Origin of the sequence: Flavihumibacter petaseus NBRC 106054 (genome assembly GCF_000974785.1) — a bacterium.
GTDB classification, from domain to species: domain Bacteria; phylum Bacteroidota; class Bacteroidia; order Chitinophagales; family Chitinophagaceae; genus Flavihumibacter; species Flavihumibacter petaseus.
In genome coordinates, this window is record NZ_BBWV01000001.1 from 460349 (window position 1) to 518019 (window position 57671).

The 57671-nt window shown below is 49.1% G+C and carries 63 protein-coding genes (1 of these 63 cut by a window edge); 47 read left to right on the forward strand and 16 right to left on the reverse strand.

The features are described 5' to 3' along the window. Positions 1 to 53 precede the first annotated feature (53 nt). The 18 genes from FPE01S_RS01925 to FPE01S_RS24555 all read left to right on the forward strand — a co-directional run bounded on the left by FPE01S_RS01925 (position 54) and on the right by FPE01S_RS24555 (position 16162). Complete coding sequence (locus FPE01S_RS01925; RefSeq protein WP_046367239.1) at positions 54 to 2474, forward strand: outer membrane beta-barrel protein; 2421 nt, start codon at positions 54 to 56, stop codon at positions 2472 to 2474. A gap of 35 nt (positions 2475 to 2509) precedes the next feature. Further along, positions 2510 to 2857, forward strand: coding sequence for an MmcQ/YjbR family DNA-binding protein (locus FPE01S_RS01930; protein WP_046367240.1), 348 nt, complete (start codon positions 2510 to 2512; stop codon positions 2855 to 2857). Positions 2858 to 3064: 207 nt separating this feature from the next. After that, positions 3065 to 3556 (forward strand): hypothetical protein, encoded by a 492-nt coding sequence (locus FPE01S_RS01935; RefSeq protein WP_046367241.1) that lies wholly within the window; start codon positions 3065 to 3067, stop codon positions 3554 to 3556. Positions 3557 to 3611: 55 nt separating this feature from the next. Continuing rightward, entirely contained in the window at positions 3612 to 5525 is a 1914-nt protein-coding gene (locus FPE01S_RS01940; RefSeq protein ID WP_046367242.1) for an SPFH domain-containing protein, read from the forward strand. 84 nt (positions 5526 to 5609) lie between these two features. Next, positions 5610 to 6290: a hypothetical protein gene (locus FPE01S_RS01945; RefSeq protein ID WP_169749119.1), complete on the forward strand. Its 681-nt coding sequence runs from the start codon at positions 5610 to 5612 to the stop codon at positions 6288 to 6290. Positions 6291 to 6632: 342 nt separating this feature from the next. After that, a complete protein-coding gene (locus FPE01S_RS25765) occupies positions 6633 to 6887 on the forward strand; it encodes a hypothetical protein (RefSeq protein ID WP_157473861.1) in 255 nt (84 codons plus the stop codon). Further along, positions 6884 to 7600 carry an endonuclease/exonuclease/phosphatase family protein gene (locus tag FPE01S_RS01950; protein WP_046368555.1) on the forward strand — a complete coding sequence of 239 codons (717 nt, stop codon included), beginning with the start codon at positions 6884 to 6886 and terminating at the stop codon, positions 7598 to 7600. Before FPE01S_RS25765 ends, FPE01S_RS01950 begins: the two co-directional genes overlap by 4 nt. A gap of 112 nt (positions 7601 to 7712) precedes the next feature. Continuing rightward, complete coding sequence (locus tag FPE01S_RS01955) at positions 7713 to 9080, forward strand: WG repeat-containing protein (RefSeq protein WP_046367244.1); 1368 nt, start codon at positions 7713 to 7715, stop codon at positions 9078 to 9080. 283 nt (positions 9081 to 9363) lie between these two features. Next, the gene (locus tag FPE01S_RS25770; protein WP_157473862.1) at positions 9364 to 9516 is read left to right on the forward strand and encodes a hypothetical protein; all 153 of its coding nucleotides are present in this window, start codon (positions 9364 to 9366) and stop codon (positions 9514 to 9516) included. A 159-nt stretch (positions 9517 to 9675) separates the two neighbouring features. After that, complete coding sequence (locus FPE01S_RS01965; protein ID WP_046367246.1) at positions 9676 to 10239, forward strand: hypothetical protein; 564 nt, start codon at positions 9676 to 9678, stop codon at positions 10237 to 10239. A 24-nt stretch (positions 10240 to 10263) separates the two neighbouring features. Continuing rightward, on the forward strand, positions 10264 to 11430 hold the full coding sequence (locus FPE01S_RS01970) for a DmpA family aminopeptidase (protein ID WP_052955445.1): 1167 nt from the start codon (positions 10264 to 10266) through the stop codon (positions 11428 to 11430). Between the two features lie 12 nt (positions 11431 to 11442). Beyond that, positions 11443 to 12168 (forward strand): hypothetical protein, encoded by a 726-nt coding sequence (locus FPE01S_RS01975; RefSeq protein WP_046367247.1) that lies wholly within the window; start codon positions 11443 to 11445, stop codon positions 12166 to 12168. Positions 12169 to 12227: 59 nt separating this feature from the next. After that, a complete protein-coding gene (locus FPE01S_RS01980; RefSeq protein WP_046367248.1) occupies positions 12228 to 13304 on the forward strand; it encodes a serine hydrolase domain-containing protein in 1077 nt (358 codons plus the stop codon). 61 nt (positions 13305 to 13365) lie between these two features. Beyond that, positions 13366 to 13533: a hypothetical protein gene (locus FPE01S_RS25775; RefSeq protein ID WP_157473863.1), complete on the forward strand. Its 168-nt coding sequence runs from the start codon at positions 13366 to 13368 to the stop codon at positions 13531 to 13533. A 3-nt stretch (positions 13534 to 13536) separates the two neighbouring features. Further along, positions 13537 to 14037, forward strand: coding sequence for a hypothetical protein (locus FPE01S_RS01985; protein ID WP_046367249.1), 501 nt, complete (start codon positions 13537 to 13539; stop codon positions 14035 to 14037). 61 nt (positions 14038 to 14098) lie between these two features. Beyond that, positions 14099 to 14533, forward strand: coding sequence for a DUF1801 domain-containing protein (locus FPE01S_RS01990; protein ID WP_046367250.1), 435 nt, complete (start codon positions 14099 to 14101; stop codon positions 14531 to 14533). Positions 14534 to 14537: 4 nt separating this feature from the next. Beyond that, a complete protein-coding gene (locus FPE01S_RS01995; RefSeq protein ID WP_046367251.1) occupies positions 14538 to 15347 on the forward strand; it encodes a class I SAM-dependent methyltransferase in 810 nt (269 codons plus the stop codon). Beyond that, on the forward strand, positions 15347 to 16162 hold the full coding sequence (locus FPE01S_RS24555; RefSeq protein WP_052955446.1) for a PIG-L deacetylase family protein: 816 nt from the start codon (positions 15347 to 15349) through the stop codon (positions 16160 to 16162). Before FPE01S_RS01995 ends, FPE01S_RS24555 begins: the two co-directional genes overlap by 1 nt. A gap of 24 nt (positions 16163 to 16186) precedes the next feature. On the opposite strand, the gene FPE01S_RS02005 is transcribed toward FPE01S_RS24555, so the two are convergent. After that, on the reverse strand, positions 16187 to 16948 hold the full coding sequence (locus tag FPE01S_RS02005; protein ID WP_046367252.1) for an outer membrane beta-barrel protein: 762 nt from the start codon (positions 16946 to 16948) through the stop codon (positions 16187 to 16189). 80 nt (positions 16949 to 17028) lie between these two features. Between FPE01S_RS02005 and FPE01S_RS02010 the strand changes: the two genes are divergently transcribed. Then, the gene (locus FPE01S_RS02010; RefSeq protein ID WP_046367253.1) at positions 17029 to 17862 is read left to right on the forward strand and encodes a glutaminyl-peptide cyclotransferase; all 834 of its coding nucleotides are present in this window, start codon (positions 17029 to 17031) and stop codon (positions 17860 to 17862) included. A gap of 7 nt (positions 17863 to 17869) precedes the next feature. On the opposite strand, the gene FPE01S_RS02015 is transcribed toward FPE01S_RS02010, so the two are convergent. Further along, the gene (locus FPE01S_RS02015; RefSeq protein WP_052955447.1) at positions 17870 to 18430 is read right to left on the reverse strand and encodes a hypothetical protein; all 561 of its coding nucleotides are present in this window, start codon (positions 18428 to 18430) and stop codon (positions 17870 to 17872) included. A gap of 335 nt (positions 18431 to 18765) precedes the next feature. Between FPE01S_RS02015 and FPE01S_RS02020 the strand changes: the two genes are divergently transcribed. The 3 genes from FPE01S_RS02020 to FPE01S_RS02030 all read left to right on the forward strand — a co-directional run bounded on the left by FPE01S_RS02020 (position 18766) and on the right by FPE01S_RS02030 (position 21003). Beyond that, positions 18766 to 19119, forward strand: coding sequence for a LytTR family DNA-binding domain-containing protein (locus FPE01S_RS02020; RefSeq protein ID WP_046367254.1), 354 nt, complete (start codon positions 18766 to 18768; stop codon positions 19117 to 19119). A gap of 147 nt (positions 19120 to 19266) precedes the next feature. After that, entirely contained in the window at positions 19267 to 19659 is a 393-nt protein-coding gene (gene arr, locus FPE01S_RS02025; RefSeq protein ID WP_046368559.1) for an NAD(+)--rifampin ADP-ribosyltransferase, read from the forward strand. Positions 19660 to 19695: 36 nt separating this feature from the next. After that, positions 19696 to 21003 carry a GH36-type glycosyl hydrolase domain-containing protein gene (locus tag FPE01S_RS02030; protein WP_046367255.1) on the forward strand — a complete coding sequence of 436 codons (1308 nt, stop codon included), beginning with the start codon at positions 19696 to 19698 and terminating at the stop codon, positions 21001 to 21003. Between the two features lie 237 nt (positions 21004 to 21240). Here FPE01S_RS02030 and FPE01S_RS02035 read toward each other — a convergent pair whose 3' ends face one another. Continuing rightward, positions 21241 to 23886, reverse strand: coding sequence for an alpha-L-rhamnosidase (locus tag FPE01S_RS02035; protein ID WP_052955448.1), 2646 nt, complete (start codon positions 23884 to 23886; stop codon positions 21241 to 21243). A gap of 299 nt (positions 23887 to 24185) precedes the next feature. Here FPE01S_RS02035 and FPE01S_RS02040 point away from each other — a divergent pair, with 299 nt between their 5' ends. From FPE01S_RS02040 to FPE01S_RS02060, 5 genes are all read left to right on the forward strand, one after another. Further along, positions 24186 to 24626, forward strand: coding sequence for a DUF7832 domain-containing protein (locus FPE01S_RS02040; protein WP_046367256.1), 441 nt, complete (start codon positions 24186 to 24188; stop codon positions 24624 to 24626). Positions 24627 to 24709: 83 nt separating this feature from the next. Further along, positions 24710 to 25138 (forward strand): hypothetical protein, encoded by a 429-nt coding sequence (locus tag FPE01S_RS02045; RefSeq protein ID WP_157473864.1) that lies wholly within the window; start codon positions 24710 to 24712, stop codon positions 25136 to 25138. A gap of 61 nt (positions 25139 to 25199) precedes the next feature. After that, on the forward strand, positions 25200 to 25634 hold the full coding sequence (locus FPE01S_RS02050; RefSeq protein WP_046367258.1) for an EthD family reductase: 435 nt from the start codon (positions 25200 to 25202) through the stop codon (positions 25632 to 25634). A 30-nt stretch (positions 25635 to 25664) separates the two neighbouring features. Further along, positions 25665 to 25916: a hypothetical protein gene (locus tag FPE01S_RS02055; protein ID WP_046367259.1), complete on the forward strand. Its 252-nt coding sequence runs from the start codon at positions 25665 to 25667 to the stop codon at positions 25914 to 25916. Positions 25917 to 25954: 38 nt separating this feature from the next. After that, complete coding sequence (locus tag FPE01S_RS02060; protein WP_046367260.1) at positions 25955 to 27955, forward strand: amidohydrolase family protein; 2001 nt, start codon at positions 25955 to 25957, stop codon at positions 27953 to 27955. A gap of 2 nt (positions 27956 to 27957) precedes the next feature. Here FPE01S_RS02060 and FPE01S_RS02065 read toward each other — a convergent pair whose 3' ends face one another. Then, positions 27958 to 28776: an ion transporter gene (locus tag FPE01S_RS02065; protein WP_046367261.1), complete on the reverse strand. Its 819-nt coding sequence runs from the start codon at positions 28774 to 28776 to the stop codon at positions 27958 to 27960. A 97-nt stretch (positions 28777 to 28873) separates the two neighbouring features. On the opposite strand from FPE01S_RS02065, the gene FPE01S_RS02070 reads away from it, so the two are divergent. The 18 genes from FPE01S_RS02070 to FPE01S_RS02155 all read left to right on the forward strand — a co-directional run bounded on the left by FPE01S_RS02070 (position 28874) and on the right by FPE01S_RS02155 (position 41373). Beyond that, positions 28874 to 29446, forward strand: coding sequence for a dihydrofolate reductase family protein (locus FPE01S_RS02070; RefSeq protein WP_046367262.1), 573 nt, complete (start codon positions 28874 to 28876; stop codon positions 29444 to 29446). A gap of 4 nt (positions 29447 to 29450) precedes the next feature. Next, positions 29451 to 30263: a DUF6193 family natural product biosynthesis protein gene (locus FPE01S_RS02075; protein ID WP_046367263.1), complete on the forward strand. Its 813-nt coding sequence runs from the start codon at positions 29451 to 29453 to the stop codon at positions 30261 to 30263. Positions 30264 to 30335: 72 nt separating this feature from the next. Continuing rightward, the gene (locus FPE01S_RS02080; RefSeq protein ID WP_169749120.1) at positions 30336 to 31346 is read left to right on the forward strand and encodes an amidohydrolase family protein; all 1011 of its coding nucleotides are present in this window, start codon (positions 30336 to 30338) and stop codon (positions 31344 to 31346) included. A 4-nt stretch (positions 31347 to 31350) separates the two neighbouring features. Continuing rightward, entirely contained in the window at positions 31351 to 31773 is a 423-nt protein-coding gene (locus FPE01S_RS02085) for a hypothetical protein (protein ID WP_046367264.1), read from the forward strand. Between the two features lie 18 nt (positions 31774 to 31791). Then, positions 31792 to 32160 carry a hypothetical protein gene (locus tag FPE01S_RS02090; RefSeq protein WP_157473865.1) on the forward strand — a complete coding sequence of 123 codons (369 nt, stop codon included), beginning with the start codon at positions 31792 to 31794 and terminating at the stop codon, positions 32158 to 32160. A 47-nt stretch (positions 32161 to 32207) separates the two neighbouring features. Further along, positions 32208 to 32627, forward strand: coding sequence for a DUF1801 domain-containing protein (locus FPE01S_RS02095; RefSeq protein ID WP_046367266.1), 420 nt, complete (start codon positions 32208 to 32210; stop codon positions 32625 to 32627). 102 nt (positions 32628 to 32729) lie between these two features. After that, positions 32730 to 34040 carry a WD40/YVTN/BNR-like repeat-containing protein gene (locus FPE01S_RS02100; protein WP_046367267.1) on the forward strand — a complete coding sequence of 437 codons (1311 nt, stop codon included), beginning with the start codon at positions 32730 to 32732 and terminating at the stop codon, positions 34038 to 34040. A 2-nt stretch (positions 34041 to 34042) separates the two neighbouring features. Continuing rightward, complete coding sequence (locus tag FPE01S_RS02105) at positions 34043 to 35350, forward strand: WD40/YVTN/BNR-like repeat-containing protein (RefSeq protein ID WP_157473866.1); 1308 nt, start codon at positions 34043 to 34045, stop codon at positions 35348 to 35350. A 32-nt stretch (positions 35351 to 35382) separates the two neighbouring features. Further along, entirely contained in the window at positions 35383 to 36111 is a 729-nt protein-coding gene (locus FPE01S_RS02110) for a DUF4241 domain-containing protein (RefSeq protein ID WP_046367269.1), read from the forward strand. 55 nt (positions 36112 to 36166) lie between these two features. Beyond that, complete coding sequence (locus FPE01S_RS24560) at positions 36167 to 37495, forward strand: S1C family serine protease (protein WP_052955450.1); 1329 nt, start codon at positions 36167 to 36169, stop codon at positions 37493 to 37495. Between the two features lie 29 nt (positions 37496 to 37524). Continuing rightward, positions 37525 to 37794, forward strand: coding sequence for a hypothetical protein (locus FPE01S_RS02120; protein WP_046367270.1), 270 nt, complete (start codon positions 37525 to 37527; stop codon positions 37792 to 37794). A gap of 71 nt (positions 37795 to 37865) precedes the next feature. After that, positions 37866 to 38675 (forward strand): alpha/beta hydrolase, encoded by an 810-nt coding sequence (locus tag FPE01S_RS02125; RefSeq protein ID WP_245623925.1) that lies wholly within the window; start codon positions 37866 to 37868, stop codon positions 38673 to 38675. Between the two features lie 18 nt (positions 38676 to 38693). Next, positions 38694 to 39038, forward strand: coding sequence for a hypothetical protein (locus tag FPE01S_RS02130; RefSeq protein ID WP_046367271.1), 345 nt, complete (start codon positions 38694 to 38696; stop codon positions 39036 to 39038). 68 nt (positions 39039 to 39106) lie between these two features. Then, positions 39107 to 39598, forward strand: a complete 492-nt coding sequence (locus FPE01S_RS02135) for a carboxypeptidase-like regulatory domain-containing protein (protein ID WP_046367272.1) — start codon at positions 39107 to 39109, stop codon at positions 39596 to 39598. 52 nt (positions 39599 to 39650) lie between these two features. Next, positions 39651 to 40124 carry a hypothetical protein gene (locus FPE01S_RS02140; RefSeq protein ID WP_046367273.1) on the forward strand — a complete coding sequence of 158 codons (474 nt, stop codon included), beginning with the start codon at positions 39651 to 39653 and terminating at the stop codon, positions 40122 to 40124. Continuing rightward, complete coding sequence (locus FPE01S_RS02145; protein ID WP_046367274.1) at positions 40125 to 40337, forward strand: hypothetical protein; 213 nt, start codon at positions 40125 to 40127, stop codon at positions 40335 to 40337. A 5-nt stretch (positions 40338 to 40342) separates the two neighbouring features. Next, complete coding sequence (locus tag FPE01S_RS02150; protein WP_046367275.1) at positions 40343 to 40750, forward strand: hypothetical protein; 408 nt, start codon at positions 40343 to 40345, stop codon at positions 40748 to 40750. 149 nt (positions 40751 to 40899) lie between these two features. Then, positions 40900 to 41373, forward strand: a complete 474-nt coding sequence (locus FPE01S_RS02155) for a macro domain-containing protein (RefSeq protein ID WP_046367276.1) — start codon at positions 40900 to 40902, stop codon at positions 41371 to 41373. A 919-nt stretch (positions 41374 to 42292) separates the two neighbouring features. On the opposite strand, the gene FPE01S_RS02170 is transcribed toward FPE01S_RS02155, so the two are convergent. The 3 genes from FPE01S_RS02170 to FPE01S_RS02180 all read right to left on the reverse strand — a co-directional run bounded on the left by FPE01S_RS02170 (position 42293) and on the right by FPE01S_RS02180 (position 45448). After that, a complete protein-coding gene (locus tag FPE01S_RS02170; RefSeq protein WP_169749121.1) occupies positions 42293 to 44167 on the reverse strand; it encodes a glycoside hydrolase family 127 protein in 1875 nt (624 codons plus the stop codon). A 123-nt stretch (positions 44168 to 44290) separates the two neighbouring features. Continuing rightward, on the reverse strand, positions 44291 to 45238 hold the full coding sequence (locus tag FPE01S_RS02175; protein ID WP_046367279.1) for an SPFH domain-containing protein: 948 nt from the start codon (positions 45236 to 45238) through the stop codon (positions 44291 to 44293). Positions 45239 to 45241: 3 nt separating this feature from the next. Further along, positions 45242 to 45448, reverse strand: a complete 207-nt coding sequence (locus FPE01S_RS02180) for a hypothetical protein (RefSeq protein WP_046367280.1) — start codon at positions 45446 to 45448, stop codon at positions 45242 to 45244. 180 nt (positions 45449 to 45628) lie between these two features. Here FPE01S_RS02180 and FPE01S_RS25780 point away from each other — a divergent pair, with 180 nt between their 5' ends. Continuing rightward, a complete protein-coding gene (locus FPE01S_RS25780) occupies positions 45629 to 45772 on the forward strand; it encodes a hypothetical protein (RefSeq protein WP_157473867.1) in 144 nt (47 codons plus the stop codon). Between the two features lie 264 nt (positions 45773 to 46036). Here FPE01S_RS25780 and FPE01S_RS02185 read toward each other — a convergent pair whose 3' ends face one another. The 4 genes from FPE01S_RS02185 to FPE01S_RS02200 form a co-directional block, all read right to left on the reverse strand. Further along, positions 46037 to 47590 (reverse strand): efflux transporter outer membrane subunit, encoded by a 1554-nt coding sequence (locus FPE01S_RS02185; protein WP_083990113.1) that lies wholly within the window; start codon positions 47588 to 47590, stop codon positions 46037 to 46039. Then, positions 47565 to 50738 (reverse strand): efflux RND transporter permease subunit, encoded by a 3174-nt coding sequence (locus FPE01S_RS02190; protein WP_046367281.1) that lies wholly within the window; start codon positions 50736 to 50738, stop codon positions 47565 to 47567. The genes FPE01S_RS02185 and FPE01S_RS02190 overlap by 26 nt, the downstream gene beginning before the upstream one ends. 8 nt (positions 50739 to 50746) lie before the next feature. Next, positions 50747 to 51934, reverse strand: coding sequence for an efflux RND transporter periplasmic adaptor subunit (locus FPE01S_RS02195; RefSeq protein WP_052955452.1), 1188 nt, complete (start codon positions 51932 to 51934; stop codon positions 50747 to 50749). A 69-nt stretch (positions 51935 to 52003) separates the two neighbouring features. Next, on the reverse strand, positions 52004 to 52609 hold the full coding sequence (locus tag FPE01S_RS02200) for a TetR/AcrR family transcriptional regulator (RefSeq protein ID WP_046367282.1): 606 nt from the start codon (positions 52607 to 52609) through the stop codon (positions 52004 to 52006). 117 nt (positions 52610 to 52726) lie between these two features. On the opposite strand from FPE01S_RS02200, the gene fabF reads away from it, so the two are divergent. Further along, a complete protein-coding gene (gene fabF, locus FPE01S_RS02205) occupies positions 52727 to 53971 on the forward strand; it encodes a beta-ketoacyl-ACP synthase II (RefSeq protein WP_046367283.1) in 1245 nt (414 codons plus the stop codon). 588 nt (positions 53972 to 54559) lie between these two features. Here fabF and FPE01S_RS02210 read toward each other — a convergent pair. From FPE01S_RS02210 to FPE01S_RS25590, 5 genes are all read right to left on the reverse strand, one after another. Next, on the reverse strand, positions 54560 to 55585 hold the full coding sequence (locus FPE01S_RS02210) for a family 43 glycosylhydrolase (protein ID WP_157473868.1): 1026 nt from the start codon (positions 55583 to 55585) through the stop codon (positions 54560 to 54562). An 80-nt stretch (positions 55586 to 55665) separates the two neighbouring features. Further along, positions 55666 to 56082, reverse strand: a complete 417-nt coding sequence (locus FPE01S_RS02215) for a hypothetical protein (RefSeq protein ID WP_046367284.1) — start codon at positions 56080 to 56082, stop codon at positions 55666 to 55668. 42 nt (positions 56083 to 56124) lie between these two features. Further along, positions 56125 to 56523: a hypothetical protein gene (locus tag FPE01S_RS02220; RefSeq protein ID WP_046367285.1), complete on the reverse strand. Its 399-nt coding sequence runs from the start codon at positions 56521 to 56523 to the stop codon at positions 56125 to 56127. A 316-nt stretch (positions 56524 to 56839) separates the two neighbouring features. Then, positions 56840 to 57586 carry a LytR/AlgR family response regulator transcription factor gene (locus FPE01S_RS02225; RefSeq protein WP_046367286.1) on the reverse strand — a complete coding sequence of 249 codons (747 nt, stop codon included), beginning with the start codon at positions 57584 to 57586 and terminating at the stop codon, positions 56840 to 56842. Between the two features lie 11 nt (positions 57587 to 57597). Next, positions 57598 to 57671: the final stretch of a histidine kinase gene (locus FPE01S_RS25590; protein WP_052955453.1), read on the reverse strand. 3499 nt of this gene lie beyond the right edge of the window; only the last 74 of its 3573 coding nucleotides appear in the window; the start codon falls outside the window, past its right edge — the gene reads right to left on this strand; the stop codon is at positions 57598 to 57600.

Sequence of the window (57671 nt, forward strand, 5' to 3'; positions counted from 1 at the left end):
ATAAGGGAAGGGACAGGATAGTTATCTTGTCCCTTTCTTATTGGTTCCAACTTATGACACGACCTTACCAGCTGTTCTGTACAATATTCACCACCCTTATCCTCACCCTCTCAGCCAGGGCCCAGGAACCCGTGACCGTACGGGTACAGAACCCCGTGCAGGAACCCCTGCCCTTCAGTACCGTGGAGTTGCTGCGACCTGATAGCTCCGTTCTGGCGGCCCACGTGGCAGACAGCTCCGGGAGGGCACTGCTCAGCATCCCGGCAACGGGACAATTCCTGCTTCGTGCCTCCCGGCAGAATTACGAGAGCACCGTCGTAAAACTCGACCGAACTTCAATTGGCAAAGGCATCCGCCTCCAGCTGAAACCCAATGGCACCACACTCGACAATGTAACCGTTACGGGCAATCGCCCCATGATTAAAAATGTGAACGGAAAGACGATCGTATCGATAGACGGCAGCATCAACCAGAGCGGCAGCAATATGCTCGAAGTGCTGGAAAGAACGCCGGGCGTGCAGGTGGACCGCGACGGCAATATCAGCCTGCGCGGGAGGCCGCAGGTGCTGGTACTGATCGATGGTAAACAGACCTACGTGAGCGGCGCGGATCTCGCCAACCTCCTCGAGGGCATGAGCAGTTCCACCGTGGAGTCGATCGAACTGATGGATCATCCGCCTGCCAGCATGGATGCTGCGGGCAATGCCGGGGTGATCAATATCCGTACGAAAAAACTGAAGCAGAAAGGTACCAACGCCAACCTGTCGTTATCGTACACCCAGGGCCGTTATCCCAAAACAAACGATAATATCGGCTTCAACCACCGCACCGGGAAGATCAATTTCTTCGCCAACTATTCCATCAATTATTATGAAGGCTACGTCGACCTCTATGCCTTCCGCACCTATTTTCCCACAGCCAGTAAACCCGCTTCCTACCTCGAGCAGCCCACCTGGATCGCTGTTAAAGGCACCAACCAGAACCTGCGCGCCGGGATGGACTACAACATCAGCGAAAATACCAGTATCGGTTTCGCGGCATCGGGAACCCTGATGAACCGCAACCGCCCCGGCAGCGGTCCCGCCATCTGGATGGATGAAAACCGGCATATCGACTCTTCCATCTATACCAGCAGCCAGATCGAAACGGGGATGAAGAACGGCAACCTGAACCTGAACTTCTCCCACCGGTTCAACAAACGCAAAACCCTGACGGCCGATGCAGACTGGCTCTATTATGATATCAGTAACGACCAGGCTTTCAGCAATACCAAGGAAGGCCCCGACGGCTATGTCGAAAAGTTTCGGGGCACCCTGCCCTCCACGATCAGGATCTTCGCAGTGAAGGCCGACTATGTGCACCAGGTCAATGCCGACCTGCAATGGGCTGCCGGCATAAAGACTTCCGGAACCAGCACCGACAACCTCGCTGTATTTCAATATTGGGATGATCCGAACTGGGTAGATGACCTCAACCGGAGTAACCATTTCCTCTACGACGAGAACATCTATGCGGTTTATGGCACTGGCAATTATGCCACAGGCAAGTGGAAAACAGAGGCAGGCCTCCGCATGGAACATACCGCGTATGACGGCAACCAGCTGGGCAATGCCTCAGGGAAAGATTCGGTTTTCACCCGCAATTACACCAGCCTGTTCCCGAACCTTAGTGTCACCTACCAGGTCGATTCCGCCAACAGTTTCACCCTCAATGCCGGCCGCCGCATTGACCGTCCCGCATTCCAGAAACTCAATCCTTTTACCATCATCCTGAACAAATACACCTACCAAACCGGTAATCCCTATATCCTGCCGCAATACACCTGGAATATCGAGGCCTCGCACCAGTACAAGGAACTGCTGACAACCACACTTGGCTATCACTATATTGACAATTATTTCACGCAACTCTTCTATTCCGATGCGGAAGGAATGATCATTTATACAGAAGGAAATATCGGGAAGATGCAGGACCTCAGCCTGTCGGTGATGCTCACCACAACCCCCGTAAAAGGCTGGAACCTGGTGGTGGATGCCACGATGAACCATAAGCGTTTTGAGGGATTTGTCTGGAAAGAGATGGAAGCGAAGATCACGCAACTGAACCTGAGCATCAATAACCAGTTCCGGTTCAACAAGAACTGGACGGCTGAACTTTCAGGCTATTATATTACCAAAAATCAGAATGATATCACCGAGGTGCTTGATCCCACCGGGCAGCTGTCCCTTGGCGTTGGCCGCCAGATCATGAAGGGAAAAGGCTCCCTGAAGCTTGCTTTCCGCGATATCTTCTATACCCAACGGATGGCCGGAAATACCAGCTTCGAACATGCGCACGAATACTTCGAGCTGAAACGCGACACCCGTGTAGCGGTGCTGAGCTTCTCCTACCGGTTCGCCAAAGGCCAGAAGATCACCTCCCGCAAAAGCGGTAACAGTGCCGGAGAGGAAGCAGAAAGGGTAAATACAAATTAAAACCCTATTATTGGGACAATCATCCTGGATCAACAATGACAATTGAAGTAATTCAGCGCATTTGCAATGACCTGCCCGGCGTTACAGAAGACATTAAATGGGAGCATGACCTGGTATTCTCTGTGGGCGGAAAAATGTTCTGCGTCGTGGGGCTGAACCAGTCCCCCACGTCAGCTTCCTTTAAGGTGAAGGATGAAGAATTTGAAGAAATGTGTACCTGGCCGGGATTCAAGCCGGCACCCTATGTGGCCAAATACAAATGGGTCTGGATAGATGATATAGCCAGGATAAAAAATACCGACTGGAAAAAATTTCTTCAGCAATCCCACCAACTGGTAGCGGATAAACTACCGGCAAAAGTGAAAAAACAACTGGGGCTATAGCCGACCTCCATTTCAGCCTTAATTTACCCCTCACATTCTTGCAGCAATACCCGGAAAGCACTATTATTACGCCCGGAATCGCATGCATCACTACCTTATTCTATCCGGGCGGCGTCCTGCTGCCTGTTGGTGAGGAGGCGAAGCATTGCCTTCAGAACAACAATCCGATTATTATAGATATCTGATAAGGCCCTGAAAAATTTACACATGCTACGACTATTTACAGCTATTGCAGCCACACTGCTGGCAGTCTCTTCTTTCGGACAAACCATTAAACTGACCCAGAAAAAGGGTGCCGACGACTTTATCGTAAAGAATGGCAACTACGTGATTTACTTTAAGAAAAGCGATATCATCGCCGGTATTGCAGCAATTGACAAGACATTAAATACTGATCACTCAGCAATTGCCGCACTGTTGAAAGACAATAAACTGACTTTATTGGATCTTAATTCAGTGTCACAATCCGACAAGGCATTTGTAGAATTGATTAAATCAAATCTCGGATCATTACTCCTGTTAAAAGGAAAAGCAGCAATATTTGCAGAAAAAAAGCAGCTTACCCGAATTCTTGCCGACGAATCGCCAAGAATGGTAGAACTCGATGGTAGTTCCCGAACAGCGATTCTCTTTACAGAAGCGGGGAATGAAAATCGAATATTTCTCGGAGACCTCAGCTCAGACATCAAAAGGGAATAGTAACAAATATCTACCCGACAACCTACTCCAAAATTTCTAAACCCCAATAACTAAAATGACCTTCCTTGCCCTGCTCGCAACCTACTGGTGGATTGCACTGGTACTCTCTTTCGTCCTCTTCTACAAATTCATTCTTCGCGTCTTCTTCGGAATGGTGATCGTTCCGGAAAACAGGATCGGCCTCGTTACCAAAAAGTTCGTGCTGGTAGGCACCAATCGCGCCCTGCCGGATGGCCGTATCATCGCCACCAAAGGAGAAGCCGGCTTCCAGGCACAAACACTCGCACCCGGCCTCTACTGGGGCATGTGGCCCTGGCAATACGGCGTCGACATGCAACCTTTCGTGGTGATCCCGGAAGGCAAAGTGGGACTGGTATTGGCCAATGATGGCGTGCAGCTGCCCACCGGGAATATCCTGGGCCGGGCCGTCGATTGCGATAACTTCCAGGACACCGAAAAATTCCTGGTCAATAACGGTCAGAAAGGCCGGCAAACCGCACTGATCACTGCAGGAACCTACCGGATCAACACCTACGCCTTCACCATCACCATTGCTGACATGACCATCATCCGCGAAAACATGGTGGGCATTGTTACTACACTCGATGGTGTACCCATCAGGCCGGGACAGATCGCCGGCGAACAGATTGAAGGACACAATAACTTTCAGGATGTAGATGTATTCCTTACCAACAGTGGTAACCGTGGCCTGCAACCGCAAGTCATGCTGGCCGGCAGCTATTTCATCAACCCATGGGCCATACAGATTGAAGAAATCCCCATGACCCACGTTCCCATCGGTCATGTAGGGGTGGTGATCTCTTATATCGGCGAAGACGGAAAAGATATTACCGGCGACAGCTTTAAACACGGCAATATTGTAACCAAAGGATTCCGTGGTGTATGGAACGAACCGCTCGGTCCCGGTAAATACCCGGTCAACACCTATACCATGAAGGTAGAACTGGTACCCACCACCAATCTCGTGCTGAACTGGGCCAATGCCAGAAGTGAAGCACATGATCTTGACAAAAACCTCAGCACCATCACCGTGCGTTCGCGGGATGGTTTCCCCTTCAATCTTGATGTTGCCCAGATCATTCACGTGCCCGCCAATGAAGCACCCAAGGTGATCGCCCGTTTCGGCAGCATGAACAACCTGGTATCACAGGTACTCGAACCCACCATCGGCAACTATTTCCGCAACAGCGCACAGGACAGTGATGTGATCAGCTTCCTCAGTACACGTAAGGAAAGGCAAAAATCAGCCCGGGAGCATATCCGCGAGGTACTGGACGAATACAACGTGAACGCGGTAGATACACTGATCGGAGATATTGTTCCTCCGGAAGCCCTGATGAAAACACTCACCGACAGGAAAATCGCTGAAGAGGAACAGAAGACCTACCAGACCCAAAGAAGCGCACAGGAACAACGGCAGGGCATGGAAAAGGAAACCGCGATTGCCGACATGCAAAAGGAGATCGTAAAGGCACAGCAAAGTGTGGAGATCGCCCAGCGCACGGCTGATGCGGCCGTTAAAAAAGCAGAAGGTGATGCCACCAGCCTGAAGCTGCAGGTCAACGCAGAATCCGAAGCCACCAAAATGCGTGCAAATGCTGAAGCAGAAGCCACGAAGGCGAGAGCCGGCGCACAGGCAGAGGCGACCAAACTGAACGCGAGCGCGGATGCCGAAAAAATCAGCAAGACCGGTCTGGCAGAAGCAGAAAAGATCATGGCCATCGGTAAATCCACCGCTGAAGCGTATGAACTGCAGGTAAAAGCGATGGGCGGTGACAACTTCACGAAGTACAAGATCACCGAAGAAATCGGCAAGGGTAATATCAAGATCATCCCTGACCTGATCGTCAGCGGGAACAACGGAAGCGACGGCAGCCTTTCCGGGTTAATGGGCCTGCAATTATTGCAGATGCTCCAGGATAAAAAGGAAAACGGTGTAACCAAATAACAGCGGGTGTCGATGGCAACATTATCAACAAAAAATCTGTCCCGGCTCCCGGATATTCCGACGCTTCACCGGCTTTGCAAATCCTTGGCGACACTAGACGCAATAATCTGCCGGGAATGGCAATACCGCTACTATTCATTCGACAATAGCTGGGACCAGAAAACTGGTGATGAATGTTTTCTGATGCGTAACGGTTCCGGAGATGAATTTCAGACACTATTCAGTAAACACGGCGCAATCATAAACGGTTTCGCACACGAAAGTGAAATGAGCCAATGGCATGAAACGAAAATCAAACCAGTTACACTGAAAGAGAAATTCAAAAGCTTCTTCGGCCAGAAGAAAACGGCTTTCACGCAAAAGATATGGGAAGGCGTCGTTGACACTGTCCCTGACGTCTTTAGGAGTTTCTTATTTACTGAGCCCATCAGGTCAATCGGTACAACTTTCTGCACCTGGCGGAAAACCAACGATTCCCAATGGCATATCGGCAACTTTAGGTATCCCGGCGATGATTACGGTGACGGAAGTGCTGATTTACTCAATATCCTTGACAACAACCCAACCACTTACAAAAACTGGGCTGTCGAATATTATGAAGAGCAATTTGAAGCACACAACCTGAGGATCGATTTGGTCAAACACATTTACGACTTTAAACCGCTTACAAAAGCCGTCATAACAGGCATCAATCCTGAGCTGACTGAATTTGAGGACCTCAAATCAGACCTGAACGGAATAGGCTATCCTCACATTGATCTGTAACCTACATAATAAGTGTTAACTATACTCCTCCTGCTCTACTGCTTGCAACTACCTGAAAAGATTGTTCTCAAAACACATTCAGGTGATAGCATTCTCATTACCGGCAACAGGATTTGTTTCAATGCGAAAACAATTGGCAGTGTGGACGATGATATTATCTATAATAGCAAATACAATAGACTGATCTAGCAAAACGGTAGTATTCTCTTATTTCTGGAACTGGAAAACAGCGCCAACTTTAACCAATTATCAGCCTACCGGCTGACAAGCCAAATTGCGATACAGCTCGTTCACTGTGTGTATAATGACGAGAAACAACAAGCCCTCCCGCCATACTCTGATATGGACAAGGACGGAAAGCTGGAATTTGGCGGCTTTGAACTTACAGAAATGCACCCATCACGCGACTCAATGTATTATGAGCCCTCTAAGTATTATGAGATCGCTAACGGAACAATTTATTTCGACTCCGCATTAACCAGAGCAATGGACAGGAAGCGGAATGGTGTTTATCTGGCCAAACCACTTGATATTGATGGAAACTGTTGCATCGCAATCAGAAAACCGGCAAAGAAGCGCATATCTATCCGGCCATGAAACTGATTACATGGAATTGCAATATGGCATTCAGGAAAAAGGCCGCGTTGATATTAAGTCATCAGCCCGACATCCTGGTTGTTCCGGAATGTGAGCATCCCGACAAATTACTTTTTGAACCAGACATTCCACAGCCAATGTCCATACTTTGGTTCGGCACCAACAGGAACAAGGGATTAGGCATCTTTTCCTATACCAACTTAAAACTAAAATTGCTCCGGAACCACAACACGGAACTGAAAATGATCATCCCGATAGCAGTTACCGGTCCGGACACAAAGTTCACGCTCTATGCCATCTGGGCAAACAATCCCGATGATCCTGACGGGCAATACGTGGAACAGGTCTGGAAAGCCATCCACCACTACGACAAAAAACTAACCAACAAACAAACTATCCTGATCGGCGATTTCAACAGCAACACCATCTGGGACAGGAAATACAGAACCGGCAATCATTCGCACGTGGTAAACCGCCTGGAAGACAAAGGCATCTTCAGCTGCTATCATGCGCACTTTAAGCAGATCCAGGGAAAGGAAGAGCATCCCACTTTTTACCTGTACAAACACAAGGACAAACCCTATCACCTGGACTATTGCTTTGCTTCTGCTGATATGATAGCCAGGATCAGGTCGATAGAGATCGGCGACTATGACCATTGGAAAAAATACAGCGATCATGTGCCGGTAATGGTCGAATTCAATGATTGCTGAATTATGAATCTTTATACCAAGAAATTTACCAGACAGGAGGATCTTTGTGATTTTTAAGATAGCCCTATATCTATCCCTGGTAGTCATTCCTGTCAGGTCATTCAGCCAGAACATGATTGCGATACTGGCCACCGCAGAACGCAATAAGAAACTCGGATGCATTGACACCACGGGTAGAGAAGTAATTCCCATCAAATATGACGACATCGGCTTCTGGGGCAACAACCTGATCCCGGTGAATATCGGCGCCAAAGAAAGGAACTATCTAAAATCAGGTGGAAAATGGGGCTACTGCAATAACAAGGGCGTGGTTGCTATTCCAGTTCAATTCAATGAAGCAGAAACTTTCCATGAAGGAATCGCCGCTGTGAGAACCGGCAACAAATGGGGCTTCATCGACACCACTGGAAAAATCATCATCGATCCCAAATACGAAAAAGTAAGATTATTCAGTGAAGGCCGATGCGCTGTTTCCCTCAACAATAAATGGGGATATATCAACAGGAAGGGAGAAGTAGTTGTCAATATCGAATACGGCGCTGCAGATGACTACAAAAAGGACGTCGCCGCGGTCTTTGTCGGGCAATTGGCCAATGAGGATTGGGAAGATCCACAGGGCAACTATTGCCTCATCAACAAGAACGGGGAAAGAATTACAGAACCCATATTTCAGCAAATCTGGAAGTTCTCCGAAGGACTCGCAAAAGTTGAAATTGCTAACTCCGCGGACAAATACGCAACCAAAAAAGGCTTTATCAATACCAAGGGCAAAATGGTGGTTCCTGCCATTTACGACAAGGCCGAAGATTTCAGCGAAGGGCTCGCAGTGATAGGGATCAGCAGCAATATCGAAGCAGTCCGATTCTCTGACTCAGAATATATCTTTGGGTATGTCAATGCAGATGGAAAAGAAATAATTCCTGCCCGCTTCGACCAGGCACATAGTTTCATTAATGGCAAGGCAGTAGTAGGCAAAGGGCGGAAGATGCATTCGATGCTGATTCTCACCGACACAACGGACAATTCCATCGTCAACTATCAGGATCATCCAAAGTACGCGCTCATCGACAAACAGGGAAAGTTCTTACTTGATTTCGAGTGGGGATGGCTATCTCCGGCCGGCGAAAAGTACTACATCGCCCAGCGGACTAAATTTAACGGAAGTGGCGTGATAGATGAAAGCGGTAAAACAATTGTGCCATTTAACTACACCAACTTAGAATCCATTGGAAACAATCTCTTTGTGGCAAATGATGGAAATCACCATGAAGGTGAAGTGCAGCTCATCAGCCTGGACAATAAAATCCTTTTCCGGTCCACCAGCCTTGCAATGCCCGCGCCCAGGTATGAATTTGGCCTCATCCATGTAAGAACCAATCACCTGACAAAAAGTGGATTTATAGACACTAAGGGCAACTGGATCATCAGGGACAAATATGATATGGTGTGGGATTTTGTACCCACATCGGGAAATAAATAATTACCTTAGGATACATGACTTTATAGCTATTGCCTCCACGATTAATAACTATAAAATGAAATTGTATGAGGATCAGAAAAGAAGACATTCCGGTCAGTTGGTGAAAAAGATATGAAGTTCCTCGATTTCAGTCCCGAAAAAGAACTGGAGGTTGTATTGAACCACATTGCCAAAAAGATGGCAGAAATCAGTGCATAAACGCATTCCCTGAAAATCCCCGTGAAGACAACTGCCGTCGGTGAGCCTGCAGCATACAACCTTTTTGTACCAACACAAATCTATAATGGAAAAAATACATTTCGTCCTGCACCTGCTTCCCGCCCGGCCCGACTTTGCCCAGACAATGAACGAGGTAGAACGGGAAATCATGATGAAGCATGTTGCCTACTGGACTGACCTCATGAACAAAGGCAAAGTGGTGGCTTTTGGACCATGAGGGCGATTGTACCCAAAAAATGAAATGGTACGCCTTAGTTTTCTTTCAGTACTGTTGGTTTGCGTTGTTTCCGCTGTTTCCTGTAAATCCGCCCCGGATAAACAGGCGAAAACTGTTACTCCAAATGATTCAATTCCCGCTTTACAACAAGACTCACTATTGGAAAACAAAGGAGCGTTCACATGGCTATCTGGACGTGAACAGCATGAAATCACCCTTCCGGATAGCCTGGCAAAATATATAGCGCGCGGCCACGAAGCCATTGACACCGTCACCGGCGACATCAACGAAGACAATATCAATGATCTGGTCCTCGTGACCGGACTGATCAATGAAGACAGCCTGCGATATGAATCAGGCCCAATTAATTTACCCCGGCACATGCTGATTTTCATGGGATACAAGAACAACCAGTATCATTTCAGTTTCCGGAACAAAAAAGCAATACCCTGTATCACTTGCTGTGGAATGTCAGATCCGTATTGCGGAATGACTGTACATAAAGGCTGGATTGTACTTCAGACATATTGCGGAAGTAATTGTAAATCACTTTCAGAACACAGGTTTCGTTACTATCCAAAAGCAAAAGACTGGTTGCTCGACTCCGTTATCTCCGAATCATATTGCTTTTATTACGAGCAATACGAACTGGATACATTGACCAGGAAAGATTTTGGAAAAGTATCCCTGAAAACTTTCGTCTTATACGAAGACGAAGAATAGGTAATTTCAGGTGACCTGACAACTATGACTAACAAATTAACGCTCATAGGCGGCCTGCTCTGCCTCTTCAGCTATACCGGCTTCGCCCAAAACAATACTACGGTCCGCGCCAGAAACCTGGACATCGCCTTTGACGGTGTACCGGGTAAAAACAATGCCATAACGGATGTAGCCAATCTTGAAGTGGGCTACAAAACCCTGATCGAAGGTACCGGTAACCTGGTGCCGGGCAAGGGCCCTGTACGCACCGGCGTCACCGTCATCCTTCCAAAGGGAAAAACAGATAAAACCTATGCCGCTTCCTCTTTCTCTCTAAATGGCGACGGAGAAATGACCGGACTGCCCTTTATCGAAGACTTTGGTATCGGCTATGGCCCCATCGGCATCACCAACACGAACAGTGTCGGGATCGTCAGGGACGCCATCGGGCAATGGTGTTTCAACAAATTCTCAAAAAAAGATTTTGTCGACTTCTCCTTCGGCCTGCCGGTTGTGGCAGAAACCTGGGATGGTGTATTAAACGATATCAACGGATTTCACATCAGCAAAGAGCATGTGTGGGATGCACTCAACAGCGCTGCGCCAGGTCCTGTCCGGGAAGGCAATGTGGGCGGCGGAACAGGCATGGTGTGTTATGAATTCAAAGGAGGCAGCGGAACTTCTTCCCGGATCTTCACCATCGACTCCGTTAATTACACGCTGGGCGTATTCGTTCAGGCCAACTTTGGCAGGCGTAGCGAACTGATGATACAGGGCATCCCGTTGGGCAAAGCCATCCCTGAACTGGAACCAGTAGTACATGAACAAAAAAGAAAAGACGGTTCCATCATCGTCATCGTCGCCACGGATGCACCGCTGCTGCCCGGCCAATTAAAACTGGTGGCAAAGCGGGTTACACATGGAATCGCGAGAACTGGAACCTTCTCCCACAACGGTTCCGGTGAAATCTTCCTGGCACTCAGTACCGCTGTGCCTGTATACAACAACAGCGCCAAAGAAAGCTGGGACGTGATCCCCAAAGGGAAGCTGGACAAGATCTTTGAAGCCACGGTGCAAGCGACCGAAGAAGCGATCATCAACGCCCTGGTTGCCGCCAGCGACATGGAAGGCATCAATGGAAATAAAGTATTTGCTCTTCCGCATCAACGGCTGATGGAGATCATCAACAGACCCCGGGCAATTCAGCAATAGGATTAGTATAACATGAAAGAACATGGAATTGAATTTCTGATTGCTCAATACCAGGAAGAGCAGGCCCGGCTTAAAGTGCTTATCAATGAAAGTATGGCAGCTGATGAAACCCTGATGGCACACTATCATGCTCAGGCACTGTACCTGCTGAACCGGAAAATACAGACACTTCAAACTATTGAAGACAGATGGCATTATGAGAAACTCTTCTTACAAAGCCGGATTCACGACTGGGAAGAAAAACTTGATCAGGATTTACCTGAATACCTCAGGCAATATTTTAATGAAGTTCTCCAGGACAATAAAGCGCAACTGGAGAAATTACTACTAGCGCAACGGCCAAAAATTCCCGTTGGCAAAGAAAACCTGTTTGACCAGGTACTGGAAAACCTGTTCGCCAGGAAAATAAAAAATGTCAGGCTATTCGTGAAAAAATCTGACAACTTTTACTTCAGATTCAGCTATTCAAAAGACACACTCAATGTTACCCTTCCCAATGTTAAACAACTTTCAAAAAAGGATTTCCTGAACGAAGACTATCTGGAAAAATTCAGGTTATTTGGCTTCTCCCCTGCTGACAACGGGCACATGCTGACGCTGACAGTTTCGGGTAACCGGAATGATTTGATCAAAAAAGTGAAAACTATTTTATCCAGGATAATTTTTGATGTCTTCTACTTCGTTGATTTCGAAAATGAAAGCTGTTTCGAATACGTGGAAACAAGCCAAAGGCAATAATTTTCGGGCAATTTAAACTTCCGCGCCAGGCCAATGTCAAACCCGTCAAACCCTGCATTATGAGCTACCTGCGGCTGTTACTGATTTTATTCCTTCCGGCGTTGACCGGATGTACCAAAACCTCCGATGACCCGGTGCCGCTGCCAAATGAAGCGATGTATTTCCCACCGGCTGACTACACTGCAGCCTGGGAAGCTACCTCCCCCGCCAGCCTCGGCTGGAACCAGGCTGCTATCCAACCCTTAAATGACTATCTCGCCCAGAAACATACCAAATCATTCATGATCCTGGTAAATGGCAGGATCGTCATGGAAGAATACTTCAATGGACACACCGCCGGCACCGCCTGGCAATGGAACAGCGCCGGTAAAACCCTGGTCGCCACCACCATCGGGATCGCCCAGCAGGAAGGCTTCCTCAGCATCAACGACAAGGTGTCCAAATTCCTCGGCACAGGGTGGACCAGCGAGCCAGCCGCCAAAGAAGACCTGATCACCACCAGGAACCTACTCACCATGACCTCCGGCATCAACGATGAAAATGAACTGGTGATCAAATCCAACCTCACATATCTCGCCGATGCCGGCACCCGCTGGTCCTACCACAATGTTTTCCAGAAATTGATGGATGTAGTGGGCGGCGCTACCAATGACGATTTCGAAGTCTTTTTCAACGTGATGCTGAAAGAGAAAATCGGCATGGAGGGCTTCTGGAACATGGGCATCATTTATAAAATTTATCACAGCAATACCCGCAGCATGGCCCGGTTCGGACTGCTGGCACTGAACAAAGGGAAATGGGATAAGGAACAGATCATCAATGAGCCCTTTTTTACCGAAAGTACCAGCTCATCCCAGGCAATCAATCCCTCCTACGGCTACCTGTGGTGGCTGAACGGAAAGACCAGCTACATGGTCCCCGGCGGACAGACTGTATATCCTGGCCCCCTGGTTCCCAATGCGCCTTCAGACATGTTTGCCGCCATGGGCGCCGAAGACCAGCGCATTTATGTTTGTCCGGCTAAAAAAATGGTCGTCATCAGGATGGGCAATGCCTCCGATCCCGCCAATCCCAGCTTCGCCCTTTCGGGTTTCGATAATGCACTCTGGGAAAAGATCAATGCTGTGATCAACTAACCGATAGTCAACCTGATTTGAACCAAATTTGGTAAATTGAGGATAACAAACAGGAAGGGCAATGAAAAGCATTAAAAAATTTTCCGGATTTGAGGAAATGAAACTTGGTGAGAGCAAAGCCCAGGATCGCCAATTGACCATTCAAAGACATTCAGAATTCGAAAAAGTGATTAAGGCGATAATGTCAGCTAAAGATAAAAAGACACCAGTCCAAAACTTTAAGCGATAATGCGTGGAAGAAAAGCTTAAAGACACCCTACTGCTGATCTGTAAGTTGTTGAATAAGTTTCAAGTCAGATATGTCCTGGTTGGCGGTACCGCAGTGGCTCTAAACGGCTACTACCGGCATTCAATTACAATCTCCGGTGAGTTATCAGACAAGCCAGACATCGACATTTGGTATAATCCAACTTATGAAAACTACTACAACATTTTGAAGGTCATGCAGGAACTGGGACAGGATGTTACAGAATTTATGGAAGAACAAACTCCTGATCCCCGAAAATCATTCTTTAAAGTTGAATTTGATGATTTTACACTTGATCTCTTGCCTGAAATAAAGGCAAATATCAAGTTTATGGAAGCCGATAAAAGAAAAGGAACAGTTGAATTTGAAGGAACTGAGGTTCATTTTATTAATTATTCCGACCTTATTGAAGATAAAAAAGCGACAGCCCGCAAGAAAGACCTGGAAGACATTGAGCGCTTAAGGGATATCAGGGGCGAAGAATGACTTTAGCATCAACTATTCCCTGAATTTCCTATCTTGAAGGGATCAAAACCTTCATCCGGGCATGTCCGCCAAAAAAATCAAAACTGTCGAGACCGAAGTCAGCGTCGCTGATTTCATTGGTTCCTTCGTGGACAATGCGCAAAAAGAAGCGGACAGTTACCGCCTGATCGAACTCATGAGCGCGTGGACCGGTCACCCTCCGAAGATGTGGGGCCCTTCGATCATCGGCTTTGGACATTACCATTACCAATACGCGAGCGGACATGAAGGCGATATGCCCGTGATTGCTTTTTCTCCCCGGAAAGCCGCTATTTCCCTCTATGTATATGCGCCCACTGAAGAAAGCAAAAAGCTCCTCGAAGACCTCGGCAATTTCACCATGGGCAAATCCTGTATCTATGTCAAAAAGCTGGCTGATATTAATCTAACCACCCTGGAACGCCTGGCGAAAGCATCCATCGCCTGGATTGAAGCAACCTATCCATCCAAAACATAGAAACATGAATCCTAACAAAATGCTCTGGGAAAAGGGCGACTTTACCCGCATTGCCAACACCATGCGCCAAAGCGGTGAAGCCTTTGTGGCTTCCCTCGGAATTACCAAAGATCTGAACATCCTCGACCTCGGTTGCGGGGACGGCAACACGGCCATTCCTGAGGCCAGACTGGCAGGAACCGTACTGGGCGTGGACATTGCCGCCAACCTGGTAGAAGCAGGCAACAAACGGGCAAAAGAAGCCGGTTTAAGCAATGTTACCTTCCAGGAAGGCGATGCCTCCGCACTAACGGAACTGAAAGACAACAGCTTCGACCTGTTGGTAACGATGTTTGGCGCAATGTTCGCCCCCAAACCCCAGGATGTGGCCAATGAAATGCTGCGGGTCACCAAACCCGGGGGAAAAATTGTAATGGCGAACTGGATCCCCGGAGATCCCACCCTGGTCGCGCAGATCCTGAAAATCAGTTCCGCGTATACCCCACCGCCACCGGAAGGTTTTGTCAGTCCCATGTTGTGGGGAAAGGAAGAAGAGGTGGTTAAAAGGTTTACAGCTGCAGGCGCAAAACCGGAAAACATTACCTGCGAGAAAGAGACCTTCACCTTTATTGCACCCTTTACACCCGCCGAATTTGTCAGTGTCTTTAAAACCTATTATGGTCCCACGATGAACGCTTTTGAGGCATCGGAAAAGAATGGCAAGGCAGCACAATTGCAGGAAGAACTGGAAGCCCTGTTCAACAGCCAGAACCAGGGAGCTAATGGCAGCACAAAGATTCCGGCCACGTTTTTAAAAGTAACTGTGATCAAATAATGCATCTTTTCCTCATTGTTGTACTGTCCGTTTTGGGAATGCGGGGAGGCAACGCTATAACTGACAGTACAACACCTTTCATCAACGGGGGCGCAAAAACGACTGGCAAAACAATCCTTGCCGTCTTTGCGCACCCCGATGATGAAGGCGCCATCGCCCAACTGCTCACCAAATACGGCAGGAGCAACAAAGTGTATCTCATCATTGCTACCGATGGCCGATATGGCGTCAAACCCGGCTTTCCAACAGGCGATTCCCTGGCCGCACTGAGAGAAACAGAAACAACCTGCGCCTGCGAACAGATGGGCATTGAAAAGCCAATTTTCCTGCGGTATACCGATGGCTTTGATACCAGGATTGGTGTAGGCAAATATTTTAGCCAGTCGAAGGAACTGAAAGCAAAACTCACCGCGAAGATCAAAGAACTCAATCCCGATCTTATTATTACTTTCGGTCCCGATGGCGATACCGGCCACTCCGATCACCGCATGATCAGCAATATGACAACAGAGATTCTCCTGAAGGAAGGCTGGGTGGACAAATATCCTTTGTACTATATCGCCTGGACCAAACGGGATGATGACAAATTCAAAATGATCGGCGGCCTCAACACTATCGATCCGGCGTATATCAATGTTTCCATCCGGTATTCAGAAGAAGATGAAAAGAAGGCGATGACTGCAATACAATGTTACAAAAGCCAGTTGTCCAAAGAAGAAATGCAGGAATGGGCGGAAATAGAAGCAAAGGATACGCTTAATGTATTTCATTTCCGGAAGTTGGCCGTTTCAAAAACACAACAGCAGGAATTTTAAGCACGCATAAGCTTTAACTGATCCTCAAAACCTGTATCCCGCGCCAACTAAAACATTCATGGAAGAAAGTGAAACAGGGTGATCCGCCATTTGGTTCTCCGGATGCGCGCTAAAATAACCCGCATCCATTACCAGAACAAATCTTTTGCTGATCGCATAGTCCAATGCCAATGAAAACTGGTAACAAAAAGTTACCGGCATTTTCTGTTCGCCTACCATAACAGCTCCTCCGCCCATGACCGGATCAGTTTCTCCGCCCGGGTTCGGATATTCCCAGTTTGGCAATGTATTATTACCGTCTTTAGGCCTGTATACATAGCGATATCCAGGCATGTCAGCTTTGGAGATCCCCGCCGACACCATCGGCTGCAATACAAATTTCCGCCGCGGAGAAAGCGGAATGGAATAGTACAAGCCCGGCATCGCTTTGAAGATCTTCCAGTTGTCGGCGGAAACACGGGCATCAACCAAATTCCCGTACTGCTTGCGGATCGCATCTTCCATATGCGCTTCATCCCAAGCGTTCTGAGAATAGCCCAACAGCAACGAAGTGCCCCAGTGTTCTGACCAGGAATACTTTAGCAAAATATTCGCCGCAAAACCAGTCAGCGCATTCCCGGCACCATAATCCCAGTCGTTTTCGGACGAAGTATGATCAGCAAAGCCTCCCAATGGAATGGATGGCCCGATTTCAAGTTGAGCAGTAAACTTTCGGGATTTTTCCTGTGCGATTGTCCTGCCAGTGCATGCAGCCATCAGGAGGAAAAGGAGAAGTTTCTTTTTCATTGGAAAGCGATAAGGTTATTGTAAAGACAGTAAAAAATAGACAAACTTTCTTATTCTTGCCATAGCTCCTCTTGATTTCCATGAAAAAAAAGCTCCGCCACTTCCTGTTGCCCTTCCTGATTACCCTGGGCATCGCCTGCCATTCCGGCGACTCTAAACCCATCACCGCCCCCGAAACAACGCCCGCAGCGACTTCCCCCTTCCTCCCGTTTACCGTTATTGGTGTCCTCCCCCACGATACCAGCCTCTTCACGGAAGGCCTGTTCTATGCAAACGGAAAACTCTTTGAAAGCACGGGTTCACCCGACGGACTTTCACAAACCGAATCAGTTATCGGCTACCACGATTCGGCCACCGGCAGGTTCCAGGTGAAAGTGCAGCTGGACAAACAGGTTTATTTCGGAGAAGGCATCGCGCAGTTGAAGGACAAGATCTACCAGCTGACCTACAGGAACCGAAAGGCGTTTGTATATGATACTAAAACGTTTAAAAAAACGGGGGAATTTGCCTATACCAACACCGAGGGCTGGGGGCTTACGACAGACAGCACCCACCTCATCATGAGCGATGGCACGGACAAACTCACTTTCCTTGATCCGAAGTCGCCGGACAAACCAGTCCGGATACTATCGGTCACCGATGCCGGCGTGCCGCGTGACAGCCTCAATGAACTGGAGTATATCCATCATTTCATCTACGCCAATGTCTGGATGCACAATACCATACTCAAAATAGATCCGCAAACCGGGCAGATCGTCGGAAAACTGGACCTCTCCTCCATCACCAAAGAGATCCAGTACCGCCAACCCGGCGCGGATGTGCTGAACGGAATTGCGTATGACCCCACCCGTGACCGGCTCCTCATTACCGGTAAGCTCTGGCCATCAATCTATGTACTGAAAATTCAGAAGTAGAATTTGATCATAACAGTACTTCAAGTGACCCCTCATTTCCGGGAATATCGACCGCCCAGGCGGTGATCCTGCTGCCCGCAAACAGCTCATTCGGAGCGGTTACAGTATAATGCCATACGGTGCCAAATGGCTGCACGACAGCATACCCGCTTTCCAACTTGTTTCCTTCAGCATCGCGGATCTCCACAAACACTTTGGCGACATGGAAATCATCGGTTGCGCGGATCTCGATGATGTCTCCGGGTTTGCCCTTGTAGTGGTGACCGGCAACGTCTGTTACCACGGGAGGATTGCAATAATCCTGTACAGCACGACTATGCGGCGTTTGCCTGGTTTTTACAGCTCTCGCATAGGCAGCCTTTAAATCAGGATCCTGGAGAACAGCTGTCGCAAACCTGTTTCCCATCCTGAACATGTTTTCGTTCTTTAGCTGTGCTTTGGATGCCTTTTTCGTTCGGGGACCAGGCGCTGCGCAAGCAATTGTCCTGTCACCCAGGTTGCGGAATACGACCTCTTTGCCCAGCATCCCGCTGAACAAACCGCTGATCATTCCATTGGTTTTTGCCATAGAATTGATTTTTTTGATTTTAATAAATGCTTTTTCATAATTGAATTTTACACAACAAAACTAATGCGCGTTTTTACCAGGAAGCCGAAAATGATTCGGGCTATTCTGATTTTGGATTTGAGGTTCTCGGATTCTGGATGTAAAACCTGATTCTACACAGGATCGGGGCCGTTTATTTGCAGTAGGAAGGTAGTAGGAAGGTACTTCCAAGGTAGTAGGAAGGTCAATCCCTACCTACAAACCCCGAACGCGGAATCCAGGAACCCTGTTCGCTTCTATTTGATGAATGCGATCTGTTTTCTATTTTGGAAAATTATCAACCTAAATCCTTTAAAATGCAATTCCCCCCGATCTTCATTTCGCAGCCGCCTTACTGGCTTGCACTTACCGCCCTGGATATTGCTGCCATCAGTGCGGATGGTGTCTATTCCAGGTTCCACATCAATGATGGAAGTTACCATCTGGTTCGCTCCTCCCTCGCGGCTTCACTGAGAGATGTTCCCCAGGGCTTGTTTATACGGATCAACAGGACTTATGCCGTAAATATCTATTACATCAAAAAGATCAATAAAGATCACGTGGAGATTGGCAAGGATCAAATCGAGTTTACTAAACCGTATTATGCAAAGGCAATGAAATCATTGATCCTCATTGGAGGAAGGCAGAAAATTGAACCTGCTGACCAATGAAGAAGTTCAATTCCGTGAACCAATCCGGAATCCAAATGTTGATCTTACAAAATGCAGTCCCAGACTGTGTTTGAGAAAGAAATAAACACTTCAATTCCACTGATTCTTCCGCTCATTTTACTGACCTTCGGAACTCATCCGGAAGATATGATAGCATATTATCACGGCACGAAAGCAAACCTTCAACCAGGTGACCTGATCGCACCTGGATTCCATTCCAACTACGGAAAAATGAACAAGGCCAACTACGTTTATTTCTCCGCCACACTGGACGCCGCCACCTGGGGCGCCGAACTCGCTCAGGGTGAAGGGCGTGGCCGCATTTATATCGTCGAACCCACCGGCGCCTATGAAGATGATCCCAACCTGACCGACAAAAAATTTCCGGGCAACCCCACAAAATCCTACCGTACCAAAGACCCGTTACGCATCATCGGGGAAGTCACCGCCTGGGAAGGCCATCCGCCCGAAAAACTCCAGGCCATGAGAGACCACCTCGAACAACTGAAACAACAGGGTATCGAAGCAATAGACGAGTAAAGTCCGTTTATCTTTGCAGTGACAACGACTGCTGCCATGAAAAAGATAACAGGACTGATCTGTTTTACGTTGCTGCTTGCCACTGTGCAGCTTAACGCTCAACCCACCAGCAACAAAACGCTCGCCAGCAAAATTCTGCAGGACGCACGCCTCGACACCATTCAGCAACGCGCGCTCCGCCTGCTGACCGGATTTGCGGCCGGCACTTCCTACGGCGAAGTATGGATCCGCGATTTCAACACTTTCATCAATGGCTCCCTCCAGGTGCATCCGAAGGAAAAAGTGAAAGACCTGCTGTTGTTCTTCTTCCGGTTCCAGGGAAAAGATGGCTCCATCGTCGACGGCTTCATTCCCGACGCCAAAGCGGATAAAAGCTATATGCCGGACCGCTTCATCTATTCACCCCTCGCGACCGGAATGGCCGCACACAAGAACACCGTTGAAACCGACCAGGAAAGTTCCCTCATCCAGGCGATCGGAAAATATATCCGGAAGACCAATGACCGCAGCATACTGTCTGACACGGTGGGCGGCATATCTGCGGTAAGGAGAATGGAAATGTCAATGGAATTTTTGATGAAAGAAAGATGGTCCGCCACCCACGGACTGGTAACAGGCGCCACCACGGTCGATTGGGGCGATGTGCAGCCCGATACGACGGCCATCGGCGTGGAGCTCAACAGCGAGACCAAATGGGCAATCGATGTCTACGACAATGCGATGTTTTATATGGCACTTCAGGATTTTATCGCGATGCAGCCCGCAGATTATAAGCCATCGCGCGACTGGAAAAAAGTTGCAGCACAGTTGAAAGACAATATCCGCAAACATCTCTGGCAGGCTAAGGAACAGAAGTACCTCCCGCATGTTTACCTGAAGGGCAGTCCCTTTTCTGCGGACTTTAACGAAGCCGCACTGATCTATTCCGGAGGCAGCGCTTGCGCCATCCTTGCCGGGCTGAACTCCAAAGCCGAAATAAAGGAAATCAACCGCCAGTTGCTCGGCGCGGCTGCGCATGAGCCGCATGCCACCATCGGCATCACCGTGTACCCGCCGTATCCCGCCAAAGAATTTCCGAACATGAAACCCTATATCTACCAGAATGCCGGCGACTGGACCTGGTTCGGCGGGAGATTCATCCAGGCACTGATCCAATACGACTTTGTTCCAGAAGCCTATGCCGAACTGGATCCCATGATCGAAAGGGCAATGAAGCATGGCTTCAACGAATGGTATGACGTGCAGACCGGCGCTTCAAAAGGCTCCGGGGAGTTCCGGGGCGAAGCGGGCGTGTTGTTTGATGTGATCGGACAGTTGAAAGAATGGGCGCGGAATAATCAGTAAAATGGGAGTTTCAGTTAACTTTGATAGTATCAAATGATACTATCACATGCACCCTCCTTATGACCTGACCCCAAAAATTCTAAGGCTTCTTAGACATTTTTAGGGAACCCCAGCAACCGTTTACAAACGATTATTTTTGTGAAACACAGTCTGGTGGCTAATTTCACTGAATTTTACAAATATCACACTTTTGCTAAACCAACAGCCTCCGCTAATTTACAATCTGATGGGTAGGCACTAGTACACCACCGTAAAAGTATACGTCCCCGCTCCCCGCACCTGTTTTCTGCTACCTTCCACCATCACATCAAATAATATTTCAGCCGTAGTATTCGGCGGGATCACTACAGTATACAACACCGTCCGCCCCTCGCGGATCCACGACGACCGGATGGTGCCGTACGGACCATCATGGCTCACAGAGAAACTGTCCAGCGCAGGTACAAAATGCGGCTCCAGCTTTATCTTCTTAAATCCCGGATTTTCTTCAGTGGGCTTGATGCCACCAAGTCCCTTGAAGAACCAGGCGCCGATCTCGCCGAACATAATATGATTGAGTGAAATATCCGATTTCGCATTGATCGGCCAGTTCTCATAAAGCGTGGTGGCGCCATTGGCTATCCAGTAACCCCAGGAAGGATACTGGTCTGATGCCGCAAGCCGATAGGCCACATCGGCATAACCGTTATCGCTCAGGGCATTCAGGATGGCCTTCGTACCGAGCAAACCGACATCGAGTTTGTATCCATTGTTGCGGACAGCAGCAGCCAGGGTTGCTGCCACTGATTTTACAGCGTCATCAGGCACGAGCCCCATCACCAGCGACACACTGAGTTCAGTCTGGAACCCGCTACCGTAGCTCGCTTTGGCCGGCTGGAAATATTTCGCATTGTACGCCGCTTTGATTTTTTCAGCGAGCGCCCGGTATTGTTGTGCGTCTTCCTTTTTACCCAAAAGCGTTGCCGCTTTCGCGAGAATGGTCACATCGCGGTAATAGTAGGCCGTGGAAGTGAGCTCCACCGGTGATTGCGATTTCACGGGTATCCAATCTCCCAGGCCCCAGGTGGTGAGTCCCGAGGGACTGATTGCAGTAATACGATCCACGTATTTTTTAATGGCTTCATAAGAATCCTTCAGCAAGTGGTCATCACCGTAAAAGAGGTAAACTGTCCACGGAATGATGGCGATTGTGCTGGTCCAGTCCGGCCCGTTGCCCCATTCGTAGCCCCAGCCACCAGTTGGAATAATTGACGGCAGCACTCCGTTGGGTTGTTGTTCATCGCGGTGATCGGCGAGCCATTTTTCGTACACCGTGATGCCGTCGAAATTATAGAGGCCGGTTTCCACGGCGATATGCGCGTCGCCCGTCCAGCCGTTCTTTTCGCGCTGGGGACAATCTGTCGGGTAACCGTAGAGGTTAGACAGGTAGGAATTGTTGGTGGCCTGCCAGATCTTTTCGATCAGCGGGTTGCTGGCCGTGAGTTTACCAAGCGGCGGAACATTACTGTGCATGAACCAGCCTGTGAGGCTTTGCTGCGTCAGCTTGATCGGCTGCGAAGCAGTGACCTCCACATACTGGAAACCTTTATAGTTGAAGCGCGGCGCAAAGGAGTCATTGTCCTTGCCGCTGAGCGTATAAATATCAGTCTGGAAAGGATCTGAATTATCGTGCGGGCGGTAGTGAACATCAATATTGGACTGGTCCGCGCGCCCGGCGGAGTCGAGGCGCTCGGCGTGTTTGAGCCGCAGTACGGTTCCCTTCGGACCGGTTGCCGTTATGCTGGTGATGCCCGCGATGTTGCGGCCGAGGTCATAGAGCCAGACGGTGTCGTTGATCTGTTTGAAGCTGACGGGTTCCACTTTTTCTACGCGTTCAATTGGTACCATGGCCTGGGCGATGATGTTCATGGAAGGTGCGGCCCGCAGCGTGACGTGTTTCCAGGCTGTGTCTTTGAAAGCGGGTGTATTCCATCCTTCGATGACGTCGCGTTTGCCGGCGTCGATATGTTCGGCGGTGTAGATGCTGTTGAAGTCGATATCACTGAGTGATGTTTTCCAGTCCTTGCCGGTTGACAGGTATCCGATAGTGCCATCGGTGAATTCGACGCGCACGTCCATGCAGAAGGCCGGGCGGCCGCGCCAGGGCGCCTTGTGGAAATCCCACACCGCGGTGGATTGGTGATTGTACCAGCCGTTGCCGAGGAGCACCCCGAAGGCATTGTCGCCCGGTTGCAGGAGGGCCGTGATATCATAGGTGACATATAAGGTACGTCGGTCGAAGCGGGTATACATGGGGTCGAGGCGATGGTTGCCGACGCGCTGCCCGTTGACAGACAGCTCATAGAGGCCGGCGGCGGCGATATAGGCCCTTGCCGACCTGACCGGCTTGTCCCATTTGACCCCTTTCCTGAAAATCGGTGCAGGCTTGAAATCAACATCATGGTCATCGCTGATCCATGCGCCCTTCCAGTTAGCTTGCTGCAGCATGCCCGTTTCGAACCAGGACGCTGCTGCCGGGAGCGCTGTACCCTTATGATCCCAGGACTCTACTTTCCAGTAATACCGGGTAAAGGGTGCCAGCGGCAAACCGGCATAGACCGCCAGTTGCTTATCGGAGGATAATTTGTTACTGTTCCAAATCAGGCTTTTTGCACCGAAATCGTTGCTGGTGGCGACGATGACCCGGTACGCAGACTGTTTGGCCAGCGGGCGGGCATCACTAACCTGCCAGGACAAGCGGGGTGATGCAGCATCGAGCCCCAGCGGTTCAGTCAGGTGTTCAGTTTGAAGATTTTCCACGCGGGGGGTGGTTGTTGGTGCGCCCTGTCCCAAGGAAATGACCGACATACAGCAAGCGAGGATCGCCAGAAAGAATTTTCCCATCGGGGGAAGGTAGGAAATTCATGATTTTCTGCTGTGCCGGGGTGTGGGGGTAAGAGGATCCCTGGCTAATGCTAACCGTGCGTTAAATCAATTTGTTTATCCCTTGCAGCAACTGGAGGAAAATTGTATTATTAGGCGCTCTTGGCCGTGTTGCCAAACACGCGGGCATTGACGAAAATCAACCTTATTCTGACCGGCGACCTGATCGCCTGTTACTGAGGAGGCGAAGCATTTTCCTTCCCCAAAGGGAAAAGTGATAGCGTCGCTGATGCCTGAAAGCAAAAAAAACAAACACTACAATGGCATCAATAGACAGAATGGACTGGCATTATGGAGGCGACTTTCCGGAAAACTTACCTCCGGTAAACGGCGGGACCCATATAGGAATGTATCTGACCTGGATCATTCATAATGATCTCATTGGACAACTGCACCTGGACGATTCATTTGACGATATCCAGAAAGTTAAACTACGACAAAAAACTGGGCGGGACTTTTTAATAGAACAATGCGATGAAAAATTCTGGGATGAAGATCTGAGTAATGAAGGTCTTGAATTTACAAAATACTACTATGAAGGTGAAAGCATTGGCAACTTTAGGAACTACATAGATGACTATTGCGAAATATTGGGAAAAAACGTTGAAAGTCTATATCAGATTGATAACACCTGGGAAAACTATGAAAAACTAAGCCCCATGCTTGACTACCGATTTTCTGAATGGAAAAACAAAAAATAATTTGCTGTAGCAGCAGGCAGGAAGACAGATTTCTGATACGCACGATCAATGAAATGAAACTGGATAAACTCAAAATGCCTAAAATGGCATTAACAGCAACAGCAGCCTATACCGGGTTTCTGCTATACCTGTGGATAGCTCATGTCAGCCATGCAGCTGTTCCGGGATGGCATACAATATTAGTTGATGAAACAGCGATGGCGGGTATAATCGGCCTGGAAGCAATCCTCTTTTTAGTTTTATTATATACTTTCTGGTCACTCGGTTTACCCAGGAGAGTCTTTGTAATCGGAATTGTCAACCTGCTGCTCACCATTGCATTTTCTATATTGATATTCACGCCCTACCTGGTTTACCAATTTACGTTCGATCCTGCGGACATAGACAGGTCAGTATCCTTTATACACAGGTACGAGCTGGCAAGGTTCGTCAGTTCTGTAGTTTTCATTTGCTTTCAACTGGTATTCTTCTACGTCATAATAAGAGCCTACGCCAACCGGAAAATAAAGTAGGCTTCCGGACAAGCACCGGAATATGTATTTTTGATACACCCGCAAAATTAAACCAACCAATATGAACAGCATGCCCAAATACCTGTTGATGGCCCTTGCTTTGATCAGCCTGATTGCCTGCAAAACCAGCCAGGTAAGCACTACTCCCTCCCCGGCAGCCGGCATGTTTAAAGTAGCCATTCTCTATCCTAACGGAGACGACAAAACGTTTGACATGGACTACTACGAAAAGAAACACATGCCGATGGTAGCGGGGCACTTGGGCAGCAATCTGAAATTCTATGAAATTGACAAAGGCACAGCGGGAAGAACCCCGGCGGATAAGGTTCCCTTTGTCGCTATCGGCTATTTCTATATCAGCGATGTTGCTGAATACAATAAAGCCATAGCCCAAAACCGTGATGCAATTATTGGCGACATCAAAAACTATACGAATATCCAGCCGGTGATCAACATCAGTGAAATCAGGCAGGTGGTCGGCAACAACACCAAATAGAACAGCATACTTCACAACAATCAATAAACAGTGGCTCAAAGAAATCTCTCAGAACTGACAGACCAGGAATTATTGCAGGAAGCAAAAAAACAGAAATCAGCCGCATTGATCAATGCCGCGATCATTGGGTTTCTTATCGGAATCGTAGTGTACAGCGTCATCAAAAAGAGCTGGGGATTCCTGACGCTGATCCCATTGTTTCTCGCCTACAAACTCATTAAGAAGAACAAATACAGCAACGAGGAGTTAGAGCATGCCTTAAAAGAACGGAAGCTGAAATAGTTAAGCCGGAGTACCCTGGTGCCCAAAAAGAACAAACAATGAAACCTGTACTGGTACTGGTGTTTTTTTGGTCTTCAGTATTGACGCTGCCTGCACAACAGGCAGACACTACTTACTACTCGGTGGTCAAAACAGGTACTGTAGCGGGTGAGCAGAAAGTATGGCATACCGGGCCAACTGCCATCCACTACAGCTATCATTACCAGGATCGCGGTCGCGGCGACAGTATACATGCCAGCGTAAGGACTAACCCGGAAGGAATGATCCTTTACCTGAAAGCTACCGGTGTTGACTACAACAAGAATGCTTATTCCGAAACTTTTGAAGTGGTCAACGATTCAGCGATCACTACCATCAACGGCATCCGGAAAACCAGCAAGTTCAGCAACCAGTGGTATGAGAGCTGGGTTACACCAGGCATTATCGCAATGCGCGTCAACTGGTTACTCCGGCAGCCAGGCAAAAAAGGAGTTACGCTGGACGGAAATCCCATCCGAACGGAGCACCCGGTTGAAACCAGCGTTTCCCTTAACGGCAAAACCGCCGCGCTGTCATTATTTGCGCTCTATGACAACGATGACGATCCCCCGCATTATGCCTGGTTCACGAGAGACACTACTTTCTTTGCCCACCTGGGCCTGTTTTCACTGATTCAGAAAGGGTATGAAACCTGGACGGACACCCTGATTGCGCTACAGGAACAGGCAGGCCGGTCATACTATACCCGGCAAATAAAAGAACAGTCGGCCGGCATACCCCGTCGCCTGGTCATCGAACATGCGAATCTTTTTGAGTCCGCAACGGCCACTGTAAAAAAAGACATGACCGTTGTCATCACGGAGGGAAAGATTGCTGCGATCTATCCCTCATCGGAAAAGAAACCAATCCAACCGGATTCGGTCATCGATGCAAAGGGCAAGTTCCTGATGCCGGGTTTGTGGGACATGCACCTGCATTATGAGAGTGAAAAGTCAGAGGGCGGCTGGTACCTTGCCGGTGGCGTTACCCATGGCCGTGACCTTGGCCATGTAAAAATCTTGCTGTCGTACAGGGATCAGATTGCCAGCAATCATCTCCTGGGCCCGGACATCAGTTACGTTGCCGGGCTGATTGACAAGCAGGGGCCTCTCCAGGCACCGGGCGGAATTATTGTTGCTTCACTTCCCGATGCCATTAAAGCCATTCACACGTACAAACAACTGGGCTACCGGCAAATCAAGCTCTACAGCTCCATCGATCCAGCATGGGTAGCCCCCATGTGTGCGGAAGCCCATAAACTGGGTATGCGGGTAAGCGGGCACGTGCCGGCGTTTATGACAGCGGAACAGGCGGTCAACGATGGCTATGACGAACTCACCCATTTGAATTTCCTGTTCCTGAACTTTTTGGGAGATACACTGGATACCAGGACGCCTGTCCGGTTTTCGGCAGTAGGCGACCGGGCCGGCACTATTGATCTGCAAAGCCCGGAAGTGCAACGGTTTATCCGGCTGCTGGCAGCGAAAAAAATAGTGGTAGATGCGACGCTGAACCTGTATGCAAAACGATTTAATGAATTCAAGGGCGATACCAGCAGCATGCTTAAACCAGTTGTCAACTGGCTTCCCGAATACATGCGGAATGATCTCGCCATTGCCAATCCTTATGGATCCGATACCCGTAAACCCGCGTACCGGGCTTCTTTCCAAAACATGCTGCGGATGCTGAAATTGCTGTACGACAACCAGGTAGAACTGGTAGCGGGCACAGATGGCGGAAGGGCACTGGCCTTGCAATATGAACTTGAACTGTATGTTCAGGCAGGTATCCCGGCAAACGAAGTGCTGAAGATTGCTACGTACAATGCAGCGAAAACCTGTGGCCTGCTGAACAGTTACGGTGAAATCAGAACAGGCCTAATGGCCGACTGTATACTGATTGACGGAAACCCAGCGCAAAACATCAGTGATATCAGGCGCGTGGAGTGGGTAATCAAAAACAACAAATTTTATCATCCCAAACAATTGCTTTCCCTGCGAGGCTGGAAATATTATTACTGACCTTACAACGCCGTTCCGCAAAACTTGCAAAAACTTGCGTCACCATCATGCCCCTCTGCGCCACAGCCCTTACAAACCTCATGACCCGGCTTTCTGCTTCTTACAGCAAGGGCAATTTCGGTGGTGATGATACCGGTGGGGACCGCAATAATGCCATATCCGATAAACATCATGATGGATGCAATAAATTTCCCCAATGGGGTAACCGGTGAGATATCACCATATCCAACGGTTGTAATAGTTACGATGGCCCAGTAGATACTTTCAGGAATATTACTAAACCCGTTCTCACCATTTTCCACCAGGTACATAATGGAGCCCAGTATAATAACCAGTGTCAGCACAACCAGCATGAAAATACTGATCTTCTTGAGGCTCGATGCCAGGGAAGCCTTGAGAAATGCCAGTTCCGTAAGAAAATGCGTCAGTTTAAAGATGCGGAAAATGCGTAACAGCCGGAGCGCCCGTAATACCAGTAAAGATTGCGCACCTGCAAAAACGAAACTCAGGTAGGACGGGATTATTGCCAGGAGGTCAATGATCCCCAGGGAAGAGAATACATAACGCAACGGCCGTCTGATGGAGACCAGGCGCAGGATATACTCTATCGTGAAAAGAATGGTGAAACCCCATTCCAATGTGTAAAAAAAGGTGCCATAACGTCTGTGGTAAGATTCGATGCTGTCCAGCATAACCACAGTAATTGATCCAAGGATCAAAATCAGGAGTGCAATATCAAAGACCTTACCCGCAAGCGTATTGGATTCATAAATAGTATCATGAAGTTTCTCCTGCCATCTTTTACGAATTGTATTTGACATCGGGAAAATCGGTTTGAAACACAAAGGAATTTAACTAAAAAATGTTAAACCCAAAATACTGGTACCTTCATCTCAGAAAACAATAAAACAGCGCCATATGAGAAGAATCATCTCATTCATGCACATTTCACTCGATGGCTTTGTAGCCGGACCGAACGGGGAAATGAACTGGATCAAGGTTGACGAAGAACTTTTCGACTTTGTGGGCAAGCGGATCAGCGAGGGAGACACCGCCCTGTATGGCCGCGTAACTTATCAAATGATGGAAGGCTACTGGCCCGGGGCCGGTGACAAGCCGAATGCCAGCAAGCACGACAAGGATCATTCAAAGTGGTACGGCAAAGTGCATAAGGTTGTTTTATCGAAAACGATGAAGGATACTGTCTTGACGAATACAACGATAATCAGCGATGATCTTGCAGCGCGCATCAATGAAATCAAACAACAACCGGGTAACGACATCCTGCTTTTTGGCAGTCCGTCGGCGACCCATTCCCTTCTCCGGCTGAACCTGATAGATGGCTTCTGGCTGTTTGTCAATCCAATCATTCTCGGGAAAGGCATTCCATTGTTTGAAGGTATACAGGATACAATCAAACTGAAACTGGTCACCACCCAACAATTTACCAACGGCGTAACAGAACTGAATTACATTGTAGACAGTCACTAATAAAATGTCTGGACTATTTCACAATATAAAATCCCTATTCTCCAGAAAGACAATTTATCCGGAAATTATCAGAGCCGGTGGACTTGCAAATGCAATAGATCTTGAGTTAAAAACAATTAACTCAAGTTTGCGGGTGAGGGGTGACGATTCATTTGATAAGTTACCATTTTCCTTTGCCATGGTAGAGCATGGTAACAAATTTTCACAAATCTATATGGCCGCGAAGGAGAAGTTATATTTGCCGGACTTTTGGAGAGACGGTGTCTGCCTGGCACATGGAAAAACAAACAGTTTAACAGAACTTGCTAAGGTTTTAGATTATTGGCTTATTCAAAACGTTTCAACAAAAGCGCTATCTGAAAAATACAATTTTGTGTGTCCTTCCGCCAAAGCAAGTGCTTTTGATGAAAACAAGGAAATTGAGTTCACCTGGGAATTGCTTAAAAATGATGATGACAGCCTGGGATTGAAAGAATTTATAGGTGTTGCCAGCCAGGATAACACCCTGAACAAACTTTTTCCATTTACAAGTCTATATACGATGTGTTTCAGCAGATGTACCGGATTTCCATACGATACGAATAATCTGCCCAACGTGACGCTGCTTGAATATGCACATTTTATACTGCCTAAGAATGAAGCCGAATATTCAAAAATTCAGCACACTAAAGCAACGGGGGATAGCCAAATCTACGTAGTGACATTGAATATGAATAAATATCTCGGTAAGGGAAATGCGAGTGAAGCTTTACAACTTGTTCTCGAAAATTTACCAAACAACATTCAGCCCGCCAGAAAGGGAACAGCTGAGGATTAAGACCATTATTTGTTGAAATATTGAATGCAACCCAGGAATACCATACAGCAACCAGTACAAATTTCAATATCCTTGCCAAGAAACTACCGACTCAGGTTATTATTCGCGATTTTCCTGCTATATAGCTCTAGTCTGAAGGCCCAGGGTAATCAGCATTATGCCTTCACTGACCACCACGTACACCTGCAGGATTCCGCCACAGTGCAGCTGGGCTACAGAATGCTGAAAGCATTCGGCCAATCACCGACAAAAATGGACTCGCTGGTGTTTGATGCGGATACTATTATCGGAAGGCTGAACAAAGCTAAATTTCAAAGCGCCTGGATCTTATCCAATGCCTATTGGTTTGGCTCTCCATTGACGCCAATAGAAAACGAATATGAGGCCGTAAGAAAACAAAATGACTGGACAGCAGAACAGGTGGCCCGCTATCCGGGCAGGTTATCAGCCTTTATGAGTGTAAACCCCTTAAAGCCTTATGCGCTGGAAGAAATCCAACGCTGTGCAGACACCAAACGCTTTACCGGGCTCAAGCTCCATTTTGCCAACAGCAAAGTGAATCTTTTTGATAAGGCCCAGGTGGTACAGCTTCAGAAAGTATTTGCTCAGGCAGACAAAAATCACCTGGTGATGCTGATTCATTTCAGGAGCGGCAAGCAATGGGATGGTGCGGCCAATGCCCGGGTCTTCCTGGACAAATTATTACCATTTGCAAAGACCACCCCGGTTGTAGTTGCCCATATGGCGGGATGGGGCGGATACGACAAAACCACCGATGCTGCTTTGGAACGCTTCGCTGAATATTTTCAACTGAAGAATGACTACACCAAAAATCTTTACCTGGAAGTGAGCGCGGTGTTGCCAATTGACTCCGCAGGCAACACTAACCCCGGTAAAAGCAAATCCGCCTGGTATCCCGCGGCCGCACTTAATAAAAGAATCCAGGAAATCGGCACCCAACATATTCTTTTCGGTACGGATTGGCCCATGATTGATATTGATCTGTATATCGAGGTGTTAAATAAAACATTGGGAGCCACGGTTGTTCAGCAGATCTTAAACAACCAGGTTACCGGATTCTGAGCAAATGAAGAAAGTTATCACACCAACTTTACCCACTTTACTTGTCCTGCTGACTGGTTGCTTCAAAACTGAAACCAAAGACCCCGGAAAGGCATTTACCTATTGGTACGGTAGTGAGCCGCCAGCCCACATAGAAATGATCAGGGGCCAATATTTTCAATCCCCGCATTTTACACTGGAATATGAAGTGTTCCTAAAATTCAGAACAAACAACAAATGGTTTAACGGATTCGCTGAATATAGAAAGCTTGAAATAGACACTGTAAAAAATGACTGGACCAGGTGGACGGAATTGCCCCGATGGTTTAAACCAGATCAAACTTTCCTGATCTACGCGAAAGACCCAAAAAATGAATTTGAAACCTCCCGTTATTTCTTCAATCCCGACAGCGGTATCTGTTATATATTTGAAACGGCAGGAATGTAACGAGCGAAAATGCTTCACATGGGACTAGACCTTTTTCATTTTCTACCGGTGCACCCCGACAATACCAGTTATAGTGATATTGTTGAAAAGGATTGGCTGAATGCCCATCCGGAATGCGCTGCCGCGTTACTCGGCTGGCTGGAAGCATATGAAGGAAATTACCGGTTGCATTACCGTGTACTTGGTCACCAGCGCAAAGGGATGAATGCAAGCTTCTGCAAAGACTTCCAGGATGGCTATCACTTTAAGCTGGAAGTTGTTGAAAGTGCATATGCCTACCTTAAAGCGGATCATATCAGCCCGCTGGACAGGCTGCAGGAAAATTTTCGCTCCCATTTCATCAACAATTTCATTCCTGGTCAAAGCATCTTCTGCGTGAGCTTCTGATTGCAATCAGGCTCGTCAATCCGCCGCAGATTTCTTATATTCAGTACGTGAACGTACAGGAACAAATCCAGGAATATATCAGCAGCCAGCCTGAACCAAAGCGAGCCGAAATGCAGGCGCTGCACCGCATCATCCTGGACACAAAGCCTGGTTCTCAATTATGGTACCTGGATGGGAAAAACAGTGAAGGTAAAGTTGTTTCCAACCCCAATATCGGGTACGGATTATACACCATTCAATACACCGATGGGAAATCCAAAGACTTCTACCAGATAGGCCTAAGTGCGAACACAACGGGAATCTCCGTTTATATCATGGGCATTGCCGATAAGAAATACCTGGCGGAGACATATGGAGATAAAATCGGTAAGGCAAGCGTCAGCGGTTATTGCATCAAGTTTAAAACACTTAAAGACATCAATACCGACGTACTTGAAGCAGCCATAAAAGATGGTTTCGGGGCCTGAAACTGCGGAGTAAACGATCCGTTTATACCCAATGACCACAGGCAATAAATGCTGCTTCTTTGCCGTATTTTACGGGATCAACCGTTAAACCGCGCCTGACCGATGTGCCGCCCTGTAATCTGCTTTGCCGTGCTGTTGTTTGCCCTCGTGGCCTGTGACAAGAATAACGATGAACCACCTCCCCCGCCGCCACCTGCCCTTCCGCCAGCTAAGATCGAAGTGATTGCCGGCAACAACCAAATGGGCACCCGTGGCCTGCAACTGCTGGATACCGTCATCATTGAGGTGACGCCCAACCCTGCCGACCAGACGCCTGACTATACCTTCTATTTTACCGGCGGAACCGACAACGGCCAGGTAATGCCCTACACCGCCACCTGGAACAATGGAAAATATTATGTGCGCTCCGTCTGGACCCTCGGAAACAGTCCCTCCAACCAACAGGTAAAATTCCTGCTGTTCAACAATTGCTCCATCGCTACAAACTGTATCCCGGCAGATTCCACGGTGATCGATGCTACTACCAGTCACCCCTGGACGGCCGTATTCAACCCTCAGGCTTCAGGCGCTGGCACATTCACGGATCTTCACTTTTACACCGACCAGGATGGCATTGCTGTCGGCGACCTTACTCCCGGCGGCGTCATCACCCACGACGGCGGACAAACGTGGAATTCCCACGGCTATGACCGGAACGACATCTACCAGCTCGCTTTTGCAGACGCCGATACCGGCATTGCCGTCATCACCAACAACGGTGCCCGTTACACCTACGATGGCGGTCTCACTTTCTTCGAAGCCCCCTGGTCTGCCCCCGCGGTGGGACATCTGTCTTCCAATTATTTCATGACCGGACCTTCCTCCCTGGTAGCTGTCGGCCGCTACGGATCCATCGCCCGCTCCACTGACGCCGGCCAGCACTGGACCTCCTATACTGACCTTAATTTTATCAATTTCCTCTATACAGTTGAATGCCCGGATCCCAATACCTGTTATGCCGGCGGTGAGAGTGGTAAACTGATCAAAACCGGCAATGGCGGCATTACCTGGTCTGAGCTGCCATCGAATACCAACAGCCGCCTGTTTAAAATTACGTTCCATGACAACCAGCTCGGTTATGCAGGCGGGGAAAGCGGCTGCCTCATTAAAACCAGCAACGGCGGACAAACCTGGTCGCAATTAAAGCCGGGCATTCATGGAGATATCATCGACATCAGGTTCTTTGATAACAATAACGGCATCGTGGTGGGCAGGAACGGCGAAATCGCGCGCACCACCGACGGCGGCGATCACTGGACCATGATCAACGGGCACAGCAACGGCGTGTTCTCGCTGACGAAAACTTATATCAAATCGTCACAGCTGATCCTCGGCCTGCAGAACCAGTCCATCTACCAATACGAAATCAACTAATCATGCGATCATCCCTACCCCTGCTGATCCTGCTGAGCTGCCTTATGGCTGGTTGCGAAAAGGACGATCCGCCACTCCCCGACTATACGACCGGAGAGATTGAACTCGCCGGCGGAGATAACCAGTCGGGTGTTTTCGGGGAAATGCTGGCCGACCCGATCCGGCTGAACGTGCATTCAAAAAATCCGAACGACAGGTTCTACATATCCTATAAGCACACACAGGGAAACGGTTATGTGGGGCAGGATACGCTGCCCGGCTGGTTCCCGGTCTATGCTGATTCGGCCAACCCGGAGCATTCTGTGAAGTGGCGGCTCGGCTGCGACAACACCACACAGAAAGTGACATTTTACCTTCACCCCTTCAGTATTTCCAACCCCCTGACACTGGCCGCCCCGGTGGACAGTGTAACGGTTTCAGCTTCCGCTACCAAACCTGCGGGCTGGTGCAGGGCCTGCGGTTATGGCAGCCTGGATTTTGTCAACAGCAAGGTGATCACCTACGACCAGCAGACCTTATACATGGTGAACAATAAATTGTATGTTTCCACTGACGGCGGACTCAACTGGTACCCGGTAACGCTGCCATTTGCAGATCAGATTGTCGATGCGCAGTTTAACAGTAAGGGATGGATGTACCTCGTTACCCAAAATGAGGGTGTTTATTATTCCGCCGATAAGCAGCATTGGCAGGCGATCAACGGCGGACTGATCGACCGGCGCGATCCCACGGGATTCCTTGCTGAGGATAATTCCCTTTTCATCAGCTTTTATTTCGATGGTCCCTACCGCAGTACGGACAATGGCAGTACCTGGCAGAAAATGGTGGTAGGGAACAGTTCGGAGCGGCAATACGGATTTACCAGGCATCCCGACGGGAGGTTGCTGATGCTGGACAAGTGGAATGACCTGTATGTGTCTGGCAACAACGGCGATACCTGGCAGAAAACGGAGCTGCCCTACAAGTACCGCAATTACCAGGTATATGATCTGCAGGTTGACGCTACCGGGAAGGTATATACGGGCGCCGGAGATGCGACGCTGTCAGTTTTTGACCTGGACAGCTTTGAAGGGGAAACTCATAGCCACTATGAATGGAACGCCAATGCACAGTCCGTCACCAATATCACGCTGGCGCCTGGCGATATATTTTACCAGGTCAATTATAACCCGGCACCCGGGGTTTACAGCAAATCGGCGAACTGGGGGCGGCTGGACCTGGGCTTTGGGCAGGCGATCAACTATTATTTCCGGAAGCAGAACGGTAAGTTTTTGCTTGGGTCAAACAACTTTCTGTACTTCAGAGAGTGATTTACCTATTTTTCTTTTTACTATACTTGCGCATGAAATTTCTTTTTTCGATGTTTCTTCTGGTTTCCTGCGCTACACCTGGCCCCGACCATTTGGTAACAATCCATTTTCCACCGCACGAGGTAACAGCATACCCTGAAATATTCGAGAAAGCTTATTTTGATGGCGCCAGTTCAAAAATGGATACAGTGCCGATTGATTTCTATACTGTCGAAATCGGTGAACTCAAACTGCCTAGTGGAAGGATTGTAGCCTGCGACAATGTTAACTCGTTCCATGCCAAACCATTTGTGCAACAATTCCCAACAGGACAGTTTCCCGTGCAACTGGCAATTGCAAAAATTGCAACCGATGAACGCGTCGCATATGCCAGGGTGAGGTTCACCAATGAACCAGTTACAAAATGGGAGTATGCATTGCTTGGAGGGCAGGCGCCAATGCCCATAGGTGGCAAACAAATTTATGGCTACGGCGTCGATGCCGGTACCGGTATGTTCCTTGATGAAAAAGCCAATATTGAATTCAACCAGTTGTATGATAAAGACCCGGACATTTACAACCAGGTGTTCGTGGACATAATGGAACGGAACTACCGGCCGACCTGGAGTTACCTGATCCATTCCTACGGGCACTATAACCTGGCTGCTTTTTCAACCGGCTATGGTGACGGAACCTATTCCACCTTTGTGGGCTACGATAATAAAGGCAAGATCTGCCAGCTCCTGACTGATTTTGCACTGGTCAATTGGTGGGATTATTGACTTTTTGAGAATTTTATATTTTATTTACGTTCTAAACAGATAAACCTCAATCCTGATGCGCACCTCTAAACCGGCCCTGTGCTTTGCCATCCTGGCACTTAGTTTTTCAGCTTCATTTTCCCAGACAGTCAAAGTAAGCGCAAACCCATCCAACGCAAAACTGGCTTTAAACTCGTCGAGCACCTCCGATTATGTGAAAGTAAAAGCGCGCCAGACCAATACCGGCGTACTCGCTTATCTCGACGGCTACATCACTTCAGGGTTGATGGCCACTGAACTCGATGGGAAAAACGTGTCGGAATACACCATCAAACTGAATAAGGTCAACAAACTGCCGAAGGATTTCAATTCAAGGAAAATTGAATTCACCAAGCTGAAGATATCTGATGATAAGGAAGCCATCACGCCGCTGGTAACCATGGTAAAGACCACCATGTCTTCAGCCGGTTACAAAATGGTGGGCACCAACAGCCTGTTTAACAACAAATCGGATGCTCCTGATCTTGCTGTAGGCGGCGAAATCCTGTGGGTATCTACAGAAACCGCGGGCCGGGGATTCCAGGCATCCATACTGGTGCACTGGTCGGTGTACAGCATGGCTAAGGAGACTGTAGTGTATGAAGTAACTACCGGTGGCTTTTCCGATTCACGGAAAAGGGGCACCGTGGTAGATGAAATGACCCAGGCAGTTAAAGACGCCATTAATGGTCTTATCTATGATGCCAAATTCCAGGACCTTGCCATCAAGAAAAGTGAAGCAGTAGCGGCAACACCAAAAGATGCTATTGTTGTAGGCAAAGTGCCGGTAAAAAAATACGACAACTACAGTGCACTGATCAAAGAAAGTCTTGGATCTGTAGTTACCGTTAAAACCAACTTCGGAATCGGCAGCGGATTCATTGTCAGTACCGATGGCTATATCCTTACCAATGATCATGTCATTAACAGCGCGGAAAAAATAGAAGTGATCTTCGACAACGGCTTCAGCTTTGAGGCTAAGCTTGTGCGCACCAACGAATCCAAAGATGTTGCCGTGATCAAAATATCCGGCAATGGATTCAAGCCTTTGCCCATTAATCCCGCAACAGAACTTGCCACTACCGGAAGTGAGGTATTCGCTATCGGCACACCGGAAAATATCAAGCTCGGTCAAACCGTAACAAAAGGAATCATCAGCGGCAAGAGAGAAATTGAAGAAAAGGTGTTCCTGCAAACGGATGTTGCTATCAACTCAGGCAATAGCGGCGGGCCGCTGATCAACAGCTCTACCGGTGAAGTGATTGGCATCGTGGCCGCCAAGATCAAGGCAAAAGGCGTGGAAGGGCTGGGCTTTGCGATTCCGATGGCAGATGCGTTGAAAGCATTGAATATTACTTTTGAATAAACCCGACGGGAGGTCCGGGGGAAATTATTATGCCTGTTTTATTCAGTTACTGCCTGGCCTATAATATCGTTACCCTGATCTTCGTATCGAATATCTACAAGGATCAGTCTGCCTCTCTCGGGTATATGTATTTCTTTCCGGCATTCTGGATCCTTGCCGGGCTTATCCTGATCATCCTGTATGTCCAGAAAAAAGTGCGTTTTGAGACCCGCTGGGAAAAAGTACTGCTGATCCTTTCCACGCCGGGTCCGTTCCTGGTACTAGTCTCTGTGCTTTCTATGCTGGCTGGTGCGTTATGAACAAACCTTATTCTCCCCGGGCCATAAAACATCCTGTAAGTGAGCGGGCGAAGCTTTGACGAAATCTACCCATGTCATTTAACCGTTTCAGCGGATTCATCTTCCGGTGCATGTTCCTGGTGATTATTCTTTTCACGCTTCTTTGTGTTGGGCTATACTTCCTGCAGGAGAAGCTTATCTATTTTCCTCAACGGCTGGACAAGGCCTACCGGTTTGATTTCAGGTCGTCGTTTGAGGAGATCAATATTCCCACTGAAGAAGGCGTTTTGAACGGCGTGCTGTTCAGGGCGGACAGTGCAAAAGGGTTGATCTTTTACCTCCATGGCAATGGGGGTTCCGTCGGTGACTGGGGCAGTGTGGCGGACCGTTACACCGCCTTGCGGTATGATGTCTTCATCCTGGATTATCCGGGATACGGCAAGAGCGATGGCGCCATCAGCAGCCAGGCTAAACTGTATAAGGCTGTTCAGTCTGCCTACGATAAGATGAAATCCCGGTACAAGGAAGAAGAGATAGTCGTTCTCGGGTACTCTATCGGAACAGGCCCGGCGGCCTGGCTGGCGGCCGGCAACAGACCCGGAAAGCTCATCCTCCAGGCGCCCTATTACAGCCTGACCGACATAATGCGCAAGACCTGGCCGTTCGTTCCCACTTTTCTGCTGAAATACAAATTCCCTACGAATGAATACCTGGCCGCCTGCAAAATGCCCGTAGTCATCATTCACGGCGACCAGGATGAAGTGATCTATTACGGGTCATCGCTCAAACTCCAAAAGGAAATGAAGGCGGGGGACACGCTAATTACCTTGCACGGACAAACGCACAATGGCATCACGGATAATCCCGACTATGTTGCTTTACTGCCAACTATTCTTCGATAAGCACTGATATTCCTGACTTTGGATAATTCATTTTTCGACGCCCTCGAATATTGTATCACCAAATTTCTCCGGTCGACTGCAGCGCCAGAAACCAGGGGATACTGGTGTGATGGCGTATTGCCAGATTCATCGGGGGCAGTTCCATTCTCAAAAACCAATAAGCGTACCAGGCAAATGACATTGGAAGCCTGCGTAGGTAACGATGGCCAGGGGAAATACAGACTTGAAGTTTTTTTGGGCAGGAAAGCCCAGAGCAGGAACGACAGAAATCTCGATCTTACCGAATGTATTCCGAAAACTGCAACACCTGACAATTTCAGCGTAGACACGAACACAAAAACAATCTGCCTGGTGTTAGATTAAATCTATGGATACTGAATCCCGACACATATGTAATTTTGGTGGCAAATACAAAGCCTATTTTCGCCCACATGAAAGTACTTTCCAAAAGCAACAGAAAATCTGCTTTTGCCTGGTTGATCCCTGTTGTTGCCATCACCCTGACAGCGGGCTGTAAGGATAGTTTGATCGCGAATCAGACCGGTGCAGTCAAGATTACCGACACCAGCAGCGTCTCCTGGTTTAACTATGGCGGCTACAGTGATACCAGTGTAGCACTGATATCCGGAAAGGTCTTTGAACGGCTCGACCAACCAGATGGTTCTGATAGCATTAAGCCCCTGCCGGGCGTAAGCATCGAATTCAGAAAAATAAAGAAATCTACCTTATCTGATAGCAATGGAGAATTTCTGATCGGCGTCGAAAAAGGGATCTTTTCCATTATAATAAGCAAAAAAGGTTATGAGTCCATTACCCTCGACAACTACAGATCAGATCCGGACCAGGTGTCCTATACGCAGATCACCCTGGTTAAAGGCAACGAACAAAGAAGCTATAACATTCCCCCTCCCACCAGCAAATAAAGGAAAAGCTTTTCAGGATAAATTACTATTATTGGATGTAAACCTTACTCTGATGAAAGTAGTCCATCTCGCCCGGCAATTCCCGGATAAGATCCCCATCGAAAGAATTGAAAATTATCATACCCACCACCTTGGCAGAACCGCTGACGGAAGGCAATTCTTCGGTTATGTAACGCATGTCTATTCCATCCTCCCCAAAGACGTGTCGGGCGATCCCGATGACTACCGGAACGAATACGCGATCCTGCACCTGTTTGATCAGGACGGTAACCACCTGGAAACAAAACACTGGCTGGGTGGCACCACGAAACAGGTAACTGACCGGATGATGTTCGCTCATCTCGCCGGCATGGTGGAAGCGCTGGGCGAAATACATTATGGAAACATTATCGTCCGGCTGTTTGAAACAGAAATTGATGGCGTCACTTTTGGACTCATTCCCGAAACACAATTTGGATTTATTGAACTGCAGCCGAATTCCACCATCGCCTTTGCCGCTCCCTGGGATGGTAGTTATGACACCTGATTGAAAGCCGTAACAGTTGACAGCCTTCCGGTGATCGTCCGCCTGCATGTGATCCATATGGCTAAGCTGGACAAGTCTGTCACGTTGTTCTCAGCTACGCGTCATTCTTCTGAAGATGAGGACCTGGTGGTTATGGAATTTAAAGAAAACGGGCATCTGAAAGTAGAAAACACACAAACACTGGATGCATGGCAGCGAACCCTCAATAAATAGTTCGTATGAAAAGAAAGCAATACACCCTGACCATCACAGAACCCTGCAACCGGGATTGGTCCGCCATGAAAGCAACGGGAGCTGGTAAATACTGCGATCAATGCAAAAAAGCTGTGATCGATCTTACAGGATTATCAGATGTTGAGAATCCGCCAGTTACTTCCCGGTTCAACCGGTTTTTTGCAGCACTGTTCTTCCTGGGCGTTGCCGAATCGCCGGCAGTTGCGGGCAATCCCTCTTCGCCTGCATATGCACAAATGCACGTTACTCCCCTTCAGATGGGTTCCCATGAAGCCACGATAGACGCTCCCCCAGGCGATCTGCTTTCGGGAGATTCAGCCGGTAACTTACTTACGGGCCGGATTCTCGAAGCGCGCACTAAACTGCCTGTACCAGGGGCTATTGTGAATTAAAAAACTTGTACTAACAATTGACGGCGTTGGTTACCAGACTACCGGCATAGAGTTGCAGGTAATTCCACTGGAGCCAATCATCGTCGGCACGCTTGCAGTAGTCATAGGCGACAAGAATCAGAGAATTAAAACAGGCTCAATCCAACAAAATGGCTAATAATTTATCTTACCTGAAGGGTGACGCCACCAACCCTCTGAATTCAGGCAACAAGATCATCGTGCATGTCTGCAATGATATTGGAGGATGGGGTAAAGGGTTCGTGATGGCCATTTCGAAGCGATGGAAAGAACCAGAAGCACAATACAGAGAATGGCATCGCACCGGCGAAAACTTTGTGTTGGGCCAGGTGCAGTTTGTACAGGTGGAAGATGACCTCTGGGTTGCCAATATCATCGGCCAGCACAAGATCAAAAGCGATGAAAACGGTGATCCGCCAATCCGTTACGAGGCCATTGCGTCAGGGCTGGAGAAAGTTTCGGAATTCGCCGTTGATAAGGCTGCAAGCGTCCACATGCCCCGGATCGGTTGCGGGCTTGCCGGCGGTACCTGGGACCGGATTGAACCAATTATAGAAGCAACATTAATGAAGAACAATCTTGATGTTTATGTTTATGACTTCTAAAAAAAAGTTATTGATCGTCCTGCTGCCTGTATGCCTGATTATAGGTTGCTGGTTCGTCAATCATGAAATCAGGCAGGCGTTCGACACGGTTAATAACTCTTTTATAACGTCAAACGCGATCCACGATGAATCAATAGAAGATCTTTATGCCGCCATAAATCCAGTCCGGCATAACAACCCAACTCTCGCATCGAAGTATCAAGCACTATGTTAAACTTTTTTAGAAAGAACCCAAAACCAATTTTCAGATTTAAAGAATCTGAAAATACAGCTTGTATCACTTGTGATCATGTTCTCACCGAAAAAATGCCTATACTTTATGCAAGTCACTCAGCAGACGATGGATTTTGGCAGTTTCTATGTGGTCAGGACAATCATTCGGAGGAAAATTCAAAATTAATCTCTCTCAGGCAGGCAACATTGATAGATCCATCAATCAATGATCTCTTCGAAATGCCTCTGGGGGTAGGCGCAGTCAGAGAGTCAAAATCTGAAATCTGGAAACCATTCCGAATATAATTCATAGGCAGCTTATGGCCATCTGCTGCCTGCTGAATTGCTTTAATATAAAATCCGGATATTCATCCCCATGAAATTTGTCTTCCTTGGCTCAACAGTCCTCCTGCAATATCTATCCGTGCGCTACACAAGATTGCTGGATTATTTTGAAATATTTCTACTTGTTTTTGCCTTATGCCTCGTATGCGGCTGGCTCCTGAAACGCACCGCTAAGCGAAAAAACCAGGCAAGCCAATACCACTTCGCATGGGGACTATTGTATGGATCGTTGACTTCGCTGGTAATATTGGCGGCGTATGTTTCCTGGTTCTTTCTCAAATTCTCCTGACTACCTGCACTTTTGCGCCTCTGCACCTTTGCGAGAAATCCCTGCGAGCAAACCACCGCGCGCTTTTCCTCATCACTTTTCCTTCACCGGCCAGTAGATCATATACCGCGCATCATGCAACTTATAAAACGGAATCAACTGCAGGTTTCGAAAACTTTCGGGAGATAAAATCGCCGTCGCGGAATAAGTCTGCGGCTTGCCAGCTACCGGCACCAGGTATTGCTCCGGGTGCTCACCCTTTTTCACCACCACCGGCACTTCATCTTCTCCATAAACTTTTCCTTTTGCACGATAACCACCGAACTGATCGCTGCCGGTGCCAATGCGATTGTCCAACCTGGTAGTATCCGTGAGAGCTGCCAGTACGATCGGTCCCTGAACAAATGCAACATATGCCGACTGATCTGGCAGGGTTTCCGAATGAACGGTCATCGGTAGGTTCACGGTGATCACATCTCCCTTTTTCCAGGCGCGATTAAGTGTAATATAACTGCCTGGATTGCCAGGTGCCGGAATCTTTTTACCGTTAACAGCCACTTCCAGTTTACCTTCCGCCACCCAAGCCGGGTACCGGATATGGATTTCCCCCACACCTTTCCCGGCAGATTCGACCGTTAGCTTCGCAGCGGCCACGTCGGGGAAATTAGTTTCCTGCCGCACCACCATTCCTTTTTCTTTCCACTCCAGTCGGGATGCCATAAACAGGTTCACATAAAGATCGCTGCCCTGGTGTGCGTAGATCAGTTCGCCGTATTTGCCATGGTTCTCCATCCCGGATCCCACGCAACACCACATACAATCATCTGCGTTGGAATAGGTGCGGTAATGCCGCGGGCGCATCGGCGTATAGTACACGAAGCCGCCTGTTTCAGGATGCTGGCTGCTCAGGATATGATTGTACAATACCCGTTCATAAAAATCGATGTAGGATGGGCTCCCTGAAGTTTCGAACAACTGCCCCGTCAGCTTCAGCATATTGTAGGAATTACAGGTCTCCGGTCCGGCGATGCTGTTCATCATCGTACGGTAATCATTCGTGGGATTAAAATGTTCGTCCACGCTGTTGCCACCGATCACCACGGAGCGGTGCTGCGTGACGGTTTCCCAGAAGAACTGTGCTGCTTTCGCATAGGAAGCATCATTGCTGAGGGTGGCGATGCGCTTGTAGCCAACTGCTTTGGGAATCTGCATATTGGCATGAAGCCCGTTCATCTTATCCTGCCCCTGTACCAACTGGTCCAGCAAAATTTTATGCGAAAACCTTTTCGCCAGCTGCAGGTATTTTTGATCTCCTGTAATGACCGAAACATCAGCAAATACTTCATTCAATCCACCGTGCTCTGACACCAGCATGGTCTGGATCTGGTCATCTGACAGCTTACCGGCAATGGTTGCAACAAAATCAACGAGCTTAATGAGGATCACCTTACCCTGTTCTTTCCCGGCGATCGTGTAGGCATCCCTTAACCCCGCCAGTGTCTTGTGAAGATTATACAGCGGCACCCACTTGCCATTGAGGGCAAAGGTGTCGGAAGTGATCTTACCGGCAGCGATATCCTGCCAAAGCTGTATACCACCGGGCATGCCGCCCAGGTATCCCGTGCCGATCTTATCCTGGCATCGTTTCAGCTCCGCCAGCATATAGTCGAGCCGCTCGTTCATGCGGGCATCACCTGTTGCCGCATACATCAGCGATAAGGCAGAAAGGTAATGGCCGCCGATATGTCCGTCCAGCCCCGTATTCTCCCAATTGGGGTAATTGTCCATTTTCGCCGCGAGGCCTGCTTCCTTCAGGTAAGGCGCCAGCAGGCGATCGGGATCCAGCCGGAGCATATAGTTCATGTCAGTCAGCTGTGCTTCCTTAAACGGCCCTTCCAGCAACCGCACCTGCTGAAGCGGAAAGGGTTGCATTTTTTCCTGCGCAGCCGCCTGTGCCAGAGAACTCAAGGATATTGAAGATGCGAAAAGAACGCAGATTATTCCCTTTAACATTAGCCTTAGCTGATTTAAAGGGTAAAATATACACTTTTTATTCAAATCTTGCCGATTCCGACGGAGACGGTGCTTGACCTACTCCTCCCTTCCGGCCTTCGGCAACTGGATCAATAATCCTGTTCCACTACCCGCAACAGTAGTCGGTACCTGTCCGCTCCACTTCTGGATCTTGATGTATTCGATATACAACGGCGAGAGCGACATCTGTTCTTTCCGGATCGCTTCTGCCCGGCCCGCAGCCTGGATCACCGCCTGCGCCGAGTCACCTCGCGCTTCGGCAATCTTCCTTTCTGCTTCAGCAACAGCAACCTGCCGTTGATTCTCGGCCACCTGTACTTCCTGGATCGCCCGGGTCTTGGCCACGATCGATTCTGAAATCTCCTTCGGCGGCACAATGTTCGTCCGCAGCTGCGACACATTGAACCACTGCGATACGCGCTTGTTGCACTCCTTCACGATCGCGGATTCAAACTCTTCCCGGTGATTGAAAATAGAATCTACCGTATACCGGTTCGCCACATCGTTCACCGATCCTACAATAGCATTCTTCAGCCAACCCTGCTCCATTTCCTTCACACCTACCCGCAGGTTCTGAAACATATCGGCTACATTGCCCGGATTGATGGAATAGTTGAAAGAAGGCTTGATGGTTGCCCGGAATCCACCCTTGGTCACGATATCATTCTCCTCATAGTCGATGTGCTGCTGGTGGATCGGGAACTCATAGATCCGCGAGATCCAGGAATTGTAAAAGACCCACCCGGTCACATACTCAGACTTGCCGACACCGCGCTGGTCACCGATATTGCTCACTTTAATACCCACGGATCCGGCATCTATGCGTTCCACATCGATCGGGTTAATGGCCAGTACCAGGAAAGTCGCGATTACCGCCGCAGCAGGCCGCCACAAAGCTGCAGCCTGGAAGCGGCCGGATTCACTTACATAAGATGACTTCCGGAAAACCTTCAGCAGGAATCCAATTACAAAGAATAAACACAGGAAAAGTAAAAAAGAGATCATGGTTTAAGGTGTTTTGGTTATATGTTGTCGAAAGTAGACGACGTGTTTCAGAAACAGGAATACCAATACACCTACCACCAGGACAAACACACTGAATAGCAACCAGCTTCCGGACAAATCCATGTTCAGGAAGTAGTTTACTACCAGGAAGCTCGCAAAGGCGTGGAAAAGCAGTGCGGCGAACCGGAGCAGGAAGTTCGGGGATCCCATAACAGTTGGCGTTTACGGATAGACGGTGAGCCGATCCGGTCGGTTGCATAGGCATCCCGAATGTCGTGTTTTCACGCAAGGGCACAAGCCTCCTTCGCTAAAGCTCCGGTAGCCGAAGCGTGCCCCGCAAGGAGCAAAGGCGCAAATGAATGTTTGTACCTTCGGGTCCAATAATTCCTTATGACAAGAGAAGCGATAAAAGCCGAAATCGATCATTTACTTGAACATTTTTCTGACGAGGCCCTGGCAAGTCTCCTCTCGTTGTTGCAAAGCCTGCAAAACGATGCTCCTGATTCCACCGACGATAGTAGTCACCAGCATTAACGTTACCCCGGCCTGTTTGAATACTCCGTTGCAAACCTCACTACTCTTCAAAATAAAAACCGCAAGAGTGGCTCAACACCAACTCCTGCGGTAACATTCACATCAAACTTCTACACCTCCCTGCTCACTTCCTTCTTCTTCGCGCCCCTGCTCCTTTGCGCGCTTTGCGTGAAAAAAATACAACCAAGCCACAGGGAGCGCCAGCGACCCAACCAAACGGGCAAAAAATAACCTGTGAGCTATTCATTGCGGGCTTTTCTTTTCTTAATTCCATCCGCCACCCAGCGCGCGGTACAGCTCAACTACTGCCGTGAGCCGCGAGCGCTGCACGATCGCGAGATACAACTCAGCCTGTAAGGCATTCTCCTGCGCGATCAACACCTCGAGGTAAGTCGCCATATCGCTCTTGAACAACTGGCGGGCATTAGTCTCGGCAACACGCAGCGTGTCGGCCTGGCTTTGTGCGAAACGCTCCTGCTCTTTCAGTTTGGTCGTACGCACCAGTGCATCCTGCACCTCTCCCACCGCTTTAAGAACGCTTTGCCGGAATTCCAGTACGGCGGTTTCCCGCTCCAACTGCGCGACGGTGTAGTTGGTCACAACGGTCTTGCGTTGCAGGAGTGGCTGGGTGAGCGAACCCGCTGCCAGGCCAAACAGGGAAGCAGGGATATTGAACCAGTTGCTGGCAGTAAAGGTTTCGAGACCCACGCCGGCGGTAATGTTCAATGCGGGATAGAAGGCGGCCCGTGCAACGCCGACTTTGGCATTGGCTGCTGCCAGCTGAAATTCGGCTGCCTGTACATCCGGGCGGCGCTGCACCATAGAGGCGGGCAACCCGGTGGACAATTCAGGAAATACTTCGTCACGCAGTTTGCCGGTGCGGTTGATCCTTCCCGGGAGTTTGCCGGTTAGCACACTCAGGGCATTCTCCTGCAGCCCTACCTGCTGCTCAAGGGAAGGTACCAGCAACGCGGTCGCATCGCGGCGGGCTACTGCTTGCTGAACTGCCAGCTCGGTTACAATACCGGCCGTTTTAAGGAGACGGCTCGCTTGCAGGAAGTCTTCGTTCAGCACGAGGTTTTTCTTTGTGATGGTGAGCTGTGCGTCCAGCATCAGCAGGTTGAAATATCCTTCTGCAATATCCGCGATCAGGCGCGTCTGCACTGCCTTACGGCCTTCGGCTGTGGCAAAATAGCTGGCGCGTACCGCTTCCTGCTGGCGGCTGATCTTGCCCCAGATATCAGCCTCCCAGGAAATGCCTACCATCGCGTTGTAGTTCTCGATATAACTCTTGCCGAGAAAACTTTTTGCACTCAGTCCGTTAAGGCTGTTGTCCGAAGGGCGATTGATGGCACCCGTGACAGATAGTTGCAAATCGGGCGTTTGTGCCCATTTGGCTCTTTTCAGTTGGGCTTCGGCGATATCCAGCCGGCGGGACGCAATCAGCAGATCATTATTGTACTGCAGACCAGTCTCCAGCAAATGCACAAGCGCCGTATCCGGGAAAAATTGCCTCCAGGGAATGTCGGCAATGCTGTTGCTGTCTGCATATTCGACAACTGCGGCATCAGCAGTTCCGGCTGCCGGGTTGGAAGCGAATGATGCTGTGTTTGAGGAAGGCGAAGTTCCTGCCGCAGGTGCCGTAAAATTAGACGGCATGTCCAGGGACGGCCGCTGGTAGTCCTTTCCCATCCGACAAGCGGAAAAGAAGAGGACTGCTATTGCGAGCCATGCTGCCGCAGGTGTTTTGTGCCAGCCTGAATACCAGGTGGCCTTATTATTGTTCCAGCGGTTACGCCAGTGCTGTTTCGGTTTCATGTGTAATCTTTTTACCGTTAATTTTTTCATGCAGGTACTGGAAGATGATGTAGAGCACGGGGATCACAAATACGCCCAGCACTACACCGGTCAGCATCCCGCCCAGTGCACCGGTTCCGATGGACCGGTTACCCAGGGCTGATCCCCCGGTTGCCCAGGTCAGTGGCATCAGTCCCACGATAAAGGCAAGTGAGGTCATCAGGATCGGTCGCAGGCGCAGGGTCGCTGCCTCCAGCGCTGCAGCCGGAATGGACTTACCCGCCCGTCTTCGCTGCACCGCATATTCAATGATCAGGATCGCATTCTTGGCCAGCAGGCCGATCAGCATGATCAATCCTACCTGTACATAAATATTGTTTTCAATGCCGGTCAGCTTGATAAAGGCGAACACCCCGAAGATGCCGGTTGGTATGGAAAGGATCACTGCGAATGGCAGGATATAACTTTCATATTGTGCTGCGAGCAGGAAGTACACGAACACCAGGCTTAGCAGGAAAATCAGGCTGGTCTGACTGCCGGCGCCGATTTCTTCACGCGTCATCCCGCTCCATTCATAAGCATATCCTCTCGGAAGGTATTTCTCTGCTACTTCTTCAATGGCCTTGATCGCATCACCGGAACTATAGCCCGGCTTAGGCACCCCGTTGATGGTCACTGCATTGAAAAGGTTGTTGCGGGTCACCGTTTCGGGTCCGTACACGCGCTTCAGGTTCACGAGCCCGTTCACCGGTACCATCTCACCGATATTGTTCTTCACATACATATGGTTGAGCGAACTCTCTTCAGAACGGAAAGGAACATCCGCCTGCACCATCACGCGATAATATTTACCGAAGCGGTTGAAGTCGGACACCATGCTGCTGCCGTAAAATACCTGCAAAGTCTGCAGCAGGTCATTCACTGATACCCCCAATTGTTTTGCCCTTGCATCATTCACTTCGATTTCATATTGCGGGTTGCCATTGTTGAAGGTGGTAAAGGCATAGGCGATTTCTTTGCGCTGCATCAGTTCCCCGATAAACCCATAGGCGGTTTGTCCCAGTTTATCAAGGGAACCACCGGTGCGGTCCTGGATCAGGAATTCAAATCCGCTGGTATTACCAAAGCCCTGCACCGTGGGGAATACGAAGAGGAAAATATTTGCTTCCTTGATCACACTGAGCTTCTGGTTGATCACGCCCATCACGCCATCGATATTCTTTACAGCGCCACGATCCTTCGGGTTCTTCATGCGGATGAATCCCACTGCATAAGCAGAGCTGTTCGCATTGGCCACGATGTTCAGCCCCGTTACGGCACCCATTCTTTCAATGGCTTCCATCGGCTTCAGGATGCTGTCGATCTTGTCCATCACTTTCTGCGTACGGTCCAGTGATGCACCGGGAGCCAGGTTCACGGAGTACACGATGAAGCCCTGGTCTTCCGTAGGAATAAATCCTGTGGGGGTAGAACGCATCATGGAAACGGTCACCACGGTAACCAGTGCCAGAGCAGAAAGCGCCACCCACTTCTGCCTGAACAGGAATTGCAGTCCCCGTTTGTAGCGGTTGGTCGTTGCCGTGAAGGCAGCGTTGAAACCTGCGAAGAAGCGCCTGGAGAATCCGTTGAAGGCAATGGTAGTTCCTGCCGGTCCGTGGGCACCTTCTTTTCCATGATCATTCTTCAGGAAGAGGGCACAAAGCGCGGGACTCAAAGTCAACGCGTTCAGGGCAGAGATCAGGATCGCAATGGCCAGTGTAAAGGCAAACTGTTTATAGAATACCCCTGCCGGTCCCTGCATGAAGCCAACGGGAATGAATACCGCCGTCATCACGAGGGTGATCGATACAATTGCTCCGGAGATCTCCTGCATGCTCTGCAAGGTCGCCTCCTTCGCCGGTTGATTGGTTCGTTCCATTTTCGCATGCACTGCTTCCACCACCACGATCGCATCATCCACCACGATACCGATCGCCAATACGAGGGCAAAGAGGGTGAGCAGGTTGATCGTAAAGCCGAATAGCTGCATGAAGAAGAAGGTACCGATGATGGCCACCGGAACCGCGATTGCCGGGATGAGTGTGGAACGGAAATCCTGCAGGAAGATGAACACCACAATGAATACGAGGATAAAGGCTTCGATCAGTGTGTGCTGTACCTGGCTGATGGAATCATCCAGGAATTCTTTGGCATTGTACATGTTGAAATATTCAACGCCTTTGGGGAAACGCAGTGATTCTTTCTTCAGCACCTTATCCACTGACGTGAGGATATCATTGGCGTTGGATCCTGCTGTCTGAAAGATGGCGATACCGATGCCGGGATACCCTTCAATATAGGTATCGGCACTATAGCTCAGCGCACCGAATTCCACACGCGCCACATCTTTCAGGTGCAGCAGGGATCCATCGGGCAATGCTTTCAGGATAAGGTCTTCGTATTGTTCGTTCCTGCTGAGTTTGCCCTTATACTTGAGGATATATTCAAAGGATTCGCGGCTGCCCTGTCCGAAACGGCCGGGGGCTGCCTCGATGTTCTGATCCTTGATCGCATTCAGCACTTCCTGTACGGAAAGCTTGTTGGCAGCAAGGCGGTCGGGCATCAGCCAGATGCGCATGGAATAATCCTTCGCCCCGAATACCATGGCCTGTCCCACACCGGATACCCGTTGAATTTCGGGGATGATATTGATCTTGGCATAGTTCTGCAGGAAGGTTTCATCATAGGTGCTGTCTTTACTGAAGATCAGGGGCACCATGATCATGCTGTTCTGCTGTTTCTGCGTAGAGATGCCACTCTGCACAACTTCAGCAGGAAGCTGGTTCACGGCCTTGGATACCCGGTTCTGCACATTCACCGAAGCGAGGTCAGGATCGGTACCGAGTTTGAAATAAACGTTCAGCGCCAATGTACCATCGTTACTGGAAGTGGAGGTCATGTAGGTCATGTTCTCCACACCATTGATGGCTTCTTCCAGCGGGGTGGCCACGGCGCGCGCTACTACTTCAGCATTGGCACCGGGATAAGTAGCGGTTACCTGGACGGTCGGTGGCGCAATGTCCGGGAACAAGGTCACCGGCAAAGTATACAGACTGATCAGTCCCAGTAAGGTAAGCAGTACCGAGACCACCGTGCTCAGCACGGGTCTTTCGATAAATATCTTGAACATGTTCTGGTTTATTTTTTAGAAAGCGGGTTGCTCTGCAGGATGCTGTCAAGGGAGATGATCTCCGGGGTAATCCGGGCACCTTCCTGCAGCCTGCCCATGCCGGCGAAAACGATCTTGTCGCCCGCATGCACACCGCCATTTACGAGATAATAATTTCCTGATTTTGCGTTGATCGAGATGGCTTTACCAGTAACGGTATTGCTGTCACTCACCTGGAATACGAATACCTTGTCCTGCAGTTCGTAGGTTGCCTCCTGCGGTACCACAACGGCATCATCATTTGCCCGGGGCAGTCTTACGGCACCAGTACTGCCGGAACGGAGTGCGCCGCCTTCATTGGGGAATACTGCACGGAGAGAGATAGTTCCCATCCGGTTGTTGAAGACCCCATTCACGGTTTCGATCCTACCCTTCTGCGGGTACACTGAGTTATCGGCGAGCACAAGTTCTACCGGTGGCACCTGTTTCAGTTTCGCGTCGAGGGTATTGCCCGGGAAGCGCTGGGAGAATTGCAGCCATTCTTTTTCACTGAGTGAGAAATAGGCATACACTTCTTTTACAGAGGACAGGAGCGTCAACGGTTGCGCGTTGCTGCTGTTCACCAGGCTGCCCGTTTTGTAGGGGATCCTTCCGATATAACCATCTGCCGGCGCTTTGATGAGCGTGTAACCGAGATTGATGCTGGCTTGCTCCTTCTGAGCGGCAGCCTGGCTGACTGCAGCAGCTGCTGCATCACGGTTGGCGCGTGCGGTTTTCAGTTGCACATCACTCACCACGTTGGAAGAAACGAGCGGCTCGATCTTGCCGAGGTTGATATCGGCGGATTCAAGGTTGGCTTCTGCCTGTTTCAGGCTGGCGTGGGCATTGTTGAGCGCTTCGGAATACCGGCGGCTGTCGATGGCGAATAAGGGTGTTCCTTTTTTCACCCAGGCGCCCTCGTCTACATAGATCTTGCTGAGGTAACCATCCACCTGGGGACGGATCTCGATGTCTTCGCTGCCTTCAAGAGAGGCGGTATATTCCTGGAAGGTGTTTACATCCTGGGCCTGGAGGGCGATGACGGGTAATGCTGGTGGCGGCGGCGCCCCTGCGCCTTCCGTGTTGGCCTTTGCATTACAGGCATACAGGTACACCAGTGCGATACTGGCGAAAAAGATGCCGTTGAAATTGCTTGCTGATTTGATGAACTGTAACATGGATAACTGTTTATAACGTAACTATTATACCTAACACTGTTAGGTTTTCGGGCAAAAAAAATTTAATGGCTAGCGCTCGAGGTTTTTAATGAAGCCGGTCATGGCGTCGTCCAACACCATTTTGTTGACTTCGTCCGATATCTCTGTACCGGTGGCGAGGGTTTTGATGGATACAAGACCGTGTATGATCGACCAGAAAGTATGATACTTCATGCAAGCATTTACATCTGTCCGGTGGTGATTGTTCAAAATTTTTTCAATTGGTTCGGAAACAAGTCTCCGGAAAGTGCCCCGTTCAGGGATAACCTTTTCCGTTTCACAGGCCTGCATATTCAGGCCGAACATCAATTGGTAATACTCTTTATTGTTGAAAGCGAACTGCCAGTAGGCATCTGCTATCGCTTTCAGCTGGGCACCCGGATCATCGTGTTTTTTCTTGGCCTGGGCCAGTTTTTTGGTCAGGATACCGAAGCCCTGTTTGCCGAATTCGAGCAGGATGGCTTCCTTGTTTTCAAAGTGGTCATAGATCACGGGAACGCTGTACTCAATGGCATCGGCGATCTTACGGATGGAGAGTGCTTGCCAGCCTTCTTCACGGACCATTTCCCAGGCCGTCTCCAGGATGAGGTTTCGCACCTCTTCCCGCTGTCGGAGTTTTCGTTCAGCTATTCCCATGTGAATTACCTAACACTGTTAGCAAAATTAAGACCGTTTTATTTCCCGCCAAACTTTTTTTACCAAAAAACGGTTAAAATGAATTGGGCTAATTTTGCCCCCACTAAACTAAACATCATGTTACCACGTGTTGTGATTACCGGTCTCGGTGTGCTAAGTCCCAATGGATCAACGGTTGATACCTTCTGGGACAATATCGTGAATGGCCGCAGTGCCATGGCCACCATTACCCGGTTTGACCCGTCCCTGTTCCGTACGCAGTTCGGCAGTGAGCTGAAAAATTATGACCCCACTCCTTTTCTCGATAGAAACACCATCAAGCGTACTGACCTCTTTACGCAGTATGCGCTGATCGCCGCCGACCAGGCCATTGCTGATTCAGGATTTGATTTCAAGGCCATGAATCCTTTTGATGTGGGCGTGATCTGGGGATCCGGCCAGGGCGGCATGGATACTTTTGAAGAGCAGGTGAAGGAATATGTGCAGGGCGACGGCCATCCGCGGTTCAGTCCTTTCCTCATTCCGAAATTCATTCCCAATATGTCTTCAGGAATGATTTCCATACGGCACGGTTATATGGGCATCAACTATACGACGATCTCGGCCTGTGCCACTTCCAATACGGCGATCATGGATGCTTTCAATTATATCCGGCTGGGCAAGGCGAAGATTATCGTAACCGGTGGATCGGAAGCGCCCATTACGCCTGCTTCGTTTGGTGGTTTCAGTGCCATGAAGGCGATGAGTCACCGCAACGATGACCCGCAGCATGCTTCGCGGCCTTTTGATATTCACCGCGATGGTTTTGTAATGGCAGAAGGTGCCGGCGCCCTGGTGCTGGAAGAGTATGAGCATGCCGTTAAACGCGGCGCGCGCATATATGGTGAGGTTGCCGGTGCGTCGATGACTGCCGATGCCTATCATATGACGGCTACGCATCCGGAAGGTGCAGGTGCTGTACAGGCCATGCGGCTTGCGCTGGATGAGGCGGGCGTAAATGTTCATGACGTCGACTACCTTAACCCTCATGCGACCAGCACGCCGGTAGGTGATCTTTCCGAAACGAGGGCCATTGCCACGCTGCTGGGCGGTACGGCGAATAACCTGTTGCTGAGTGCCACCAAATCAATTACGGGGCATTTACTGGGTGCTGCAGGTGCTGTGGAAGCGATCATTGCCCTGAAGGCGATGGCGCACAATGTTGTGCCACCTACTATCAACACCACTGAACTGGATCCGGAGATCCCTTCCAGCCTGCATATCGTGACCGGTGCCGCCCGTGAGGCAAAGATCGATGTGGCGATGAGCAATACTTTCGGCTTCGGCGGCCACAATGCGACGGTGGTGTTTAAGAAAGTGTAGCGGCTCAGGCTTTGTCCACTTAGCTTTAGCGATGGCGGGCATTGCGCTTCGGCTTTGTCTGCCGAAGCGCTGGCGGAGGTAGAAGCCTTGGCGGAGAAGAGCTTTGCCCACCGAAGCTTTAGCGAAGGTGGGCAATTTATGAAACCGAGTGAAATGAGCCACTACACTGCGTTTCACAAAGATGAACGTTTATAAACGGTTAGTTTAAATCAACTGGCAATACTGGCAAACCGCTAACGCGGGCACTGGCATGCTAGCCTTGTCTCCATGCTTTGCCTCGTGTCCCATGGCCCATAAAGATTTTGGATCCGGGGGTCAAAATGACTTTCCCGATTGACAGTTTACACGATTTATTTAACTCAACCTGGAAGCTTTTGGAAGCGGCAGGAAACGAATGGAAGTGTTTGGAAGCGGGGAAGCGCCTGGAGTGGCTGGAAGCGGCAGGACCCGCTTATTACACATACGGTTATGAAATGCAGTGTGGTGGCTCATTTCACTCAGTTTCATGAATTACTATAATTTGAAAATTGACACATCCTCTCTTAAACAGCGAAATCAACAGAACCGAATAACTACGAAAACAATAACTCAGAATTTCGGAATTGCCTGCGGCGTCAGTGTTGGTGAAGTATTGGCGATCACGGGCCAGTCGTTCACCCAGCTGATCTTGTCGAGCAGCATCTTCCTGCCTTTTGCGCCTGGCTTGTTATCGTACGCATGGTACAGCATCCAGGTTTGCCCGGCTTTGTCGGTCACCAGGTCAGCATTATGCCCGGTGCCTACAAAACCTGTATTGCCCTCATTGCGGCGGAGCAATTCGGTTCCGCCATTGTCCAGCAAAGGTTTCCCTGACTGATCGATAAACGGCCCACGCGGAGCGGTGGCGCGACCCACCAGTACGCGATAGGTGCTTCTTTCGCCTTCGCAGCAGGTACCGACGGATCCGAAGTAATAATAGTAGCTATTGTGTTTGACTATGGTGGATCCTTCGTAAGCGCTACCGGCAACCTGAAATTTCTCACCCACTATTTTACTGCCGTCAGCAGTTAATTCAACTGCATAGATGCCGTGAAAACTTCCCCAGTACAGCAACAGTTTCCCGTCTTCCGCCCACAGGAAGGGATCGATAGAATTGTCCACACCGAGCTCCTGGCTGAAGAACAATTTGCCTTTGTCCGTGAAGGGACCCGCCGCTTTATCCGCCACGGCAAAACCGATACCGGGATTGGGATCACCCCAGGTGGAGAAAGAATAATACATCAGGTATTTGCCGTTCACTTCCGTAACATCCGGCGCCCAGATACCACCGGCAGGTTTCCAGTCGGGCTTTTTCGCCAGTGCCGGTCCGACAATTTCCCAGGCAGCGAGGTCTTTTGATTTGAGGATCGGGATGATCCTCCTGCCCCCGCTGATGCCGTCGGCGGACCAGTCAGCCTCTGTTGAATAGGCATACCAGTAACCATCATGTCCGTCCACCACATTCGGATCAGGAAAATCATGATTGAATACCGGGTTGGTATAGGTAATTCGGTTATCCGGCGCCGAAACCTGCTTATTGGATGAGGTACAGGCGGCTATACAAAACAAAACAGGGAGGAAGGAAATCTTTTTCATATACAAACAGTGCATGAAATAAATTCATTTCCTTCCAACCCTGTTGACCGATTCGTTCAATCTTTATCCAATCTGTTTCATTACTTTTTTTTAATCTCGAAAGTGCCGCCATTGGCCTTGCTGTTGTCAAAGCCCCAGTTTCCCAGGATCGCACCGTCGAAATCTGTGTAGAGACCAGCGAACGAAAACTTTGAGCCGTCATCCAGGAATATATAATAACCTTCTACATCAATGCCGTTGCGCGACCACTGCCCCGATGCAATTACCACATCGCTTTCGTCGAGCCGCTCAAGTGTTCCGCCGGATTTGAACCGCAGCTTGTAATGGTAGGCCGGTTCATCGAATTCTTCCCCCCATTTGCCTTCGTACACGCCTTCGAATCCGCCGCCTTTCTTTTCATCCTTTGATTTAGAACAGGCAGTCATGAGGCTGATGGTGAGGAGTGCGAGAACGAGTGTCCGCAATGTGGCGGACAGTGAAATGCTGATTGCTTTCATTGTTTTGTTTTTTTATTGATAAGGAATAGTGAAAAAACACAGTTACTGCTCGATAAACTTTGAGGCAAACCAGGAACCACCACCGGTGAAGGCATCGCCGCTGCCCCAGGTACCTGCCAGTTGAAGGTTTTCCTTATTCAGGTTGCCTTTCAGGGAGATCCTGCCATTGCTTTCAATGAAATCATAATGTGCGGTGAATTCGTTGCCCGTTACTTTCCAGGAACCAATGCCACGAACTTCACCGCCACCGTTTACTCTTTCAAGCAACCCTCTTGGTTTCACGCGGATTTGAAATGGCTGGTCAGGAACATCATTTCCGGAACCGAGTTTGCCGGTCCAGATGCCTTCAGTGGCGAAGGCGGGTCCTTCCTCTTTTTTGTTGCAGGAGACTATAGGGACTAAGTACAGCAGCAATGTTGCTGCCATCACGAGCTGTTTCATAAAAAGGTTTAATGGTTAATGGCTGATTAGCGGACACAAATGTAGGAAGCTGCAAACCCGCGTCACAGCTGCATTGCGTGGCTCGCAGATTTATTGAGTAATGTGCATGGGTTTCGCGCAGTTTCACGCAGGGTTCAGGGGAGCAGAGGCGCAGAGAAGAAGGTGAAGAATCGGAACAAGCAGAAGTGTGTATTAGTATTGTCTCTGCATGCCGGGGACACAGTTGATTTTGCAGAGCAGTCTTAACGTCATTAAAAATATCCCTGCGCCTCTGCTCCGCGTGAAAAACACTGCGTGAAAAAAAGCGCCGCCAATACTAGAATCGTGAAAACCTCTCCATGAACTCCTGCCGCCTCGAGCGGGAAACTGACACCGTTGCGTCATTGTCCATGATGATGTAGCCGCCCTCACCGCGCACCATCTTTTTGATGTGGTTGATGTTGATCAGGAAAGAACTGTGCACCCGGAAGAAATCGGGACCGCTCAGGGCTTCGTCGATGTCTTTCAATACTTTGGAGACGAGTATCTTTTTGCCGCTGGTCAGTACAACGCTGGTGTAATTGCTGTCTGCCTCACAGTAGATGATATCGGAGGTGGGCACAAAGATGAGTCCGTCGCCCGTGCTGAGGGCAATGCGTGCCGGTGTTTGTTTCAGTTGACGAAAGCCCTGCATCAGGAGGTCCAGCTGCTCCCTGGTGGGCATCTGGGAGCGACTCTGAATCCTTTCCACGGTTGCTTTGAGATCATCAGGGTCGATGGGCTTGAGCAGGTAATTGAGCGCACTGTATTTGAAGGCACGGATAGCGAACTGGTCATACGCTGTACAGAATACTACATGGAAAGATGGCTGTCCTATGTGTTCGAGCAGGTCAAAACCATTTATGCGCGGCATCTCTATGTCGAGGAAAACCACATCCGGCTTTACCTGCTGGATGATGGGCAGGGCCTCTTCGGCACTGGTGCACATGGCAGCAATTTCCACTTCCGGGCAATAGGTACGCAGTAGCCATTCCATCATTTCGAGTGCATTCTTTTCGTCGTCTACCAGTATAGCGGTGATCATGTGTGGTATTTTTAATTGTCCAGGGGAATTCTCAGCAATACACGGGTGCCGGAAGGATTTCCATCGTGATACAGGTCGAGAATCG

Coding starts and splice junctions, on each gene's coding strand:
- FPE01S_RS01940 (WP_046367242.1), top strand. CDS start 3,612: ATGACCTTCCTTGCCCTGCTCGCAACCTACTGGTGGATTGCACTGGTA.
- FPE01S_RS02085 (WP_046367264.1), top strand. CDS start 31,351: ATGAAGAAAGTTATCACACCAACTTTACCCACTTTACTTGTCCTGCTG.
- arr (WP_046368559.1), top strand. CDS start 19,267: ATGATAGCATATTATCACGGCACGAAAGCAAACCTTCAACCAGGTGAC.
- FPE01S_RS02100 (WP_046367267.1), top strand. CDS start 32,730: ATGTGCCGCCCTGTAATCTGCTTTGCCGTGCTGTTGTTTGCCCTCGTG.
- FPE01S_RS02135 (WP_046367272.1), top strand. CDS start 39,107: ATGAAAGTACTTTCCAAAAGCAACAGAAAATCTGCTTTTGCCTGGTTG.
- FPE01S_RS02045 (WP_157473864.1), top strand. CDS start 24,710: ATGGCATTAACAGCAACAGCAGCCTATACCGGGTTTCTGCTATACCTG.
- FPE01S_RS02010 (WP_046367253.1), top strand. CDS start 17,029: ATGAAAAAAAAGCTCCGCCACTTCCTGTTGCCCTTCCTGATTACCCTG.
- FPE01S_RS02120 (WP_046367270.1), top strand. CDS start 37,525: ATGCCTGTTTTATTCAGTTACTGCCTGGCCTATAATATCGTTACCCTG.
- FPE01S_RS25765 (WP_157473861.1), top strand. CDS start 6,633: ATGGACAAGGACGGAAAGCTGGAATTTGGCGGCTTTGAACTTACAGAA.
- FPE01S_RS02220 (WP_046367285.1), bottom strand. CDS start 56,523: ATGAAACAGCTCGTGATGGCAGCAACATTGCTGCTGTACTTAGTCCCT.
- FPE01S_RS24555 (WP_052955446.1), top strand. CDS start 15,347: ATGCATCTTTTCCTCATTGTTGTACTGTCCGTTTTGGGAATGCGGGGA.
- FPE01S_RS01925 (WP_046367239.1), top strand. CDS start 54: ATGACACGACCTTACCAGCTGTTCTGTACAATATTCACCACCCTTATC.
- FPE01S_RS02060 (WP_046367260.1), top strand. CDS start 25,955: ATGAAACCTGTACTGGTACTGGTGTTTTTTTGGTCTTCAGTATTGACG.
- FPE01S_RS02065 (WP_046367261.1), bottom strand. CDS start 28,776: ATGTCAAATACAATTCGTAAAAGATGGCAGGAGAAACTTCATGATACT.
- FPE01S_RS02105 (WP_157473866.1), top strand. CDS start 34,043: ATGCGATCATCCCTACCCCTGCTGATCCTGCTGAGCTGCCTTATGGCT.
- FPE01S_RS01930 (WP_046367240.1), top strand. CDS start 2,510: ATGACAATTGAAGTAATTCAGCGCATTTGCAATGACCTGCCCGGCGTT.
- FPE01S_RS02075 (WP_046367263.1), top strand. CDS start 29,451: ATGTCTGGACTATTTCACAATATAAAATCCCTATTCTCCAGAAAGACA.
- FPE01S_RS02070 (WP_046367262.1), top strand. CDS start 28,874: ATGAGAAGAATCATCTCATTCATGCACATTTCACTCGATGGCTTTGTA.
- FPE01S_RS02225 (WP_046367286.1), bottom strand. CDS start 57,586: ATGATCACCGCTATACTGGTAGACGACGAAAAGAATGCACTCGAAATG.
- FPE01S_RS02015 (WP_052955447.1), bottom strand. CDS start 18,430: ATGGCAAAAACCAATGGAATGATCAGCGGTTTGTTCAGCGGGATGCTG.
- FPE01S_RS02005 (WP_046367252.1), bottom strand. CDS start 16,948: ATGAAAAAGAAACTTCTCCTTTTCCTCCTGATGGCTGCATGCACTGGC.
- FPE01S_RS24560 (WP_052955450.1), top strand. CDS start 36,167: ATGCGCACCTCTAAACCGGCCCTGTGCTTTGCCATCCTGGCACTTAGT.
- FPE01S_RS25770 (WP_157473862.1), top strand. CDS start 9,364: ATGGAAAAAATACATTTCGTCCTGCACCTGCTTCCCGCCCGGCCCGAC.
- FPE01S_RS25780 (WP_157473867.1), top strand. CDS start 45,629: ATGACAAGAGAAGCGATAAAAGCCGAAATCGATCATTTACTTGAACAT.
- FPE01S_RS01990 (WP_046367250.1), top strand. CDS start 14,099: ATGTCCGCCAAAAAAATCAAAACTGTCGAGACCGAAGTCAGCGTCGCT.
- FPE01S_RS02180 (WP_046367280.1), bottom strand. CDS start 45,448: ATGGGATCCCCGAACTTCCTGCTCCGGTTCGCCGCACTGCTTTTCCAC.
- FPE01S_RS01950 (WP_046368555.1), top strand. CDS start 6,884: ATGAAACTGATTACATGGAATTGCAATATGGCATTCAGGAAAAAGGCC.
- FPE01S_RS02040 (WP_046367256.1), top strand. CDS start 24,186: ATGGCATCAATAGACAGAATGGACTGGCATTATGGAGGCGACTTTCCG.
- FPE01S_RS01970 (WP_052955445.1), top strand. CDS start 10,264: ATGACTAACAAATTAACGCTCATAGGCGGCCTGCTCTGCCTCTTCAGC.
- FPE01S_RS02190 (WP_046367281.1), bottom strand. CDS start 50,738: ATGTTCAAGATATTTATCGAAAGACCCGTGCTGAGCACGGTGGTCTCG.
- FPE01S_RS02090 (WP_157473865.1), top strand. CDS start 31,792: ATGGGACTAGACCTTTTTCATTTTCTACCGGTGCACCCCGACAATACC.
- FPE01S_RS02140 (WP_046367273.1), top strand. CDS start 39,651: ATGAAAGTAGTCCATCTCGCCCGGCAATTCCCGGATAAGATCCCCATC.
- FPE01S_RS02030 (WP_046367255.1), top strand. CDS start 19,696: ATGAAAAAGATAACAGGACTGATCTGTTTTACGTTGCTGCTTGCCACT.
- FPE01S_RS02050 (WP_046367258.1), top strand. CDS start 25,200: ATGAACAGCATGCCCAAATACCTGTTGATGGCCCTTGCTTTGATCAGC.
- FPE01S_RS02200 (WP_046367282.1), bottom strand. CDS start 52,609: ATGGGAATAGCTGAACGAAAACTCCGACAGCGGGAAGAGGTGCGAAAC.
- FPE01S_RS02125 (WP_245623925.1), top strand. CDS start 37,866: ATGTCATTTAACCGTTTCAGCGGATTCATCTTCCGGTGCATGTTCCTG.
- FPE01S_RS01935 (WP_046367241.1), top strand. CDS start 3,065: ATGCTACGACTATTTACAGCTATTGCAGCCACACTGCTGGCAGTCTCT.
- FPE01S_RS02195 (WP_052955452.1), bottom strand. CDS start 51,934: ATGTTACAGTTCATCAAATCAGCAAGCAATTTCAACGGCATCTTTTTC.
- FPE01S_RS02185 (WP_083990113.1), bottom strand. CDS start 47,590: ATGAAACCGAAACAGCACTGGCGTAACCGCTGGAACAATAATAAGGCC.
- FPE01S_RS02020 (WP_046367254.1), top strand. CDS start 18,766: ATGCAATTCCCCCCGATCTTCATTTCGCAGCCGCCTTACTGGCTTGCA.
- FPE01S_RS02175 (WP_046367279.1), bottom strand. CDS start 45,238: ATGATCTCTTTTTTACTTTTCCTGTGTTTATTCTTTGTAATTGGATTC.
- FPE01S_RS02215 (WP_046367284.1), bottom strand. CDS start 56,082: ATGAAAGCAATCAGCATTTCACTGTCCGCCACATTGCGGACACTCGTT.
- FPE01S_RS01995 (WP_046367251.1), top strand. CDS start 14,538: ATGAATCCTAACAAAATGCTCTGGGAAAAGGGCGACTTTACCCGCATT.
- FPE01S_RS01955 (WP_046367244.1), top strand. CDS start 7,713: ATGATTGCGATACTGGCCACCGCAGAACGCAATAAGAAACTCGGATGC.
- FPE01S_RS02035 (WP_052955448.1), bottom strand. CDS start 23,886: ATGGGAAAATTCTTTCTGGCGATCCTCGCTTGCTGTATGTCGGTCATT.
- FPE01S_RS02150 (WP_046367275.1), top strand. CDS start 40,343: ATGAAAAGAAAGCAATACACCCTGACCATCACAGAACCCTGCAACCGG.
- FPE01S_RS02110 (WP_046367269.1), top strand. CDS start 35,383: ATGAAATTTCTTTTTTCGATGTTTCTTCTGGTTTCCTGCGCTACACCT.
- FPE01S_RS25775 (WP_157473863.1), top strand. CDS start 13,366: ATGAAAAGCATTAAAAAATTTTCCGGATTTGAGGAAATGAAACTTGGT.
- fabF (WP_046367283.1), top strand. CDS start 52,727: ATGTTACCACGTGTTGTGATTACCGGTCTCGGTGTGCTAAGTCCCAAT.
- FPE01S_RS01980 (WP_046367248.1), top strand. CDS start 12,228: ATGAGCTACCTGCGGCTGTTACTGATTTTATTCCTTCCGGCGTTGACC.
- FPE01S_RS02210 (WP_157473868.1), bottom strand. CDS start 55,585: ATGAAAAAGATTTCCTTCCTCCCTGTTTTGTTTTGTATAGCCGCCTGT.
- FPE01S_RS01975 (WP_046367247.1), top strand. CDS start 11,443: ATGAAAGAACATGGAATTGAATTTCTGATTGCTCAATACCAGGAAGAG.
- FPE01S_RS02155 (WP_046367276.1), top strand. CDS start 40,900: ATGGCTAATAATTTATCTTACCTGAAGGGTGACGCCACCAACCCTCTG.